The following is a 57,177-nucleotide window of genomic DNA, read 5'->3' on the forward strand; positions in this document are numbered from 1 at the left end:
TTCAGCCTCTGCGCCAGCTCCTGCTGCGTCAGACCGGATGCGGTCCGTCCGGCCCGGATCTTCTGCCCGAGGGTCATCTCGCTCCTGTCGTCGCTGTCGGCCGAGCCCTCCCCCGGGGCCGTTCCGACCGTAACCCTCCGCAGCCCCCGACCTGGCCCGCCAGCACCGAACGGGCGCGCTACTCCTCGTAGCGCGCCCGTTTCCGCAGGTCAGCGTCCTGCGCCCGGCTCAGCGCAACGCCACCACCAGGCTGCACAGGACTCGAGCTGCCAGGACACCACCCGCTCCACTGCCCCGTCATGGCCGGGTTGGGCCACGGAGGCGGCCTTGGCGGCGTACGCCGCGGCCCCCCAGCGCATGCGCGCCCAGGTGGACCAGCCCGGCCGCGCACCGCTGGGCGGGTCGCTCAGTCGCCGCTCCTGCGCGCGGTGAGCAGCAGGTACTCCCACCGCATCGTGTGGTCGGGGCGCTCGTGGGCGCGCGCGAGCTCGGCGAGCGCCTCGTCGAGGGCGGCGACCTTGTCGGGCTCGTCGGCGATGCCGCGGTAGACCGCGATGGTCGGGCCGTACCTCTCCTTGAAGAACTCCCGGAACCCCTCGGCAGTGGCGAAGGCGTCGACCACCAGCTGCTCCCGGCCGGCTTCGACGTCGGTGACGCGATCGCCGAGCAGGCTTCGCACGTGCGTCTCGTCCCCCCAGCGGGGCGGCGGGGTGGCGCCGGGCGGCGGCGGCGGGGCGTAGGGCTTCATGGCCGCGAACATCTGCCCGATGAACCCCTCGGGCGTCCAGGAGACCAGGCCGATCCGGCCACCGGGCCGGACCACGCGGAGGAGCTCCGCGGCACTTCGCTCGTGGAACGGGGCGAACATGATGCCGACGCACGAGAGCGCCGCGTCGAACTCGCCGTCGCGGTAGGGAAGCGCCTCGGCGTCGGCCACCTCCCAGGTGACCTCGAGCCCCTGCGCGTCGGCCTCGCGCCGGCCGGCCTCGAGCAGCTCGGGGGTGAGGTCGCTGGCGACCACGCGGGCACCCGTCCGGGCGGCGGGCAGCGCGGCGTTCCCCGAGCCGGCCGCGATGTCGAGCACCCGGTCACCTCCGGTGATCCCCGTGGCGCGCACCAGGGTCTCGCCGAGCTCGGCGATCACCTCGGTGGCCACGGAGGGATAGTCGCCGAGCGCCCACATCGCCCGGTGCCGGGCCTTGAGGTCGTCGGGCGCGGTGGTGGTGCTGCGGTCTGTGGTGGTCTGGTCGGTCATCTCTGCTCCTCGGGGTGGGACGTGACCCTCAGCGTGTCCCTGGCCGCGCCCCCGGCTCCAGTGCCAGATGTGAACCACCCGCGGTTCAGGATCGGTACTGGTGCTCAGGCCCTGGCGGCGGTCTACTGGAGGGGTGGGGCGCTCCAGCGCGGGAGGCCAGATGACGTCGTACGGTCAGTTCTGCCCCGTGGCCAAGGCCATGGAGGTCCTCGACGAGCGCTGGACCCTGCTCGTGGTCCGCGAGCTGCTCGCGGGGAGCGTGCACTTCAACGAGCTGCGCCGGGGGAACCCGAAGATGTCCCCGGCCCTGCTCTCCAAGCGGCTGCGCACGCTGGAACGGGTCGGGGTGGTGGAGCGCGTCGGCGACGAGGCCGGTCGCAGCAGCTACCGGCTGACCGCCAGCGGCGAGGAGCTGCGCCCGGTCGTGGAAGCGCTGGGCGCCTGGGGAGTGCGGTGGATCGGCGGCCTCGGCGACCAGGACCTGGACCCCCACCTGCTGATGTGGGACATCCGCCGGACTGTGGCCCTGGACCAGTGGCCGCGGGGCCGCACGGTGCTGGCCTTCTGCTTCACCGACGTGCCCCCCAAGGTCGCGCGCTGGTGGCTCTGCGTCAGCGGCGCCGAGGCGGACGTCTGCGACTACGACCCAGGCTTCGAGGTGACCGCCGGGATCGAGACCCCGCTGCGCACCATGACCGAGGTGTGGCGCGGGGACCGGCAGTGGGGTGACGTGCTGCGGAGCGGGGAGGTGCGGGTGCAGGGCTCGTCCTCCGCGAGACGCGACGTGGCTCTGTGGCTCGGCCAGATGCAGCTGGCCGGCGTACCGAGGCCGAGGTGAGCATCGCGTCGTCGCCAGCCCCGAAGGGGAAGCCATGAACGCTGCGATCCAAGCTGGTGGCAGCAGGCGCGACCTCGGCCCTGCTCGCTGCGGCGGCCGTCTCGTCCGGCACGGTTGCCCTCCAACGGATCGCGTCGCTCAACGACGACACCCGCGAGGTGTTCTCCCCCGGCTACCAGGAGTCGATCGACCACGTCGTCTCGACGCTGCGTGACGCCGGCCTGAGGGTGCGGATCGACCAGTTCAACTACCCGATCTGGGAGGAGTTGGAGCCGCCGGTGCTCAACCAGGTCTCCCCGACGCCGAAGACCTACGTGCCGGGTGACGCCGAGGACGACAACTCGCCGACCGCCGACTTCATCACGATGGCGAACTCCCCGACGGTCGAGCTCACGGGCGCGCCGGAGGGCCGGTCAGGCGTTGCCTGTCCGAACACGGCGTGCCACGGTGACGGACATGGTGAGAATCGGAGCGCTTGTGCTGAACGTGTCGGAGGCCGGTCGCGCAGGCGCCTTCTGGTCCGGAGCCCTGGGATACACGAGCCAGCCGCACAACCCTGAGTTCCTGGCCCCCGAGACCGGGACGGGTCCGCGGTTGCACCTCGACGAGGACGACCGGACCCATCTGGACCTGTGGGTCGACGACGAGGCCGAGCAACGGGCAGAGGTGGACCGGTTGGTCGCGCTGGGTGCCGAGCGAGTCGACTGGGACTACCCCGAGGACGCCGACTTCGTCGTCCTGGCCGACCCCGAGGGGAATCTGTTCTGCGTCGTCGACCTGAGCCACCAGCGGACGGCAAGCTCCCGGGTGGTCTCTACGGCAGACGCCGTGCCGTGACGAGGAGTCTGTCCGAGCGCCCGCCGAGTGCCGGGCGTACGCTCCCGCAGGCGGAGCTGAACGCCGACACCAGTCATCGCCGCGTGCGGTCCCTCTCTAGTCGGAGTTGCGCGTGGCCTGCGCGAGCAGCTCGGTGAGACGAGGTCGGCGAGCGTCGCCGGGCCACGTGTCCGCGAACACGAGGTCGAAAGCAACGGTGCTGGTGGCCAGCCACTCACACCCGTCGCCGACCACCACCCTGCTCAACCAGCTCCAAGGCTTGGACACGTCGCCGCCGACCTCACCGTCCACTTCGTCCTCGGCATGGCCGGAGCACTCCTGACGCTGCTGCTCGGCATCGGCAACGGACTCATGCTCCTGCTGATGACGACGTCGGGAGCGTTGATCCCCACCCAGGTGATGCCAGCGGGCATCCAGACGGTGATGAAGCTCTCGCCCGTCCACCACGTCGTCGAACTGGTAGACGCTTCGTGGCACGCAGAGGCTTGGCCGCTGGCATCAGTGGCCTTCCTGGCCGCCACTGCCGCGATCTTCGGCACGCTCAGCACAGTGCTTTTCCGCTGGGACCGCACGTCCTGACGCACCCCAGCTGCGTTGCGCTGGGGTCTGGCGCAAGAGTTGGAGATTCAGCCGCTTCCTTGCAGATTCGCCGATCGCCGGCAGCAATGCCGACGATCGCCCAAGCTGCAACGGGACGACTCTCGAACCCGTTCGGTCCTGTTCGCGACTCAACACTGCAGGACAGGCTCGAATCCATCAGGCGTGAGACGCACGTGCTCGAACTCGAACGGCTCCTCGTACGAGCCGACAAACTCATTCAGCTCGTCGATGAACCATGCGGGTAGCACATCCACCCGCAGGGGGTCTGCGTGATTCGAGCGCTGTCGTTCGATGTCAATGACGAAGTGCTCGCGCAACTCATGGGCGGAGAGGCAAAACGTACGAGTTGCCGACTCGTGAGCGGCGCGAAACACAGGTCTGCCAGCGCTGTCTAGGCTAACCGAGCCGTGTCTACCTAAGACCTCCAAAAAAGATGCCCACAGCGCCGCCTCATCACCTACTAGCGCCGCGCTAGCTTCATCATCGAGGGGTGGCATGGACCCTCCCTTCACCGGACGACGATGTCCTTGCAGTAGGTCTTCTTACGCGGAAGCGCCGTCATGATTCGGGTCCTTGTTGGCATGGGACCAAGAAGCATCACCAGCCACGGGGCGACCTCCTCCTCAGTTCCCACAGACCACAGACGGAAGTCCATCGTCCCATGAAGCACCGACGCACGGGTGACGCTTGCGCATGGCGCCACCCTCGTCCCAGCACCGGCGCACCGGCTCTTCGCTACGAGCCCTGGACCGTGGACTCGGCAACCTGCAAGACCTCCGAAGGCTGGCCTCTCCAGCGACTGGCCGCCCGATCCTCGACAGGTTGCGACCTCGATACGACGCAACTTCCCCCGCACGAGTGACGAGATTGCGATCAGGAACCTGAGCAATGTGCATCGACTGCAAATTGGAAGGTTCCACTGCAAACTCGGTCATCGTCGGCAAGCAACGGGGTCAGTGCGCCATGTCGACGAACCGCGAGTAGTGACCCTGGAAGGCCACCGTGATGTCTCGGGTCGGCCCGTTGCGGTGCTTGGCGATGATCAGGTCGGCCTCGCCGGGGCGGGTCGACTCCTTCTCGTAGACGTCCTCGCGGTGCAGCAGGATCACCATGTCGGCGTCCTGCTCCAGGGAGCCGGACTCACGCAGGTCGCTCATCATCGGCTTCTTGTCGCCTCGCTGCTCGGGACCACGGTTGAGCTGGGAGAGGGCGATGATCGGGACCTCGAGCTCCTTGGCGAGCAGCTTGATCTGGCGGGAGAACTCCGAGACCTCGAGCTGGCGGGACTCGACCTTCTTGCCCGACGACATGAGCTGCATGTAGTCGATGACGATCAGGCGCAGGTCGTGCTTCTGCTTGAGCCGCCGGGCCTTGGCCCGGATCTCCATCATCGTCATGTTGGGCGAGTCGTCGATGTACATCGGCGCCGCCGAGACCTCGCCCATCTTCTTGGCGAGCTTGTCCCAGTCCTCTTCCTGCATGTTGCCGTTGCGGATGTGGTTGAGCGCGATCTTGGCCTCCGCCGAGAGCAGACGCATCACGATCTCCGAGCGCGTCATCTCCAGGCTGAAGAAGACCGAGGCCATGTTGTTGTGGATAGACGCCGCGCGGCAGAAGTCGAGAGCCAGCGTCGACTTCCCCATGGCGGGGCGAGCCGCGACGATGATCATCTGGCCCGAGTGCAGGCCGTTGGTCAGCTCGTCGAGGTCGGCGAAGCCGGTCGGGACGCCGTAGAGCCCCGCCTCCCGGTTGGAGATCGCCTCGATCTCGTCGAGGACGCCGTTCATGATGTCGCTGAGCGGCGCGTAGTCCTCCTTGGCCCGCTTGTCGGTGATCTTGTAGACCTCCGCCTGGGCCTGGTCGACCACGTCGTCGACCTGACCCTCGCCGGCGTAGCCGATCTGCACGATCTTGGTGCCGGCCTCCACGAGGCGGCGCAGGATCGCCTTCTCCCGGACGATCTCGGCGTAGTAACCGGCGTTGGCCGCGATCGGCACGTTGGCCGACAGGGTGTGGAGGTAGGGAGCGCCGCCCACCCGCTGCAGCTCGCCGCGACGGTGGAGCTCGGCGGCGACCGTGACCGGGTCGGCCGGCTCGCCGCGACCGTAGAGGTCGATGATCGCGTCGTGGATCAGCTCGTGGGCGGGTCGGTAGAAGTCGATCCCGCGGACCGCCTCGGAGACGTCGGCGATGGCGTCCTTGGAGAGCAGCATCGAGCCCAGCACGCTCTGCTCGGCGGCGTTGTCCTGGGGCGGGGTCCGGTCACCCTCCCGGCGCGGCGCCTCGCCCGGCGCGTAGGCCGCCGGGCCGTCGCCCCACTGCTCGTAGCCGTCGCCGTACGGCGGCTCGCTCGGCCCGACCGTGTCGTGCTCGGCGATGCTCAAGGGGGCCTCCGGGAGGGCGTGTGACTGGTTCTCGCGGTAGTGATCACGGTAGGAAGACCCTCCGACACTCCTGCGTCCGTGCGTGACGGTACGTGCCGGAGCCCGCATCCGCACAGCCCGTTATCCACAGGTCATGTGCATAACTGGGGGCTGGTGGTGCAGGAATCCCCAAGATCTGTGCACCACCCGGGGGGTGCTGTGTGGAAAACATGTCCACAACTTCTCCAACACGCCGTCTGACCTGCACAAACGTCGTGCTCAGCCTGTGGATAAAAGTTGGGGACAAGTAAACTTTCCGGGCCTGCCCGACATGTGAAACCCGCTGGTTGCTTTGTCGACAAGTTGCTGAGCGGCCCCGACGGGGTGTGATATCCCACGGATGTCCACAGGTGTCACATGCGTCACGCGTAGTGATCAGACGCAGGCACTGACCATTACACTCGCGTGGTGCGCACCACCGACCGCGAGATCCTCCGCCTCGCGGTCCCCGCGTTCTTCGCGCTGGTCGCCGAGCCGCTCTACCTGCTCAGTGACTCCGCCATCGTCGGGCACCTCGGCACCCGCGAGCTCGCCGGCCTCGGGATCGCCGGGGTGGTGCTGCAGACGGTCGTCGGGCTCTGCGTCTTCCTGGCCTACGGCACCACGGCCAGCGTCGCCCGGCACCTGGGCGCCGGCGACCTGCGCACCGCCCTGGCCCAGGGGATCGACGGTCTCTGGCTGGCGGTCCTGATCGGGGTCGGGGCCACCGTCGCCGGGGTCGCCCTGACCGGCCCCCTGGTCGCGGCGTTCGGCGTCTCCACCGAGGTGGGCGGCTTCGCCGAGGACTATCTGCGCATCGCCCTCCTCGGGGTCACCCCCCTGCTGCTGATGCTCGCCGCGACCGGGGTGCTGCGCGGGCTCCAGGACACCCGCACCCCCCTCCTCGTCGCCGTGGCCGGCAACGGGCTCAACGTGGCGCTCAACCTGCTGCTGGTCTTCGGGGCGGGGCCGGTGCCGGCCCTGGGCATCGAGGGTGCCGCGCTGGGCTCGGTGGTGGCCCAGGCGGGCTCCGCCGCGATCCTGGTCGCCGTCGTCGTCCGGGCGGCCCGGCGCGAGGGCTCACCCCTGACCCCGGACGCCGCCGGCATCCGGGCGGCGGCCCACGCCGCCGTCGGGCTGGTGATCCGCACCCTGACGCTGCGCGCCTCGCTGCTGGTCCTGACCTACTCGGTCGCCATGGGCGTCACCGGCGACGAAGGCGCCGCCGAGGTCGCCACCCACCAGATCGCGCTGACCCTGTGGACCTTCCTCGCCTTCGTCCTGGACGCCGTCGCGATCGCCGCCCAGGCGCTCACCGGACGCGCCCTCGGGGCCGGCGACGTGGCGCTGGTGCGCAGCCTCACCCGGCGGATGATCGCCTGGGGGGTCTGGTCGGGCGTGGTGACCGGCCTGCTGATCGCCGCGGCGAGCCCCTGGCTCGGGGCTCTGTTCACCCCCGACTCCGCCGTGCGCGAGCTGCTGGTGCCGGTGCTGCTGGTGATCGCGCTCGGCCAGCCGCTGGCCGGCGTCGTCTTCGTCCTGGACGGCGTGCTGATCGGCGCCGGCGACGGCAACTACCTGGCTCGGGCCGGGCTGGTCACCCTGGTCGCCTTCGCGCCCGTCGCGCTGGTCGTCGCCTGGTCGGGCGGCGGGCTGATCTGGGTCTGGGTCGCCTTCGTGACCGTCTTCATGGGCAGCCGCGGGATCGTCCTGGTGCACCGCGCCCGGGGTGAGGCCTGGATGGTCACCGGCGCCCGCGCCTAGGGGCGCGACGCACCGTCCCACGGACGACTCCGGCCCGCCCGCCCCGTGAGGGACGAGCGGGCCGGAACGTGCGCCGCGACCGGGTCGCGGCGGTGCCGTGCGAAGGTCAGGCGGGGATGACGTTGAGCGTCACCTTGGCCGAGACCTCGTCGTGCAGCTTGACCGAGACCTCGTGGGTGCCGAGGGCCTTGATCGGGTTGCCGAGCACCAGCGTCCGCTTGTCGACGGTCTCGCCGGAGGTGGCCGACAGGGCGTCGGCGATGTCGGCCGGGGTGACGGCGCCGAAGAGGCGACCGCCCTCACCGGAACGCACCTTGAGCTGGACGGACTGGCCCTCGAGCTTGCCCTTGAGCTCCACCGCGTGGGCGTGGTCGCGCACCGCGCGCGAGGCGCGGGCGGACTTGATGGACTCGATGGTCTTCTCGCCACCGCGGGTCCAGCGGATGGCCTCGCCACGGGGCACGAGGTAGTTGCGGCCGTAGCCGTCCTTGACCTCGACCACGTCGCCGGGGGCACCGAGGCCGTCGACCTCCTGGGTCAGGATGAGCTTCATGTCTCCGTCTCCCTTCAGCGACCGGTGGACGTGTAGGGCAGCAGAGCGACCTCGCGGGCGTTCTTGACCGCCATGGCGACGTCGCGCTGGTGCTGGACGCAGTTGCCGGTCACGCGGCGGGCACGGATCTTGCCGCGGTCGGAGATGAACTTGCGGAGCAGCGTGGTGTCCTTGTAGTCGACACCGGTCGCCTTCTCCTTGCAGAACTGGCAAACCTTCTTCTTGGGCTTGCGAATCACTGCCTTGGCCATTGTGGTGCTTCCTTTCTAGAAGCCCGGCCGATCAAGGCCGGAATGGTTGAGGTGTATTCGGATGGGATGGATCAGAAGGGGGGCTCGTCCGAGCCGACCCCGGGAGCGCCCCACGGGTCGGACTGGCCGCCACCCTGGCCGCCACCCTGCGGGGCGCCGTACCCGCCGCCACCCTGTGCGGGCTGCGACGGAGCCGGGGTGCTCCACGGGTCGTCGGCCTGGGAGGAGCCGCCACCGGAGTAGCCGCCACCGCCGCCACCGCCCTGGAAGCCACCGCCGCCGCCACCCTGACGGGTGGTGCGCGTGACCTTGGCGGTCGCGTACTTCAGCGACGGACCGATCTCCTCGACGTCGATCTCGAAGACGGTGCGCTTCTCACCCTCGCGGGTCTCGTACTGCCGGGACTTGAGCCGCCCCTGCACCACGACGCGCATCCCCTTCTGGAGGGACTCGGCGACGTTCTCCGCCGCCTGACGCCAGATCGAGCAGGAGAGGAACAGCGCGTCGCCGTCCTTCCACTCGTTGGAGTTCTTGTCGAAGGTCCGCGGTGTGGACGCGATCCGGAAGTTGGCCACGGGTGCCCCCGAGGGGGTGAAGCGCAGCTCCGGGTCGTCGACCAGGTTGCCGACCACGGTGATGACGGTCTCGCCTGCCATGTCAGGACTCCCTCATTGATCCATCGGTGATGTGGTGCGAATGTCTGCCGGTGTCATCGTTGCCGAAGGCGCCGACAGACCGGTAGGCCTCTCCCCAGGGGGTCGGGCCGTCCGGTCAGCGCTTGCCGGGCTTGATGACCTTGGTGCGCAGGATGGACTCGTTGAGGGTGAGCTGGCGGTCGAACTCCTTGACCGTGGCCGGCTCGGCCTGGATCGAGATGACGGCGTAGATGCCCTCGGCGTTCTTCTGGATCTCGTAGGCGAGACGACGACGTCCCCAGACGTCGACGTTCTCCACGGTGCCACCGTCGTTACGGATGACGTTGAGGTACTTGTCGAGCGACGGCTCGATGGTGCGCTCTTCAAGGCTGGGGTCGAGGATGACCATCACTTCATATGCACGCAAAGCGGTCTCCACCTCCTCTGGACTCGGGCGGCCACGGACTCTCCGTGGCAGGAGGGCTTGCGTTCACGACGCCGGATCCGTCGATGACGGGCCCGGGTCGCGGCCGCGGTGCACGTCTCCCACTGAGGAGGGCGCACCGACAACCGGCCAAGGCTAACAGCCGGCGGGAGCCCCGGCAGAATCGTGGCGGAGGACCGGTGGCCGACCTGTGGATGGTGGTGCCGGAGGGTCGGCGACGGCCCCTAACGTCGGGGGGTGACTCCCCCCACGGGCCCCCCGTCCGAGGCGCCGACCCGTCTGGTCGCCGGTCGCTACCGGCTGCTCGACCAGATCGGGGCCGGGGGCATGGGCTCGGTCTGGCGAGCCCGCGACCTGCACGACGGGCGCCTGGTGGCGGCCAAGGTGCTCGGCCACCACTCCGGGGCACTGCTGGCCCGCTTCATGCGGGAGCAGGCGATCCGGCTGCGCCACCCCCACGTGGTGGCGCCCACCGGGTGGGCGGCCGAGGGCGACGTGGTGCTGCTGACCATGGACCTGGTCACCGGCGGCTCGGTGGCCGACCTGCTCGCCGAGCACGGGCGGTTGCCCGAGCCGCTGGTGGCCGGTGTCCTGGAGCAGACGCTGCTGGCGCTGGGCGCGGTGCACGCCGCGGGCATCGTGCACCGCGACGTGAAGCCGGCCAACCTGCTCCTCGAGCCCCACGAGGACGGCCGGCTGCACGTCCGGCTGGCCGACTTCGGCGTCGCGGTCACCCTGGCGGGCGAGCGGCTCACCACCTCGCCGTCGGCCGTCGGCACCGCCGGCTACATGGCGCCCGAGCAGGCGGCCGGGGCGCCGCCGGACCCGCGCCAGGACCTGTACGCCGTGGGCATGCTCGGGCTCCACCTCCTCACCGGGCAGCGGCCGGTCCGGGGCGCCCCGATGCCGGCGACCCGGCTCCGGCCGCTGCTCGAGCTGCTGCTCGCCGACTCCCCCCAGCACCGGGCGGCCGACGCCCACGCGGCCCTGGCGGTGCTGCGACGACTCGCCGTGCCCCCTCCCGAGGGGCACTGGGTGCGGCCCCGGCTCGGCCCCGCGCCCGACACCCGGGCGCTCGCCGGCTCCGGCGTCCTCGGCGGAACCCTCCCCGGGCTCCGGGTGGCGGCCCGGCTCGGTCCGCTCGCGCTCGCGGTGGTGCCCGCCCTGGTGATCGTCGTCTCCACCGCCGTCACCGTCGCCTGCCTGCTGCTGATCGCCCGGCTGGCCGGCGGCTGAGCCACTTCCTAGACTCGCCGGCATGAGCAGCGCGAGCAGCACACCCGGTTCCCCCCTCCCGAAGGTCGGCGCCCACGTCGACCAGCGGGACCCGGTCGGCGAGGCCGAGGCCCGCGGCATGGGCCTGGTGCAGTTCTTCCTGGGCGACCCCCAGGGCTACCAGGGCCCCGAGATCGCCTACCCGGGCGGGGCGGCGGCGCTGCGCGAGGCGGCCGAGGACGCCGGGGTCGACCTCTACGTGCACGCGCCCTACATCATCAACGTCGCCACCACGAACAACCGGATTCGCATCCCGAGCCGCAAGCTGCTCCAGAAGCACCTGGACGCCGCCGCCGAGATCGGCGCCAAGGGCCTGATCGTGCACGGCGGCCACGTCAACAAGGCCGACGACCCGGCGGTGGGCTTCGACAACTGGCGCAAGGCCGTCGCCGCCAGCGACCTCAAGGTGCCCCTGCTGATCGAGAACACCGCCGGCGGCGACAACGCGATGACCCGCTACCTGGACCGGATCGCCGGGGTGTGGGCCGCCCTGGACGGCACCGAGGGCGCCGACCGGGTCGGCTTCTGCCTCGACACCTGTCACGCCCACGCCGGGGGCAACGCGCTGGAGACCGTGGTGGCCGACGTGCTCGCGATCACCGGCCGCATCGACCTGGTCCACTGCAACGACAGCCGCGACGACTTCGACTCCGGCGCCGACCGGCACGCCAACCTGGGTGCGGGCCGGGTCGACCCCGACCTGCTCGCCGCGGTGGTCCGCGACGCCGGCGCGCCCGTCGTCCTGGAGACGCCCGGCGGGGCCGACCAGCACGTGGCCGACGCCGCGTGGCTCCGGGAGCGCCTCTGAACCGGCCCCGGGCCGACTACCGCCGGGAGCGCCCGGGCCTCACCGGCGCCGCCCGTCCCCCGGCTGCCCCACGCCGGCGGGGACGCTCGACTCCTCGACCCGGGCACCCTGCACCGGCCCCGAGCGCCACTCCTCGGGCCGGTGCGCGAGGTCCCAGAGCGCGAGGAGGTCCCGCGGCCAGACGTCGTCCGTCGTGGCCCTCAGCTCGGCCAGGCTCCACCACCGGAGGTCGACGACCGTGAGCCGCTCCTCCTCGGTGTGCCTCGTCGTGTCGACCTCGAAGGCCGGCACCCGCACCAGGTAGAAGACCTCCGTCTGGTCGACCACCTTGTCGCTGTAGCCGTGGACGACCGAGCGCACCAGGACGGGCCCGACGAGGTCGTCGGCGGAGACCACGAGCCCGGTCTCCTCGCGCAGCTCGCGCACGGCCGCGTCGTGGTCGTCCTCGCCGGGATCCACCCCGCCCCCCGGGGTCACCCACCAGTGCGCCACCGGATCGAGGCCCAGGTCGGAGTCGAGCAGGAGCAGGAGCCGGTCGGCCTCGTCGGCGAGGAGCACCCGCACGGCGCGGCGCCGGCGCCGGGGCCGGTCGGCGGGTGCGGGGACGACGAAGCCGGGCTGGCCCGGGAGCGGGTCGGACATGAGCCCCACGCTAGGCCACTGCCCCCGGCCCTCCTCTGGCCCGAGCAGCGACGCGGGTAGCCTCGACGCGTGCCTGACCTGAGCCCCCCACCAGCCGCCGTCCCGGCCGCCGCGCTGGACCTGCGGGTGGTCAGCGCCACCCAGCACCTCGACTTCCTCCGCACCCGCTCGTCGGCGTCCTTCCTGCAGACGCCCGCCTGGGCGGCGGTGAAGTCGGAGTGGCGCCACCAGTCGCTCGGCTGGTTCGCCCCCGGCCCCGACGGCGACCGGATGGTCGGGGCCGCGCTGGTCCTCTACCGGCAGCTGCCCAAGGTCAAGCGCTACCTCGCCTACCTGCCCGAGGGCCCGGTGATCGACTGGCACGACCAGGACCTGGCGCGCTGGCTGGCCCCGCTGACCCGGCACCTGCGCGGCCAGGGCGCCTTCGGGGTGCGGATGGGGCCACCGGTGGTGACCCGGCGCTGGTCGGCGGCCAGCCTCAAGGCCGGCATCGCCGACGAGACGGTACGACGTCTCGACGACCTGGTGCCGCTCGAGCGCAGCCAGGTCGGGGCCCGCGTGGTCTCCCAGCTCCACGAGCTCGGCTGGCTCCCCCAGTCGGTCGAGGGCGGGTTCGCCGCCGGGCAGCCGCAGTACAACTTCCACCTCCCGCTGGTCGCCGACGGCCGCCCGCGCACCGAGGAGGAGGTGCTCAAGGGCATGAACCAGCTGTGGCGGCGCAACATCAAGAAGGCCGAGAAGTCCGGCGTCGAGGTGGTCTCGACGAGCGGGTCGGCCGCCGAGCTGGGCGCCGACCTCGAGGCGTTCCACGCCCTCTACGTGCACACCGCCGAGCGCGACCGCTTCACCCCGCGCCCGCTCTCCTACTTCCGCACCATGTTCGACGCGCTGTCGGCCGAGGAGGCCGACCGGATCGTCCTCCACCTGGCCCGGCACGAGGGTGACCTGGTGGCCGCCACGATCTCGATCCGCGTCGGCACCCACGCCTGGTACTCCTACGGCGCCTCCTCCACCGAGAAGCGCGAGGTGCGCGGCTCCAACGCCGTGCAGTGGGCGATGATCCGGCAGGCGATGGCGGCCGGTGCGGAGGTCTACGACATGCGCGGCATCACCGACACCCTCGACGCCGACGACCCGCACGTGGGTCTCATCCAGTTCAAGGTCGGCACCGGCGGCGAGGCCGTCGAGTACGCCGGCGAGTGGGACCTGCCGATGAACCGGCCGCTCTACAAGGCGTTCGACCTCTACATGAGGAGGCGCGGATGAGCCTGCTCCTCACCGTCGACGGCGAGCGCTGGCGCGAGCACCTGCGCGGCGTCGCCGAGCGCACCCCGGGCCTCGTCCCGGTGGCCAAGGGGAACGGCTACGGCTTCGGTCTGGGCCGGCTGGCCCGGCGCACCCAGTGGCTGGCCGACCAGCTCGACCGGCCCGCCGACCTGCCGCCCGGCGAGCGGGTCGGCGACGTGCTGGCCGTCGGCACCTACGAGGAGCTCGGCGAGGTCGCCGCCCGCTTCGCCGGCGACCTGCTGGTCCTCACCCCGTGGCGGCCCTTCGGTGCCGCGCTCTCGCTCGACCCCGCCGTGGCGGGCCGGGTGATCCACACCGTGAGCCGGCCCGAGGACCTGCCCGCCCTGCTCGCGGTGCAGCCGGACGCCCGCTACGTGCTCGAGCTGGTCACCTCGATGCTGCGCCACGGGATGACCGGGCGCCAGCTCCGCGACGTGGCCGGGCACACCTCGCGCGGCCGCCTCGAGGGCGTGGCCATGCACCTGCCGCTCGCCCAGGGCTCCCACCTGAGCCAGGTCCACCGGCTGATCACCGACGTGGTCGCCGCGGGTCTGCCCACCCACACCCTGTGGGTCAGCCACCTGACGCCCGGCGAGCTGAGCCGGCTGCGGGCCTCCTACGCCGACTTCGCGATCCGGCCCCGGATCGGCACCGACCTGTGGCTGGGCGCCCGCGACGCGCTGAGCGTCACCGCGACCGTCCTCGACGTCCACCCGGTGGAGCGCGGCGACGTCTTCGGCTACCGCTCGCGGACCGCGCCGAAGTCGGGCCACCTGCTGGTGGTCAGCGGCGGCACCGCCCACGGCATCGGCCTGGAGGCCCCGACCGGCGACCAGTCGATCAGGTCCCGGGCCGCCACCCTGGCCCGCGGCGGCCTCGACGCGGTCGGCTTCGTGCGCTCGCCGTACTCGATCGACGGCAAGCAGCGACTCTTCGCCGAGCCCCCGCACATGCAGGCCTCGATGCTCTTCCTGCCCGCCGGCACCCGGGTGCCGCAGGTCGGGGACCGGATCGACGTCCGGGTCCGCTACACCGCCACCTCGTTCGACCGGGTCGAGATCGTCTGAGACCCGGTCTGCTCGGCGGCACCCTGGCCGGCGTCGTCGTCGGACCGGCTGCGCTCCTCGGGCCGCGGCGGGCCGGGCTCCTCGGGGTCCCGGCCGACCGGGTCGTGCTCGGGGCGCAGCACGTCGCGGGTGACCACGGCGACGAGGTAGAGCTCGGCGGCCACCCGCAGCAGGATCGCGGCCCAGTAGGCCGCCGGCTGCCCGCCGGAGCCGGAGGCGAGGAAGTCGCCGAGGTACCACCAGACGGAGGCGAAGTAGAGCAGCTCACCGGCCTGCCAGATGAGCAGGTCGCGCCAGCGGGGCCGGGCCAGCACCGCCAGCGGCAGCAGCCACAGCACGTACTGCGGTGAGTAGACCTTGTTGACCAGCAGGAAGCCCGCCACGATCAGGAAGCCGAGCTGGGCCAGCCGGGCCGGCTTGGGGGCGACCAGCCCGACCACCAGCACCGCCACGCACCAGGCGCCGAAGAAGAGCCAGGAGGCGTTGTTGATCAGGTCGAGGGAGACCATCTCGCCGCTGTACTGCTGCCACAGCAGCCACATCGACCCGAGGTCGGCTCCGCGCTCGCTGTTGAAGCTCCAGAAGACCTTCCAGTCGTCGGGACCCGAGAGCCAGGCCGGCACGTTGGCCACGCCCCAGGCCAGGAAGGTCGCGCTGACCGCCGTGACCAGGTCGGCCCAGCGGCGGCGCTTGAGGCACAGCACCAGCACCCCGCCCAGCAGGAAGAGCGGATAGAGCTTGGTGGCCGTCCCCAGGCCGATCATCACCCCGGTCAGGGCCGGCCGGCCCCGGGACCACGCCCACAGCGCGCCGGCCACGAAGCCGATGGCGAGCAGGTCCCAGTTGACCAGGCCGGTGATGGCCAGCGCCGGCGCGAGGGCGAAGCCCGCGGCGTCCCAGGGCCGGCGCAGGACGCGCCCGGCGATCGCGCGGCTGCGGTTGACGCCGGCCAGCAGCCAGGTGCTCAGCAGCGCGACGAGCAGGAAGCCGACGGCGTTGACCGCCACGTAGAGGCTGCTCTCGGCCGGGATGTCGCGCTCGGGATCGCCGTTGGCGGGCGAGCCGCTGAGCCACCAGGTCACGTAGCTGGTGCCCCAGGCCCAGTAGGAGATCCCGACCGGGTACTCCATCGTCTGGTAGGTGGCCCGGACCTCCGCGTCGTCGGAGTAGGGCCAGTGCCGCTCCAGGAACCCGCGCCCGGTGTAGAGGTAGGGCATGTCGGAGTAGCACATCGCCGCGTAGCGGGTCTCCTCGTCCTGCCACTGCGTGGTCGCGCACGGCGTCTTGGTGACCAGCCCCAGGCTGAAGCACAGGGCGGTGAGCACCAGCAGCACCCGGACCGGGGTCCACCACGGATGTGCTCCGGCCCTGCTCCCGACCGGCCCGCCGACCACTTCGCTGACCGTCGCGACCAGCGGGTCGTCCTGGGTGGGGTGGACCCACCCGGGCTCCGGGGAGCCGGGCCGTCGCGTCATCTGGGCTCCTAGCCGTCAGGCTGGGTCGGTGTCGGCGCGGGCACCGGCACGGTGGGGGGCGGCACCACCGGGGTCTCCGGCGGGGGCGGCGGTGCCGGGGTCTCCGGCGGCGGCGGGGGCGGCGGTGGTGCCGGGGTCTCCGGCGGCGGCGGCGGGGGAAGCGTCGGGGTCGGCTCCGGGGTGGGAGTCGGCTCCTCGGTGGGCTCGGGGGTCTTGGTGGGCTTCGGCTTCTTCGGCGGGGCTGCCGGCGGCTTGGGTGCGGGCGCCGGCGGCGGGACGTACTCGTGGCCCTCGGAGGGAGCGTCACCGTCGAGGAAGACCGGTTCCGGGAAGTCCTCGACCTCCATGCCCTCACTGAGCCGCTCCATGATGGCAGTCCAGGTCTGCGCTGGATAGGTGCCGCCATAAAAAGAGGGCAGCCAGTCGTCGAGCTGGTCGTCGCCGTCGCCGCGGACGTACATCACGGCGGTGGAGAGCTGGGGGGTGAACCCGACGAACCACGCCGAGGAGACCTGGTCCTTGTCGTTGGTCGCGGTGCCGGTCTTGCCGGCGGCTGGGCGACCGACGCCCTGCGCGGCCCGGCCGGAGCCGTCGTTGACGACCTCCTCCAGCGCGTAGACCGTGTCGGCGCTGACCTCCTCGTCGACCGCGCGGCGTGTGGAGTCCTCGCGGGTGTAGCTGGTCTCGCCGTCGGCCTCCACGACCTTCCGGACGACGTGCACGTCGGCGCGCTCGCCCTCGTTGGCGAAGGTGGCGTAGGCGTTGGCCATGTTGATCGGGCTGACCCGGGCCTTGCCGAGGGTGATCAGCGCGTCGTCGGGCTGCAGGTCGATGCTGCGGGAGGGGATGCCGGGGAACCGCTCCTGGGCCTCCTGCGGCGGCAGGCCGGCGGCGACCGCGAGGTCGTGGATCTTGCGCGGTCCCTTGTCCATCGCCGCGCTCATGTCGACGAAGGCGGTGTTGGTGGAGTTCTCGGCGGCGGTCACCATCGAGATCGAGGAGCCGAGGTCGGTGGCGCCCTCACCGGCGTTGTAGACCTCCAGGCCGTCGGGGAAGGTGTAGGGCGAGTTCCCGTCGAACCGGTCGTTGAGGGAGAAGCCCTCCTCGATGGCGGCGGCGATGGTGAAGGCCTTCATCGTGGAGCCGGCCATGCCGCCGGTGGCGGCCCAGTTGATCTGGGAGTCGAGGTAGTCCTGGCCGCCGTAGAACGCCTTCAGCGCACCGGTGCCGGGCTCGACGGTGGCCGCGCCGATGTGCAGCTCCTTGTCGCCGAACCCCTCGGGCCGCTGCTCGATCACGGCCTCCTGGAGGTCGCTCATCATCTCGGCGTCGAAGGTGGTGGTGACCCGCAGGCCGCCCCCGTCGATCTCGCTCTCGGTGTAGCCCAGGCGCAGCAGCTCGTCGCGGACCAGCTTGAGCATGTGGCCCTTCTGGCCGCCGTAGGCGCTCTGGGCCTCCTGCTTGGGGAACTTGGGGAGCCGCTTCTTGGCGGTCTCGGCCTTCTCCTCGCTGATGTGGCCGTCGGCCGCCATCCGCCCCAGCGTGTACTCGTAGCGGGCGGTGACCGCCTCGCGGGCCTCGTCACCGTTGGCCGGGTCGTAGGAGGAGGGGTTGTTGATCACGCTGGCCAGGAAGGCGGCCTCGCGCAGCTTGAGCCGCTTGGCGTTCTTGTTGAAGTAGGCCTCGGAGGCGGCCTGGATGCCGTAGGCGCCGCGGCCGAAGTAGATGGTGTTGAGGTAGCCCTCGAGGATCTCCCGCTTGCTCATCTCACGCTGGATCTTGAGGGAGAGGATCGCCTCCTTGACCTTGCGCGAGAGCTTGCGCTCGGAGGTGAGGTAGAGGATCTTCACGTACTGCTGGGTGATGGTGGAGCCGCCCTGGGTGGTCTCCCCGGCCGCGGCGTTGGAGAACGCGGCCCGGACGATCCCCTTGGGGTCGATGCCGCTGTCCTTCCAGAAGTTCTTGTTCTCGGCCGAGACCACGGCGTTCTGCATCCGCTTCGGCACGTCGTCGAGCGGGATCGAGACGCGGTTCTGCCGGGCGTACTGCCCGACCTCGCTCTCACCGTCGGCGTAGTAGACGAACGAGGTCTGGGTCTCGAACTCCTCGTTGGCGTCCGGGATGTCGATCGTCTGGTAGGCCACGACGAAGGTGCCGACGCCGATCAGCGCCCCGACCAGGGCGAGCAGGCCGACACCGAGGGCACCCCTCTTGGCCCACTGCTTCGGGGTCAACTTCTTCTTGCCCGGCCTCTTCTTGACGGCGGGGCCGGGCTTCCTGCGGGTCTGACTCACGCGAGCCAGGGTAAACCGGACTCAAGCGTCCCCCGCCTCTTCGCCCCGGGTCGGCGACGCAGGTCACGCACACCCGCGGTGTTCTGTTGTCGCGGATATATCGCTACGATAGGTCGTATGGCACGTCGTGCGGAGACAATCGAGCTAGCAGTCCTCGGACTGCTGCACGAGGGACCCATGCACGGCTACGAGCTCCGCAAGCGGCTCAACCTGATGCTCGGGTGGAGCCGCCGAGTCCTCTCGTACGGCTCGCTCTACCCCGCCCTGAAGAAGATGCTGCGCGCCTCGTTGATCGAGGAGGTCGACTCGGTCCCCGCACCGGTCACCCGCCGCCCCCGCATCGTCTACCGGGTCACCGAGGCCGGGCACGCGGAGTTCGAGCGCCTCATGTCGGAGGTCGGTCCCGCCGCCTGGGAGGACGACACCTTCGACATCCGCTTCGCCTTCTTCTCCTCCACCGACATGGAGATCCGGCTGCGCGTCCTCGAAGGACGGCGTACCCGCCTCCAGGAGCGGCTGGAGAAGGTGCAGACCGACCTGGCCCGCACCCAGAAGGAGGTCGACCGGTATGCCGCCGAGCTCCAGCGCCACGGCGTGGAGTCGGTCGAGCGGGAGGTCCGCTGGTTGTCGGACCTGATCAAGGCCGAGCGGGACGGTCATTCCAAGTCTGGCCCGGTCGCCGAGCCCGTCACCCCGGACTGATCTCCAGTCCGTCAGAACATCGCGAGCACGCACGTTTCGCATCAAGAAAGAGGAGAGCCCATGGGTTCGGTACGCGTAGCAATCGTCGGCGTGGGCAACTGTGCCACGTCACTGGTCCAGGGTGTGGAGTACTACAAGGACGCCGACCCCAACGGGACCGTCCCCGGCCTGATGCACGTCGTCTTCGGTGACTACCACGTCAAGGACGTGGAGTTCGTCGCCGCCTTCGACGTCGACGACAAGAAGGTCGGCAAGGACCTCTCCGAGGCCATCGGCGCCTCCGAGAACAACACCATCAAGATCGCCGACGTGCCCACCCTCGGTGTCGAGGTGCGGCGCGGCCCGACGCTCGACGGCCTCGGCAAGTACTACCGGCAGACCATCGAGGAGTCGGCCGCGGAGCCGGTCGACGTGGTCCAGGTGCTCAAGGACGCCCAGGTCGACGTCCTGGTCTCCTACCTCCCGGTCGGCTCGGAGGAGGCGGACAAGTTCTACGCCCAGTGCGCGATCGACGCGGGCGTGGCCTTCGTCAACGCCCTGCCGGTCTTCATCGCCTCGGACCCCGTGTGGGCCAAGAAGTTCGAGGACGCGGGCGTGCCGATCATCGGCGACGACATCAAGTCCCAGGTGGGCGCCACCATCACCCACCGGGTGATGGCGAAGCTCTTCGAGGACCGCGGCGTCGCGCTGGACCGGACCTACCAGCTCAACGTCGGCGGCAACATGGACTTCAAGAACATGCTCGAGCGCGAGCGCCTGGAGTCCAAGAAGGTCTCCAAGACCCAGGCCGTCACCTCCAACCTGCACGGCTCGCTGAGCAACGTCGGCGCCGACGACCGCAACGTCCACATCGGCCCCTCGGACTACGTGGCCTGGCTCGACGACCGCAAGTGGGCCTACGTGCGGCTCGAGGGTCGCGCCTTCGGCGACGTGCCGCTCAACCTGGAGTACAAGCTCGAGGTCTGGGACTCCCCCAACTCGGCCGGCATCATCATCGACGCCGTCCGGGCGGCCAAGATCGCCAAGGACCGCGGCATCGGCGGCCCGATCATCCCGGCTTCGGCCTACCTGATGAAGTCCCCGCCGGTGCAGATCCCCGACGAGGAGGGTCGCACCCAGCTCGAGGCGTTCATCCGCGGCGAGTGACCTGACCCGCCGTACGACGAGGACCCGTCAGCCCCCTGGGGCGGCGGGTCCTCGTCGTTCCCGCCCTCTCCGACCGACCCCCTCCGACTCTCCGACTCGCGGGACGTCATCGCCGCTGGTCGCGCGAGCGACCGCGGCTGATGACGTCCGGCGAGCCGGGGACCCGACGCCGCCCTTCGAGCAGGTGCTCACCACCCGGTCAGCGCGAGGGTGCCGTCTCGGCCTCGGCCTTGATCCGGGCCAGCGTCTGCCGCATGCCCGCGCGCAGCTCGTCCTGGAAGCTCACCTGACCGCCCATGAACCGGTCGATCAGCTTGCGGGACAGGGCGGTGGTGCCGTCCGGCGCCTCACGCCGCTGGACGATCCGGGTGCCGTCGGCCTCCGTCCCGTCGACGCCGGTGGTCGGCTCGAGGGCGAACGACCAGGTGGTGCCGTTCTCCTTGATCTTGAACGCGATCTCGCGGCCGGGCTCCAGGCGGACCACCTCGGCCTGGGTCGGCCAGACCAGCAGGCCGCGCCGATTGACGTTGACCATCCGGCTGCCGAGCCGCACCGGGCTCCCGCCGCGCAGGAAGCTGCGGAGCACCTGCGGGCTCCACCGCGACATCCGGGGCAGGTCCGAGACGAGCTCCCAGACCCGCTCGGGGGTGGCGCGGACGTCGATCGTCTGCTCGAGGAGGGGCTCGACCTGGTCTGTGCTGGACGTCGTCATCCGGGCAATCTAGAGGACGGGTCCCCAGCGCGCGAGGCATGTCGCCGCGGCGCCGGTCGGCGTACGGTGAAAAGGCACGGCACCGCACGGCACCGCACGACAGTGCCCGGGCACGGCGAGGGGCTTGCGCATGGGCGACGGCGACCGACCGGCGAGCACGGTGCCCGAGGCGTGGTGGGCGCTGCCGGCCGACGAGCTGCTCGACGCGCTCGCCGCCACCGAGGCGGGGCTGGACGCCGGCGAGGCCGCGCGGCGGCTGGAGGCGACCGGCCCCAACCGGCTCGCGCCCGGGCACCGGGTCTCCTGGCCGGTCGCGCTGGCCAAGCAGTTCACCGAGCCGATCATCCTCATCCTGATCTTCGCCAGCCTGGTCTCCCTCGTGCTGCGCGACGTCACCGACGCGGTGATCATCTTGACCATCGTCGGGCTCAGCGGCCTGCTCGGCTTCTGGCAGGAGCACCGGGCCTCGCTCACCGTGGCCCGGCTGCTGGCCCTGGTGCAGGTCCACGCCGACGTGCTGCGGGGCGGGACCGAGACCGAGGTGGCGCTCGAGGAGGTGGTGCCCGGCGACGTGGTGGTGCTGCACGCCGGCGACGTGGTGCCGGCGGACTGCCGGCTGCTGAGCGCCGACGCGCTCCAGGTCGACGAGTCGGCCCTGACCGGGGAGACCTTCCCCCGGCACAAGCACCCCGGGGCCACCCCCGCCCACGCCGCCGCGGCCGACCGGCACGCGGCCCTGCTGCTCGGCTCCCACGTGGTCAGCGGCCGGGGCCTGGCCGTCGTGGTGGCCACCGGTGACAGCACCGAGCTGGGCCGGCTCTCCCGCCGGCTCGCGCAGCAGCCCCCGGCCACCGGCTTCCAGCGGGGGATCCGCCAGTTCGGGCTGCTGCTGGCCCGGGTGACGGGAGCGCTCGCCCTGGTCATCCTGCTGCTCAACCTGGTGCTGGAGCGGCCCTTCGTCGACTCGCTGCTCTTCTCGCTCTCGCTGGCGGTGGGGCTGACCCCGCAGATGCTCCCGGCGATCATCGCGGTCAGCCTCTCGGCCGGGGCCAGGCGGATGGCGCGCGAGCAGGTCGTCGTCCGCCGCCTCGACACCATCGAGGACTTCGGCGCGATGGACGTGCTGTGCACCGACAAGACCGGCACCCTGACCGTCGGCACCACCCGGCTGCACGCGGCCGTGGGGCCGGACGGCGCCGAGAGCGACCTGGTGCTCGGGCTGGCCGCCCTCAACGCCGGCCTGCAGACCGGCTTCGTCAACCCGATCGACGCCGCGATCGTGGAGCGACGCCCGCCCGACCCGGCCTGGCGGGCGGTCGCGGAGCTGCCCTACGACTTCGAGCGCAAGCGGCTCGGGGTGCTGGTCGACGGGCCGGACGGGCGCCAGTTGGTCTGCAAGGGTGCCTACGCCTCGGTCGTCGGCGTCTGCGCCGGCGCGGACCGGGCGGGGCTGGACGCCCGGTTCGCCGAGCTCAGCGGCCAGGGCTACCGGGTGCTCGGTCTCGCCCGGCGGCCGCTGCCGGAGGCCAGGACGCTCACCGCCGACGACGAGCGCGAGCTGGAGTTCCTGGGCTTCCTGGCCTTCGCCGACCCGGCCAAGCCGGGTGCCGCCGCGGCGCTGAGCGACCTGCGGGAGGCCGGGATCAGCGTGCGGATGATCACCGGCGACAACCACCTCGCCGCCGCTCACATCGCCGCCGAGGTGGGGATGGACGCCGCCACGGTGCTCACCGGCGACGACCTCGACGCGCTCGACGACGACCAGCTGGTGGGCCGGGTCCGCGAGGTCGAGGTCTTCGCCGAGGTCGACCCGCTCCACAAGGAGCGGATCATCCGGGCGCTGCGCGACAGCGGTGCGGTGGTGGGCTACCTCGGCGACGGGATCAACGACGCCGCGGCGCTCCACCTCGCCGACGTCGGCATCTCGGTCGACACGGCCGTCGACGTCGCCAAGAGCGCCGCCTCCATCGTGCTGCTGGACAAGGACCTCGCGGTGCTCGGCCACGGCGTGAGCCTGGGCCGCCAGACCTTCGCCAACACCCTGAAGTACGTCTTCACCACCGTCAGCGCCAACTTCGGCAACGTGGCCAGCATGGTGATCGCCTCGGCGTTCCTGCCCTTCCTGCCGTTGCTGCCCCGTCAGATCCTGCTGCTCAACTTCCTCTCCGACATCCCGAGCACCACCCTCGCCGTCGACCGCGTCGACCCCGAGCAGCTGGCCCGGCCCCAGCACTGGGACCTGCGCTTCGTACGCGACTTCATGGTGGCCTTCGGCCTGCTGAGCACCCTGTTCGACCTGCTGACCTTCGCGGTGCTGCTCCAGGTCTTCGACGCCGGCTCGACGCTCTTCCGGTCGGCCTGGTTCGTGGGATCCACCGTCACCGAGCTGGCGGTGCTGATGGTGCTCCGCACCCGCCGGCCGGCGATCCGCAGCCGGCCCGCGACCCCCCTGCTGGTCACCTCGCTCCTCGTGGGGATCCTCACCCTGGCGCTCCCCTTCGTGCCCGGGGTCGCCGAGGTGCTCGGCCTGCGCGCCCTGCCCGTCAGCGTGGTGGGCGCGCTGCTGCTGATCACGCTGGGCTACGTGGTGGCCGCCGAGCGCCTCAAGCGCTCCTTCTACCGGGCCGCCGACCGCCCCCGGCCCGACGTACGCCGCCCGCAGCACCCCCGGCTGGTGCGCCTGGTGCGCGAGCACGGCGGGCGGCCGGGCGGGGTCACGCCTGCCGGGCCGCCCACCACGCCCGGAGCGCCGCCTCGGCGGCCTCGGGGCTCTGGGGACCCTCGTCCATCCTGAGCTCGAGGAGGTAGCGGTAGGCCTCGCCGACCTCGCGGCCCGGGCCGATGCCGAGGATCTCCATGATCTGGGTGCCGTCGAGGTCGGGGCGGATGGAGGCGAGCTCCTCGGCCTCCGAGAGCCTCTCGATCCGGGCCTCGAGGTCGTCGTAGGTACGCCGCAGCCGCGCCGCCTTGCGGGCGTTGCGGGTGGTGCAGTCGGCCCGGGTCAGCACGTGCAGGCGCTCGAGCTGGTCGCCGGCGTCGCGGACGTAGCGGCGCACCGCGGAGTCGGTCCACTCCCCCGAGCCGTAGCCGTGGAAGCGCAGGTGGAGCTCGACCAGCTTGGAGACCGCCTCGATCTCGTCGTTGGAGAAGCGCAGCGCCTTCATCCGCTTGCGGGTGATCTTGGCGCCGACCACGTCGTGGTGGTGGAAGGTGACGGTGCCGTCACCGACGAACTTGCGGGTCCGGGGCTTGCCCACGTCGTGCATCAGGGCGGCGAAGCGGGAGACGAAGTCGGGTCCGCCCCCGAGCCGGTCCTCCATGTCGATCGCCTGCTCCAGCACGGTCAGGGTGTGCTCGTAGACGTCCTTGTGGCGGTGGTGCTCGTCGCGCTCCAGCGCGAGGGCCGGCAGCTCGGGCAGCACGTGGTCGGCCAGCCCCGTCTCCACCAGCAGGCTCAGCCCCCGGCGGGGGTACGGCGCGCAGATCAGCTTGACCAGCTCGTCGCGGATCCGCTCGGCGGAGATGATCTCGATCCGGCCGGCCATCGCGCGCATCGCCTCGACCACCTCGGGCGCCACCTCGAAGCCGAGCTGGGCGGCGAAACGGGCGGCCCGCATCATCCGCAGCGGATCGTCGGAGAAGGAGTCCTCGGGACGGCCCGGGGTGCGCAGCACCCGGTTCGCCAGGTCGACCACGCCGCCGTACGGGTCCTCGAAGGTCCGGTCCGGCACCCGCACGGCCATCGCGTTGACCGTGAAGTCGCGGCGGCCGAGGTCGCCGGCCAGCGAGTCTCCGAAGTCGACCTCGGGCTTGCGGGAGTCGGGGTCGTAGGTCTCGGCGCGGTACGTCGTGATCTCGACCTGCCACTCGCCCTTGCGGCAGCCGATGGTGCCGAAGGCGCGGCCCATGTCCCAGATCGCGTCGGCCCACCCCTTGAGCAGCCGCTCGGTCTGCCCGGGGCGCGCGTCGGTGGTGAAGTCGAGGTCGTTCTGCAGCCGGCCCAGCATCGCGTCGCGGACGGGCCCGCCGACCAGGTGGAGCTCGTGGCCCGCGGCGGCGAACCGGGCGCCCAGGTCGTCGACGACCGCACCGATCCGGTCGAGCTCGGCGGCCACCGCTCGCTGGACCTCGACCATGCTGAGCGGGGGGAGGGAGGGGGCGTCGGACACGAGGAGCCAGTCTAGGCGCACTACAGTCGTGGGGTGCCCAGCCGTCGTCCGTTCCTGACCGCCTCCGTGGCGGGACCGGTCGTGGGGCCACGCGTGCGGCCCTCGGCGGGCCCGCTGCTGACCCTGCTGGTCGCGGTGCTCCTGGTGCTGCCCGGCCTGCTGCTGCCCGGCCTGGCGCTGCCGGCCCAGGCGGCGCCGGGCAACGCCGGGGAGGACCCGCTGCGCCTGGAGATCTCCGAGCTGACGCCCTCGGTCCCGCGGGCCGACGAGCAGGTGACGATCGCCGGCACCATCACCAACCAGAGCCGCGAGACGTGGACCACCATCAACGTCCACGCCTTCCACTCCGAGAGCCCGGTCCTCGACGCGGCCACCCTCGCCTCGGCGGCGAACACCCCGGACGGGGAGTACCTCGGCCCCCGGGTGGTCGCCCCGGGCACCTTCCAGACCATCCCGAGCCTGGCGCCGGGTGAGTCGACCACCTTCACCGCCTACCTCCCGGCCGGCTCGCTCATCGGCGGGGACGGCGTCTACTGGGCGGGCGTGCACGCGATCGGGGAGACCGACAGCCAGCCGCGCGACGAGTACACCGACGGCCGGGCGCGGACCTTCCTGCCGGTCATCTCCGGGGAGCGGCGACGCCTCGACGCCGCCCTGGTGCTGCCGCTGCGCGCCCCGATCCGGCACACCCCGGCCGGACGGGTCGCCGACCCCGGCCGGTGGGCCGAGCTGCTCGGTCCCGGCGGCCGGCTGCGCAACCTGCTCGAGGCCGGCCGCGCCGCCGGCGAGCGGCCCGTGACCTGGCTGCTGGACCCCGCCGTCCCGCACACCGCCATGAAGCTGGCCGCGGGCAACCCGCGCGCCAGCCTGGCCCCGCTGCCCGGGTCGGAGGAGGAGCCGGCCGACCCGGAGGGCGGCACCCCGGGCGAGGAGCCGGCCAGCCCCGCGCCCACCGAGCCGACCGTGCTCCCCGACCCCGACCCCGACGAGGGCGCCGCGGAGCAGCTCGACCCCGCGGCGCAGGCCGCGGCGGCCGCCGCGCAGGGATGGCTCGAGATCTTCAGGACCGAGATGGCCGCCCACCCGGTGCTGGCCCTGCCGTACGGCGACGTCGACGCCTCCGCGCTCCAGCGCGAGGACCCGGACCTCCTGGCCATGGCCCGGGCCCACTCCACCCAGGTGCTCACCTACCTGGGCATCAGCGCCACGCCCGTCCTCGCCGCACCCGACGGCCACCTCTCACCCGAGGTCGTCTCGGCCGCCGCGCCGGAGACCCTGATGCTGCTCAGCGACCGGGCCCTCCAGGACCCGCTGGGCCAGGTGCCGAGCACCGGCCAGGTGCTGGGCCACACGTTCGCCACCACCTCCTCCGGGGTGGCCGCGGGCGGTCCCGGCCCCGAGCCGGCCGCGGGGCCGATCGCGGTCCGCCAGCGGGTGGTCAGCGAGGCGGCGCTGCAGATCCTCGCCGGGGACCGCTCGCCGCTGGTGATCGCGCCGCCCCCCAACTGGGACCCCGCCACCGGGTCCGCAGTCCTCTTCTCGACCTTCGACGAAGGGCTGCTGCGCCTGCGCCCCCTGGCCGACCTCGTCGGCGACGACGTGCTCACCGCCCCGCCCGCCGCCGGTGACGGTGCCGAGGCCGGCGGCACCGACCTGCCGGCCGAGGCCCTCGTCTTCGGCGAGGCCCAGCAGGCGGCGGAGCTGCCCGCCACCAGCATCTCGGCGGCCACCCAGCGGCTCGAGCGGGCACGGCTGCTCGCCGGCGTGCTGACCCGCGACTCCGGCCTGGTGCCCCACCTGGTGGAGGCGGTGCTGCCCAGCCTCTCCTACTTCGCCCGGCAGCGGGCCGGCGAGTGGCGGCGGCAGGACGTCCGCGGCACCGCGTGGCTCCAGGAGCGCCTCGACTCGATCCGGGTCGACACCCCCCTGCGCGCCACCCTGTCCAGCGACCACGGCACGCTGGGGGTCACCCTGGTCAACGACCTCGACGTGTGGGTCGAGGTCCGGATCGCGGCGAGCAGCCAGGGCGGCCTCCGGATCGAGGAGCAGGAGCCCCTGACGCTGGCGCCGCGCTCGCGCCGGCTGCTGCGGCTCTCGGCGACCGCCACCCGCCAGGGCAAGGACGAGCTGACGCTGCGGGTCACCGACGTGGAGGGCACCCCGCTGGGCGCCTCCGCGACCTACCCGGTGCGGACCTCCCAGGTCAGCGGCACCCTGTGGGTCATCATGGCCGTCGGTGCCGTGATGCTCTTCGGGACGATCGGGGTGCGCCTGCTGCGCGGCAACCGCCGGACCCGGCGCGAGCAGGCGGAGGCGGAGGAGGCCGAGCTCGAGACCCTGGCCGAGCCGGACGAGACCCAGCCGACCGAGCCCCAGCCGACCCAAACCCAACCCGCCCAGACCCAACCGGACGAGACCCAACCGGCCCAGACCCAGTCGGCCGAGCCCCGGCCGGTCCAGCGGATCGAGCCGGAGCAGCCCACGACGGAGCAGTCGGGGCAAGGAGCCACATGAGCGCGCCCCAGACGGACCAGGAACAGCGGTCGATCGCCTCGAACAGCGCGGTGATGGCGATCGGGACCACCTTCTCCCGGCTCTCGGGATACCTGCGCAGCCTGCTGCTGGTCGCCGCCCTGGGCAGTGCGCTGCACGCCGACCTCTTCAACGTGGCCAACACGATCCCCAACGCGCTCTACATCCTGCTCGCCGGCGGTGTCTTCAACGCCGTGCTGGTGCCCCAGCTGGTCCGGGCGCTGGGGCGCGACGAGGACGGCGGGGAGGCCTACACCAACCGCCTCATCACCCTGGCCGCGCTCTTCCTCGGCGCGGTCACCGTGCTGCTGGTGCTGGCCGCCCCCACGGTGGTCGACGTCTACTTCAGCAGCCGGCTGGCCAGCCCCGAGCTGGCCGAGCAGCGCGAGTCGGCGATCGCCTTCGCCCGCTTCTGCCTGCCGCAGGTCTTCTTCTACGGGATGTTCGTGCTGATCGGGCAGGTCCTCAACGCCCGCGGCACCTTCGGGCCGATGATGTGGGCGCCGATCGCCAACAACCTGCTCGCCATCGGCGTGCTCGTGGTCTACCTGCTGGTCTTCGGCCCGGTCTCCGGCGCCGGGCTCACCGGGCCCTACTCGACCGGCCAGGAGCTGCTGCTGGGCCTGGGGTCGACGGCCGGCATCGTGGTGCAGCTGCTGATCCTGCTGCCCTACCTGCGGGCCGCGGGCTTCCGCTACCGCCCGCGCTTCGACTTCCGTGGCACCGGGCTGGGCCACACGCTGCGGCTCGGCATCTGGACGGTGCTCTTCGTGGTGGTCAACCAGATCACCTACTGGCAGGTGACGCGGCTGGCCACCAGCGGGACCACCCAGGCCGCGGACGGCACCGGGGTCACCGTCTACGCCAACTCGATGCTCGTCGCGATGGTGCCGCACGCGATCATCACCGTCTCCTTCGCCACCGCCGTGCTCCCCCGCCTGTCCCGGTACGCCGCCGACGGCGAGGACCGGCACCTCGCCCAGACCCTCGGCTCGACGATGCGGACCTCGCTGGGCGTGGTGATCCCCTTCGCCGCCCTGCTGCCCGTGGTCGCCGGCGACATCGCCAACGCGGCGTACGGCTGGGGGGCGGGCGCCGACGACGTGGCCGGCTACGTCCCCTCGCTCTCCCTCTTCGGCCTCGGGCTGGTCTTCTTCACCGTCCACTACTTCATGCTCCGCGGCTTCTACGCGCTGGAGCGCACGCGCACCGTCTTCCTGATCCAGCTCGTCCACGCGGCGGTCAACATCGCGGCGGCGGTGCTGCTGGTCCGCCAGGCATCCGCCGCGGACACCGCCCCGGCCCTGGTGGTGGCCTACGCGCTGGCCTACCTGGTGGTCTCGGCCCTGAGCTACGCGGTGCTGCGCCACGTCCTCGGCGGGCTGGAGACGCCCCGGCTGGTCCGCTTCCTGATCCGGCTGCTGCTGGTGGTCGCGGTCTCGACCCTGTTCGCCTGGCTCACCTCCCGGGCGCTCTCGGGGCTCGGCGACACGCCGCACCCCCTGGTCTCGGTCGGCCGCGGCGCGGTGGTCGGGCTGGTCGACGTGGCCGTGCTCCTCGCGCTGGCGCGGTGGTTGCGGCTCAGCGAGGTCACGGTGCTGCTCGATCCGGTGGTCAACACGGTCCGGCGTCGCCTGCGCACGCCCTGACCTCGCCGTACCATGAGCGGGACCGCAACCGCGCACCCGAGAGACCAGGAGGGCCGTGGCCACCTCGATCCGTGCCGGCGACGTGCTCGCCGAGCGGTACCAGATGGTCGACCTGCTCAGCGAGACCGAGGGTGGGTGGTTCTGGTGCGCCCATGACGACGTCCTGCGTCGTCAGGTGGCGGTCCACCTCATCCCGGCCGACGACGAGCGTGCCGAGGCGCTGATGGCGGCCGCCCGGCGCTCGGCGGCCCTGATGGACCGGCGCAACCTCCGGGTGCTCGACGCCGACCAGGACGACGAGCACTGCTACGTGGTCAACGAGTGGGGCGTCGGCACCTCGCTGGACCGGACGCTGGCCGACGACGGCCCGCTCAACCCCCGCCGGGCCGCCTGGCTCGTCGCGGAGGTCGCCGACACCCTCGCGGTCGCCCACGCCACCGGCCGCTGCCACGGCCGGCTCCACCCCGAGAACATCCTGGTCGACGAGAACGGCCAGGTGCGGATCATCGGGTTCGGCGTCGACGCCGCCCTGCACGGCCTTCCCGCCGACCGCATGGAGGAGGACGTCCACAACCTGGGCGGGGTGCTCTACGCGGCGCTCACCGGGCGGTGGCCGGGGCCCGGGGAGTCCCCCGTCCCGGCGGCGCCCGTCGAGCACGGCCACCCGCTGCGCCCCCGCCAGGTCCGCGCCGGGATCCCGCGTGCCCTCGACCACCTCTGCGACGAGGTGCTCGGCCACCACGCGGCCGGCCGCAACGGGCACGGTCGCGGCACGGGGCTGGCCGGCATCGGTCACCGCTCGACCCACGACCTGCACACCGCCGCGGGCATCCGGGACGCCCTGGAGGAGTTCCTCGGCGACGAGGCCACCGGGGTCGGGGTGGTGCCCCCCGTGGCGCCCCTCACCGCCGCCGTGGTCACCGACCCCGCTGCCCCGGCGGTCGACCCCGATCCCGGGAGCGACGAGCTCCCCGCGCGCAAGGAGGGGCTCCGGCCCGCCACGACGCCCGGGACGCCGCTGACGCCCGGGAGCACCACGCCGCCCGAGCGCCCCGCCGCGGCGACCAGCGACGTCGACGGCATCCCCACCGAGGCCGGGATGCCGGTCTTCCACGACGACGAGGAGGTGGAGTGGCTCCGGGCGCGGGGCAACCGGCCCGCGCCGCCGCCCGCCTTCGAGGAGCCGGAGGTCCGGCCGCTCTTCGCCGCCGACCCCGAGGACGGCACCCCGATACGCCGCGCCCGGCCGCCGCGTCCGGCGCCCGTGGAGGGCGCCGAGTACTGGCCGTGGGACACCTCCACCGGGCACGGCGGCTCCGGCACCGGCAGCCACTCGGGCCTGGTGCCGGTGATCAGGCCCGAGCGCGTGCCCGGGCGCCGCTGGCTCCACCTGGCCTACCTGATCGGTCTCGCCGCCCTGGTGCTGCTCCTGGTGGTGGCGGCCTACCAGCTCGGCGGGGGCGGCGGGGGCGAAGAGGAGGACGACCCGCAGTCCCAGGGCTCCGGTCCGGCCACCAGCGAGCTGACGGCCTACACCGGGCTCTCCGCGACCGACTTCGACCCCGAGGGCAGCCTGCCCCAGGACGAGAACCCGGAGCTCACGCCGTACGCCGTCGACGGGGATCCCAACACCTCGTGGATCACCAGCAGCTACCGGCAGCAGTTCGGGCCCGGGGGCCTCAAGGACGGCGTCGGGCTGACCCTCGACCTCGGCGAGGCCAAGGGCGTCCGGCTGGTCGAGATCTCGGTGCGGGGCGGGCGGACGACCGCCGAGGTCTACCTCAGCGACGAGCCGCCCACCTCGGCCCCGGACTCCGAGCCGGTGGGGTCCGGCACCGGTGACGACACGATCGTGATCGAGCTCGACGAGGCCGTGCAGGCCAGGTACGTGACCGTCTGGCTCACCGCCATCCCCCCCGTCGACGCCGACTTCCGCGGCGAGATCCGCGAGATCGTGGTCAGCGGGTGATCCCGTCGCCGACCGACGCGGACCTGCTCGCTGCCCACGTCGCCGGCGACCCGGAGGCCTTCGGGCTCCTCTTCTCCCGGCACCGCGCCCGGCTCTGGGCGGTGGCGCTGCGGACCACCGGCAACCCCGAGGACGCCGCCGACGGCCTCCAGGACGCGATGGTCTCGGCCTTCCGTCGCGCCGGCTCGTTCCGCGGGGACGCGGCGGTCACCACCTGGCTGCACCGGGTGGTGGTCAACGCCTGCCTGGACCGGCTCCGGGCGGCCCGGGTGCGCGCCGCCGAGCCGCTCCCCGACGACCTCGACCAGCACGCCCGGGCCCTGGGCGCGCCCGGCGGTGACGCGTCGGCCGATCCCGCGCAGCGGGCCCTGGACGGCGAGCGGCGGGCGCGGATCGCCGAGGCGCTCGCCCGGCTGCCCCCCGAGCAGCGGGCCGCCCTGGTGCTGGTCGACATGGAGGGCTACCCGGTCGCGGAGGCGGCGCTGATCCTCGACTGCGCGCCCGGGACGGTCAAGTCGCGCTGCTCGCGGGGCCGTCGGCGGCTGGCCGAGCTCCTGGCCGACCTGCTGGACGCGACGGAGAGCGACCCTGCGAGCGGTGCGGGGAGCGGTGCGGGGAGCGGTGCGGGGAGCGGCGCGGCCGGCCGGGGGAACCGAACGGCGCCCCGGCACGTCCCACCCGAGCAGACGCGTGCGCCGCGCGACGAGGCGCGAGGGCCCCGGACCCGAGAGGCGGAGGGATGAGCGACCAGGAGGAGCAGGTACGCCGCCTGCTCGCCTCGGCGCGCGCCGAGGAGCCGCTGCCCCCCGAGGTCGCCTCCCGGCTGGACGACGTCCTCGCGGGGCTCGTCGCCGAGCGAGCGGACGCACAGGCGGAGGCGGAGGCGGAGCACGCCACGGTGACGCCGCTGCCCGCGGGTCGTCGCCACCGGCGGGCGGCCGGCTGGGCGCTCGCCGCCGCCGCGGCCGTGGTGGTCGGCGGCGTCACGGTCGGCCAGCTGGCCGGAGGCCTCCAGGACTCGCCGGAGGCCTCCGACGCCCAGGACTCGGCCGCCTCCCAGGAGGCGCCCCGGGTGCCGGGCGACGAGGACCAGCGGGGCGGGCAGCAGAGCCGCGGACCCCTCTTCGAGCCCGAGGCAGAACCCGGGACCGGACCCGGAGCGGCACCGGAGGCGGACCTGGGCGATGCCTCGAACCAGGACCCGCCGCGGCTGACGGCGGCCGCCCTGGAGCCCCAGCTCCTGGCGCTGCGAGCCTCGGATGCCGAGCCGCAGGCGCGACGGCGCCTGACCACCCGGAGCTGCTACCCGGAGACCGCGCGGCCCTCGGACAGCCTGTACCCGGTCCTCTACGAGGGCCGTCCGGCGGCGGTGGTCCTGCGGACCCCGGGCCCGGACGGCCAGCGGGCGCTGGTCCAGCTCTGCGGTGAGACGCGGCCCACCCGGTCGGTCCTGCTGCCCGCGACACCCTGACCACCGGCCGCTCGGCGCGGCCCGGACGCGGGACCTGCTCCGGGCCCGCTGACGGCTGACTCGGGGAACAAGGCTCACCTACGATCGGTTCTAGCAGTCGTCCGTCCACCGCCGAACCCGCAGGAGCGCCACGCAGCCATGAGCGACACCGCCGAGACCCGCACCCGCAACGTCATCATCATCGGCTCCGGCCCGTCCGGCTACACCGCGGCCGTGTACGCCGCCCGCGCCGCCCTCGAGCCGCTGGTCTTCGAGGGGTCGGTCACCGCCGGCGGGGCGCTGATGAACACCACCGAGGTGGAGAACTTCCCGGGCTTCCGCGACGGCATCATGGGGCCGGCGCTGATGGACGAGATGCGCGCCCAGGCCGAGCGCTTCGGCGCCGAGCTGATCGCCGACGACGTGGTCGAGGTCGACCTCACCGGTGACGTGAAGGTCGTGAAGACCGCCGAGGCGACGTACACCGCCCACGCGGTGATCCTGGCCACCGGCTCCGGCTACCGCAAGCTGGGCCTGCCCCGCGAGGAGGAGCTCTCCGGGCGCGGCGTGAGCTGGTGCGCCACCTGCGACGGCTTCTTCTTCCGCGACCAGGCGATCGCGGTGGTCGGCGGGGGCGACTCGGCCATCGAGGAGGCGACCTTCCTGACCCGGTTCGCCTCCAAGGTCTACCTGATCCACCGCCGCGACGAGCTCCGGGCCTCGAAGATCATGCAGGAGCGGGCGTTCGCCGACCCCAAGCTCGAGATCGTCTGGAACTCCGAGATTGCCGCCATCAACGGCGCCGAGCGCCTGGAGTCGGTGACGCTGCGCGACACCGTGACCGGCGACGAGCGGCCGCTGGAGGTCACCGGCCTCTTCATCGCCATCGGCCACGACCCGCGCTCGGAGCTGCTGTCCGGTCAGGTCGACCTCGACGAGGACGGCTACGTCCTGGTCAAGCACCCGTCGACGGCGACCAACCTGCCCGGCGTCTTCGCCGCCGGCGACCTGGTCGACCACCATTACCGGCAGGCCATCACCGCCGCCGGCACCGGCTGTGCGGCGGCGCTGGACGCCGAGCGGTACGTCGCCATGCTCGACTTCGCCGCTGCCACCGGTCCCTCCGACGAGGTCACCGGCGAGCTGGCCCAGGAGCTGGTCGACGAGGTCGAGGCCGCAAAGGTCTGATCCTCGACACCGTGGAGGGAACAATGTCTCCCCGCCACGGTGTTGACCCCCCAACGGACGCCACCACCGCCACCGGAAGGACCACCATGAGCAACATGACCGCCGTGACCGACGCCGACTTCGAGGCCACCGTGCTGAAGTCCGACAAGCCCGTCCTCGTGGACTTCTGGGCCGAGTGGTGCGGCCCGTGCCGCCAGGTGGCGCCCATCCTCGACGAGATCGCCGGCAGCCACGGCGACAAGATCACCTTCGTCAAGATGAACGTCGACGAGAACCCCGTCACCCCGGCCTCCTACAAGGTGACCGGCATCCCGACGATCAACGTCTACCAGAACGGCGAGGTCGTGAAGACCATCGTCGGGGCGCGGCCGAAGGCCGCGATCCTCAAGGAGCTCCAGGACCTGATCTGATGCTCCGCCCCTGCTGAGGCTTCAGCGCCGGGCGCACAGCACCCACGAGGCGCTCCAGGGCCTGCTCGACGTCGCTCATCCAGGCGCGAGTTGTCCGGAGCTCCATCCGCATCCGCGGCGTGGTGCTGTGCGCCCGTTGCGTCTTGAAGCCCACGGCACCCAGGAAGGCGGCCGGCAGCACGCAGTCCCGGGCCTGCCCCCGGGGCCCCAGCCCTCGGGTGTCGCCGAAGGCCTCCAGGGCCGCGAAGCCGCGGGGCACCAGGTCCCGGGCCGTCCCCTGGACCAGCATCCGGCCCACCCCGCCCCCGCGGTACTGGGGCGCGACCCACAGCTGGGCCAGCAGCACCGCGTCCGGGCTGGGCGGCGCGGTGGCGAGGTCCAGGGCCCCGGGCAGGTAGGCGGGCGGCGCGTAGAGCGCCACGCCGGCCACCTCGTCGTCGAAGAGGACGACCCGCCCGCACGACCCCCACTCGCGCAGCACCTCCGAGACCCAGGCCTCCAGCTCGGCGGCACGCTCCTGCGGCGCCACCCTGGCCTTCGCGACCGGGTCGAGCTGCCAGCGCAGGCAGGTCCGCGGGTGGGGGTCGAGCAGCGTCAGGTGGTCGAGCGTCAGACGCACCACCTTGCGTGACATCGCCGACCTCCATGACTCCCGAACGCCTCGTCACACTGATATCCCCATGCTAGGACGGACCGCCGCCTGAGAGGATGCCCTCGTGCGCCCGATCAGACAGAGCAAGAAGCTGCAGAACGTCCGCTACGACGTCCGGGGACCCATCCTGGTGGAGGCCCAGCGGCTGGAGGCCGAGGGACACCGGATCCTGAAGCTCAACATCGGCAACACGGCGCCGTTCGGCTTCGAGGCGCCCGAGGCGATCGTCGCCGACATCGTGCACCACCTGCCGGAGTCCCAGGGCTACAGCGACTCCCGGGGCATCTACTCCGCGCGCACGGCGGTGATGAACTACTACCAGTCCCACGGGTTGCGCGACGTCCGGGTGGACGACGTCTTCATCGGCAACGGCGTCTCCGAGCTGATCTCGATGGTGCTGCAGGCCTTCGTGGACGACGGCAACGAGATCCTGGTGCCGGCGCCCGACTACCCGTTGTGGACCGGGGCCGTCACCCTCGCCGGCGGGACGCCGGTGCACTACCGCTGCGACGAGGAGAACGGGTGGAACCCCGACCTCGCCGACATCGAGGCCAAGATCACCGAGAACACGTTCGGACTGGTGGTGATCAACCCCAACAACCCCACCGGCGCGGTCTACAGCGAGGAGACCGTCAAGGGGCTGGTCGACATCGCCCGGCGGCACGAGCTGGTGATCTTCTCCGACGAGATCTACGAGAAGATCCTCTTCGAGGACGCGGTGCACCACCACACCGCCACCTTCGCCGGCAACGACGTCCTCACGCTCACCTTCAGCGGGCTCTCCAAGGCCTACCGGGTCTGCGGGTACCGCGCCGGGTGGCTGATGATCTCCGGGCCCAAGGAGCTCGCCGCCGACTTCCTCGAGGGCCTGACCCTGATCGCCAACATGCGGATGTGCGCCAACGTGCCGGCCCAGCACGCCATCCAGACGGCCCTGGGGGGCTACCAGTCCATCGAGGAGCTGATCGGCCCGGGAGGGCGCTTCTACGAGCAGTCGATGCTGGCGCACCGGCTGCTCAACGAGATCCCGGGGGTGAGCAACGTCAAGCCCCGCGGCGCCCTCTACTGCTTCCCGCGGCTGGACCCGGAGGTCTACCGGATCGAGGACGACCAGCAGTTCGTCATCGACCTGCTGCGGGCCAAGAAGATCCTGGTCACCCACGGCACCGGTTTCAACTGGTTCGAGCCCGACCACTTCCGGCTGGTGACGCTGCCGGACGCCGAGATCCTGGAGGAGGCGATCGGGCGCATCGCCGACTTCCTGGCGACCCGCCGCTGAACCCCCTGCTCTAGGCTGCGCTGGCACCGTCCACGACACCAGGAGCACCACCCATGCGGGACATCACCTATCCGGCGATCATCAAGACCTGCCTGGCCGGCTTCCGCCTGCTCGGGCAGAAGTTCGACGTCCAGGGCACCGAGCACATCCCGGCCGAGGGCGGGGCGCTGCTGGCGTTCAACCACGTGGGCTACCTCGACTTCATCTACGGCGGTCTCGCCTCCCACCTCGCCGGTGGCCGCCTGGTCCGGTTCATGGCCAAGAAGGAGGTCTTCGACAACCCGGTCGGGGGCCCGGTGATGCGGTCGATGCACCACATCCCGGTCGACCGCGGCGACGGCATCGCGTCGTTCCACAGCGCCGTGGAGTACCTGCGTGCCGGTGAGTTCGTCGGCATCTTCCCCGAGGCGACCATCTCCCGCGCCATGGAGCTGAAGGGCTTCAAGAACGGCGCCGTCCGGATCGCGGCGGAAGCAGGGGTGCCGGTGGTGCCGGTGGTCCTGTTCGGCACGCAGCGGCTCTTCACCAAGGACCACCCCAAGGACTTCTCCCGCGGCAAGACCATCGCGATCACCGTCGGCGAGCCGCTGTGGCCCACCGGCGAGGACCCCACGGCCGAGACCGAGGAGCTGCGCTCCCGGATGTCGGCCATGCTGGACGAGACGATCGCCCGGTACCCCGCCGAGGAGCGCCCCCCGGGTGCCTGGTGGGTCCCCGCCCGGCACGGCGGCTCGGCCCCCTCCCTGGAGAGGGCTGCGGAGATGGATGCCGAGGAACTTCGGGCCCGGGCCAAGCGCAAGGCGGCCAAGGCGGCGGAGCGGCACGCTTCCCGCTCGTCCTGACCCCCCTGAACAGCCAACAAGGCCATATGTCGACATATCGACATATGGCCTTGTTGCTTTATCGGTGAGTTTCAGGTCTCCGTGGACCGGCTGCCGGGGTCCATCACGTCGACGATGCGACGCAGATCGTCCATCGAGGCGAACTCGACGGTGATCTTGCCCTTGGACTTGCCCAGGTCGACCTTGACCCGCGTCTCGAAACGGTCGGAGAGACGGTCGGCCAGGTCCACCAGTCCCGGCGCGGTGGGTCGGGAGCGTCGCGCCGGGCGTGGCGACTTCCCGTGGTCGCCGAGGGAGACGATCTCCTCGAGGGCACGGACGCTGATGCCCTCCGCAACCACGCGCTGGGCCAGCCTGTCCTGCAGGTCGCCGTCCTCGACCGCCAGGAGCGCCCGGGCGTGGCCCGCGCTCAGCACACCGGCCGCGACCCGGCGCTGGACGGCCGGGCTCAGCTTGAGCAGCCGCAGCGTGTTGGAGATCTGGGGGCGCGACCGGCCGATCCGCTGCGCGAGCTCCTCGTGCGTACACCCGAAGTCCTCCAGCAGCTGGCCGTAGGCCGCCGCCTCCTCCAGAGGGTTGAGCTGGGAGCGGTGCAGGTTCTCCAGGAGGGCGTCCCGCAGCATGTCGGCGTCGTCGGTCTCCCGGACGATCGCCGGGATCAGCTCCAGGCCCGCCTCCTGGGAGGCCCGCCAACGGCGCTCGCCCATGATCAGCTCGAAGCCGCCGGCCTCCGACGGCCTCACGACCACCGGTTGCAGGAGGCCCACCTCGCGGATGGAGTGCACCAGCTCGGCCAGCGCCTCCTCCTCGAAGACCTGACGCGGCTGGCGAGCGTTGGGCCGCACCTCGGCAATGGGGATCTCGCGGAAGTACGCGCCGGCGACCACGTCGCCCGTCTGGTCGCTGCGCCCGGCTGCGTGGCCGTCCGCCGGGCCGCGGCGGTGAGCGTACCGCTGGTCGGTGGCGTCGGTGCCGGGCGAGGCACCGGGACCCTCCGCAGCCCTCGGCGCACCATCGGCCCGCGGGTCCAGCAAGCCGGGTCCCGCTCCAGCACCTCCCTGTCCGCCGGCGCCGGCCGACGGGGTCTCTCGGGGATCGCTGTCGGCCGGAGCGGTCGGGATCAGCGCGCCCAGGCCTCGACCCAGCCCACGTCGCTGAGGCTTCGGGCTGTTGCTCATGGGGTGGGTGCTCCCTTGCTCGCGATCTCCCGGGCGGCCTCCAGGTAGCACAACGCACCTGGGGAACCCGGATCGTAGGTCATCACCGTCTGACCGTAGGACGGCGCCTCCGAGACGCGCACCGACCGGGGCACCATCGTCTTGAGCACCGTGTCCCCGAAGTGCTCACGCACCTCACCGGCCACACCGGCCGCGAGCCGGGTGCGGGCGTCGTACATGGTGAGCAGGATCGTCGAGACCGCCAGGTCGGGGTTGAGGTGCTTGCGCACCATCTCCACGGTCTCGAGGAGTTGGCCGAGGCCCTCCAGGGCGTAGTACTCGGCCTGGATCGGGATCATCATCTCGTCGCCGGCGACCAGGGCGTTGAGGGTGAGCAGTCCGAGCGAGGGCGGGCAGTCCACGAAGACGTAGTCGAACCGGTCGTCCCCGACCTCCGCGGCGTGCCCGACCCAGGGGTGCCCGTGGATCGCCTTGCGCAACCTGTTCTCCCGGGCCACCACGCTGACCAGCTCGATCTCCGCCCCGGCGAGGTCGATCGTCGCCGGCACGACCCACAGGTTGGCGAGGTCGGGGCAGGTGGTGACCACGTCCAGCATCGGCACCGTGTCGACGAGCATGTCGTAGGTGGACGGAACACCGCGGCGGTGCTCCACGTTGAGGGCCGTCGAGGCGTTCCCTTGGGGGTCCAGGTCGATCACCAGGACCCGCTGGCCCAGCTGGGCCAGCGCGGCGGCCAGGTTGACCGTGCTCGTGGTCTTGCCCACACCGCCCTTCTGGTTGGCCACCACCATCACCCGGGTGCTCTCGGGCCGGGTGGGACCCGAGCGGCCCAGGGCCCCGCGACGTGCCAGCACCACGTTCTCGGCCGCTCGGGCCAGGGGGGTGCTGTTGTCGTAGGTGCTCTGGGCACGGTCGGCGATCTGACCGGCGGTTCGGGGGGTCGAAGCCCGTGAGGCGTCGGCGGCTGGTCGGGAGGCAGAGGCCCGCGCGGCCTCCTCCGTGGGACGGTCCACCGTCGGCCGGTCGCCGACCCAGGCGGGCGTCGGCGGCGCCTCGGGACGCGGGGTGACGCTGCCGAGGACGTCCACGAGATGTCCGGAGGCGGGGGCCCGTAACCCGGCGCCGTCCGTCTCGCTCGCGTTCACCGAGGTGCCGGTTTCACGTGAAACAGGATCACCGACCCTGGGTGTTTCACGTGAAACACCGGCCGAGTCGCCGATTTCCCCAATTCCCACAGGACCTGTGGAGAAACCACCAGCCTGTGGATAACCGGTGGATAACGAGCCTGTTCCACGCTCAGCGGGCAGTGACGCGTCGGTGGAAAACTTGCCGTCGCCGGAGGCGGACCCTCGTTCATCTGTGGTCACGTGGTCGACCCCTTCACATCTTCACCGCTCAATGTTCTGACACACCGCGACCCATGGGGACCGCGGCCGCACGCCCATACCGGGCCGCTGTCCTATCTGACGACCCGAGCCGCCGCAGCGCTCCATCAAGGTGGACCACGAGGGACTGGCCCCCGCACTCCGCCCCTCCTACGTGCGTCGAGCTCGGGAATTCTTCTTGCCCCCCGCACGACCGGGACCACGGTCCTGGCTGCGTCGGGTGCCGACCAAAGGTAGCGCTCCCGGATCCGAGCGGGAAACCCGCAGGGCGAACGTCGGGACCTCTGCCTCGGCACCGCCCAGGACCACGATCTCCGGGGTGCCGCAGCGATGACGGCGCAGGTCCTTGCCGGCGTGCGCCACCTCGTCCTCCACCGACGATCCCTTCAGCGCCACCATGGCGCCTCCCGCGTCGACCAGCGGCATCGACCAGTCCAGCAGGCGCGGCAGCGGCGCCACCGCCCGAGAGGTCACCACGTCGAAGAGACGCTCCCCGTGCAGTGCCTCGGCACGGCCGCGCACCACTTCCACGTTGTCGAGCCCGAGATCCTCGCGGACCTCCTCCAGGAAGACGGTCCTCCGCAGCAGCGGCTCCACCAGCGTCACCGACAGGTCGGGTCGCACGATCGCCAGCACCATCCCCGGCAACCCCGCCCCCGAGCCGAGGTCGCAGACGCTCGCCTGCGGCGGCATCAGGTCGGCCAGCCAGGCGCAGTTGAGGATGTGACGCTCCCACAGCCGCGGAACCTCGCGGGGACCGATCAGGCCCCGCACCACCCCGTCCCCGGCCAACCACTCGGCATACCGGACGAGCAGCGGCAGCCGGTCGGAACCGACAACCCCCCTGACCGCCTCGGGAGGAGGGGAGAGGGGGGCCGGGGTCACGGACCCGTCCGTGGTTCCACGTGAAACGTCGTCGTTCACTTCGGCAGGATGACCACGTGGCGTCGGGGCTCGGCGCCCTCGGACTCGGACACCAGGCCAGCGGCCTTGACGGCGTCATGCACGACCTTGCGCTCGAAGGACGACATCGGCTCCAGCTCGATCGCCACTCCCGACTCGCGCACCTGGGCGATGAGACCCTCGGCCAGAGCGATCAGGTCCCGGCGCTTCTGCTCGCGGTATCCGGAGATGTCGAGCATCAGGCGCGACCGCTCGCCGGTCTCCCGGTAGACGGCCAGGCGGGTGAGCTCCTGGAGTGCCTCGAGCACCTCACCGTCGCGGCCCACCAGCATCGAGAGGTCGGCCCCCACGATCGAGACGGACGCCCGGTCCACCTCGACGTCCATGTCGAGATCCCCGTCGAGATCGGCGATGTCGAGGAGCTCCTCGAGGTAGTCGGCCGCGATGTCGCCCTCCTGCTCCAGGCGCTCGACCTTGCCGGGCCGGCCGGCTGCCGACTCCTGGGCGTCCGGCTCGTCGCCGTGCACGTCGTTCTCGGTCTCGGTCACGCGATTCTCCCTGCGTCGTGATGGGTTTGGCGGTCGAACCGCCGACAGTCGTGGGTCAGCGCTTCTTGCGCTTGGAGCGGCTCTGGCGCTTCGGCTGCGGGCGCGGTCCGCGCGGGGCCTCCGGCTCCTCGATCGCCACCGCGCCCGGCTCCTCGCCCGGCATCGGCAGACCCTTCTTGGCCGCCTTGGCCTTGTCGCGCTCCTGCTTCGCGGTGAAGGCCGGCGTGCCCGGAGCCGGGTTGTTGCGGATGACGTAGAACTGCTGGCCCATGGTCCACAGGTTCGAGGTGGTCCAGTACATGAGCACCCCGATCGGGAAGGCCACACCGCCAACCGCGAAGACGACCGGCAGCACGATCAGCAGCATCTTCTGCTGCTGGGCGTACGGCCCGCTCAACGCGTCGGCGGGCATGTTCTTGCTCATCAGCTGACGCTGGGTAAGGAACGTGGTGGCGGTCATCGCCAGCACGAGGGCCGCGGCGAAGGCCACGACCACCCACTCGTTGCCCCACGCCTCGGTGAGCCGGCTCGAGATCGGGACGATGCCCCACAGCTCGGCCTGACCGAAGTCCTCGGCCAGCTTCTCGGTCATCACCCCGCGCGCCCTGCCGTTGGCGGCGTTGTCGATCAGCCGGAAGAGCGCGAAGAAGATCGGCATCTGCAGCAGGATCGGCAGGCAGGAGGCGAACGGGTTGGTGCCGGCCTCCTTGTAGAGCGCCATCGTCTCCTGGGCCAGCCGCTCCCGGTCGTGGCCGTACTTCTTCTGCAGCTCCTTGACCTTGGGCTGGATGAGCTGCATGTTGCGGCTCGACTTGATCTGCTTGACGAACAGCGGGATCAGCGCGGCGCGGATGACCAGGGTGAGCCCGACGATGGAGAGGGCCCACGACGCACCGCCCTGCGGGTCGAACACCCGCCCCAGCACGTTGTGGAAGCCGACCATCACCACGGAGATGACGTAGTAGAGCGGCGTCATGATGGCGCTGCCGATGGCTCCGAAGAAGTCGAGCACTCAAGCTCCTCGAGTAGGGGGTGAGGCGGCCCCGGCGTGGGACGGGGTGTCGCGGGGAGGAACGGGGTCGTAGCCCCCAGGGGACCACGGGTGGCAGCGGGCGAGCCGCCGGACGGCGAGCCAGCTGCCCTTGACGGCGCCGTACCGGGTGACCGCCTCGAGGGCGTAGGCCGAGCAGGTCGGGTGGTACCGGCAGACCTGACCGTAGAGCGGACTGATGACCGCGCGATAGAGCCGGAGCAGACCGATCAACAGGTACTTCACCGGGTGCGCCTCACGCGATCAGGCTCCCTCGCCGGGCCCGCGGGTCCGCACCGGAACCTCCAGCACCCGACCGAGACACCGGTCGAGGTCCGCGGCCAGGCGCCCGGAGGCCGCCGACGCGGAGTCGGGAAGCGCACGGACCACGAGCACGCCACGACCCGGGAGCTCCCTGAGGTGCTCCCGGGTCAGGTGGCGTAGTCGCCTCTTCACGCGGTTGCGAACCACGGCGTTGCCCACCGCCTTGCTCACCACGAACCCGATCTGGACCGGTCCGGTGCCGCCGTCGTGCCAGTGCACGACCAGGGTCCCGGACCCGGCCCGCCGGCCGCCCCGCACCGCCTGCCGGAATCCGGCCTCGCGGGTGAGGCGAGCGGATCTCGGCAGCATGCGGTGCTCGACGTCTGGACGGGTCCGCGTGGGCCCGGCGTCAGACAGCCAGGCTGTTGCGACCCTTGCGGCGCCGCGCCGACAGGATGGCGCGGCCGGCACGGGTGCGCATCCGCAGGCGGAAACCGTGCACCTTGTGGCGGCGACGGTTGTTGGGCTGGTAGGTGCGCTTGCTCACGAGCTCTCTCCGATGTGTCTCTGCGGGTGTCCACTCCGGCGGGGGTTCGGTGCGCCAAGCTTCGGCTGGCACCGCCTCCCCACGGCACACGCCGATGGTCTGGGCGTGAATATCCGTGGACATGCGGCACCGGTCGACCACGAGCGGACGTCGGGTGACCTGCCAACGGTACGCGGAGCGGAGAACCAGGGTCAAACCCACGCGACCCGGCCCCCGGTGCGGCTCGTCCAGGCCTGTGGATGACGGCTTGCCCAGGCGCGGGCCACGTTGTTACTTTTCACCACGTCCCGCGATCTCTCCACGCTCCTCCCCTTCCTCGCGGCGCCGGCGCTGCACAGCTCAGAAGACGGATCAAAACCGCGTCTGACCTGCGAGAACAGCAGGTGCGTCTCCTGTTCGGCGGAGGTCGGGACAGGGAGCGATCATCCAAATGGGGCAAGATGCACACCTGTGGATAACCTTGTGGACCGATGACCTGTCCCGCCACCTCGCGGAGCGCGGCAGACCTCCGTCCACAAGGACGATCCAGCAGCCGGGCAACAAGGGAGAGACGTGGAGAACGAGCCGGTCGACCTGACCACCGTGTGGCGCAGCGTGGTGGACCAGCTGCAGCCCAACCAGCGGGCCTGGCTGCGCGCCAGCGAGCCGGTGACCCTGCACGAGAGCACCGCCATCATCGCGGTGCCCAACGACTTCACCCGCGGTCAGCTGGAGGGCCGGCTGCGCGCGCAGCTCGAGGACTCCCTCAGCGTCCGCTTCCACCGCGAGATCCGGATCGCGGTGACGGTCAACCCGGCCCTGGAGGACCAGGCACTCCCGGTCGCCCCGGATGAGCCGACAAAGCAACAAGACGATATGTCGACAAATGTCTGGGACCGGGACGTCAGCGGGCTGGCGGAGTCCCCCGCCTACTCCGACCACCGCCCCGACCACCGCCCGGGTCAGACCCTGGGCGAGAGCCTCGGCCACAGCCCCGAGCCCCTCCGCCCCGGCCTGGGCGCGACCTCCGGCGGGCCCGGCTTCCACTCCTCGGTCCACCCGAGCGCCCCCAGCTCGCTGGAGACCCGGCTCAACCCGAAGTACACCTTCGAGACCTTCGTCATCGGCTCCTCCAACCGCTTCCCGCACGCCGCGGCGGTCGCGGTGGCCGAGGCGCCCGGCAAGGCCTACAACCCGCTCCTGGTCTACGGGGAGTCCGGGCTGGGCAAGACCCACCTGCTGCACGCGATCGGCCACTACGTGCGCTCGCTCTACTCCGGCGCCAAGGTGCGCTACGTCTCGTCGGAGGAGTTCACCAACGAGTTCATCAACGCGATCCGCGACGACCGCCAGGACCGGTTCAAGCGCCGTTACCGCGACGTCGACGTCCTGCTGATCGACGACATCCAGTTCCTCGAGGGCAAGACCCAGACGCAGGAGGAGTTCTTCCACACCTTCAACACCCTGCACAACGCCAACAAGCAGATCGTGCTCACCTCCGACCGCCCGCCCAAGCTCCTCGAGGCACTCGAGGACCGCCTGCGCAACCGGTTCGAGTGGGGCCTGATCACCGACGTCCAGGCCCCCGACCTCGAGACGCGCATCGCGATCCTGCGCAAGAAGGCCGCGATGGACCGGCTCACCGCACCCCCCGACGTGCTGGAGTTCATCGCCTCCAAGATCCAGACCAACATCCGCGAGCTCGAGGGGGCGCTGATCCGGGTCACCGCCTTCGCCAACCTCAACCGGCAGGAGGTCGACATGAGCCTCGCGGAGATCGTGCTGAAGGACCTGATCCCCGAGGGCGGCGAGCCGGAGATCACCTCGCCGTTGATCATCGCCCAGACCGCTGCCTACTTCGGGGTGAGCATCGACGACCTGTGCGGCCCCAGCCGAGGGCGCCACCTGGTGCTCGCCCGCCAGATCTCGATGTACCTGTGCCGGGAGCTGACCAGCATGTCGCTGCCCCAGATCGGCCGGGAGTTCGGCCGCGACCACACCACCGTGATGTACGCCGACCGGAAGATCAACCAGCTCCTCGCCGAGCGCCGGGCGGTCTTCAACCAGGTCAGCGAGCTCACCAACCGGATCAAGATGCAGGCGCGTCAGGGCTGATCCCCCACGAGCCGACCGCGACGCCGGCCTCCCCTGTGTAATTCCTGTGCTCCCGGACCCCTTCTCCTCCACAGCCCTGTGCACCCCTGCACGGGACCGGAGGACGAACTCCGGCTCGCTCACACGACGCAGCAGGGGTGCACAGGCCGTGCACAGGCCACGCACACAGGCCCGCGGCGTGCTGACCTGCACCGATCGAGGTTCTCCACAGTTTCCCCAACCCCTATGACGACTACTCACCTCTCCATTGACCAGTTCTCATCAACAACCATCCGGACCGATTCCTGGGGACAACCGCCTCGAGAGCCCCCAACCGGAGCACCTCGATGAGCCGGCCCGAAGCGACGCAGACCGGCGGTGAAGCGCTGGTGACGGCACCGGGCGGGCCTTCGGACCTCCCTGGGCACCGCGCGGACAACCTGTGCCCCGGCATGGCAGGATCACCCCACGCTCGAACCACAAGATCCGGAGGAACGAAGTGAAGTTCCGCGTCGACCGCGACGTCTTCGCCGACGCCGTCGCCTGGGCTGCACGCAGCCTGCCCGTGCGTCCCAGCGCACCCGTGCTCGCAGGTCTCCTCGTCGAGGCCGGTGACGACGGACTTGTGCTCTCGTCCTTCGACTACGAGACCTCCGCCCGGGCCGAGGTCCGCGCCGACGTCTCCGACGAGGGCCGGGTCCTGGTCAGCGGGCGCCTGCTGGCCGACATCTGCCGCAGCCTCCCGCACAAGCCCGTCGACTGCGAGGTGGTGGGCGCCAAGCTGGAGATCAAGTGCGGTTCCGGCCGGTTCAGCCTGCAGACGATGCCGGTGGAGGACTACCCCTCCCTGCCCGCCGTGCCTGCCCCGAGCGGCGTGGTCAAGGGCGAGGAGTTCGCCAAGGCCGTCGCCCAGGCGGTCACCGCCGCCGGCCGCGACGACATGCTCCCCGTGCTCACCGGTGTCCGGATCGAGATCGAGGGCGACCGGATGTCGCTGCTGGCCACCGACCGCTTCCGTCTCTCCCACCGCGAGCTCACCTGGACGCCGGCCCAGACCGACGCCTCCCTGGCCGCGCTGGTCCCGGCCAAGGTGCTCAGCGACACCGCCAAGACCCTCGGCGGCGACGTGACCATCTCGCTGGCGGCCGCCGGCGGCGACGGGATCATCGGCTTCGAGGGCTCCACCCCCGACGGCGTGCGACGCACCACCACCCGCCTGCTCGACGGCGAGTTCCCCAAGGTCCGCAGCCTCTTCCCCGCCGAGCACCTCACCGTGGCCACGGTCAACCGCCAGGACCTGATCGACACCGTCAAGCGGGTGGCCCTGGTCGCCGAGCGCAACACGGCGGTGCAGATGAAGTTCGCCGACGGGGAGGTCGTGCTCGACTCCCAGTCCGGTGACGAGGCGCAGGCGACCGAGGCCATCGAGGCCGAGATCAAGGGCGGCGAGATCATCACCGGCTTCAACCCGACCTACCTGCTCGACGGCCTCAGCGCCCTCGACGGGGAGAAGGTCGACCTGGCCTTCACCCAGGCGACCAAGCCCGTGGTCATCTCCGCCACCGACGGCGCAGAGCACGCCTTCCGCTACCTGCTGATGCCGAGGAGACTGCTCTCCTAGCGGCCTCGCCGCGGGCACGCCCGCCGTCGCGCCAGACCAGCCGTCACACCACTGGAGGGATCCGCATGGAGATCGGGCTCGTCGGACTCGGCAAGATGGGCGGCAACATGCGCGAGCGGCTGCGCCGCGGCGGTCACACCGTGGTCGGCTTCGACCACAACCGGGAGGTCAGCGACGTCGACTCGCTCGAGGCGGTCGTCGGGCAGCTGTCGGCTCCCCGCGTCGTGTGGGTGATGGTCCCCGCCGGGGGGCCGACCCACGAGACCGTGACCGCGCTGGGCGAGCTGCTCTCCCCCGGCGACGTGGTCGTCGACGGCGGCAACTCCCGCTGGACCGACGACGTCGCGCACGCCGAGCAGCTCGCGGAGAAGGGCATCGGCTACGTCGACTGCGGGGTCTCCGGCGGGGTCTGGGGCCTGGAGAACGGCTACGCCCTGATGTACGGCGGCACCCCCGAGGACGTCGCCAAGGTGCAGCCGGCCTTCGACACCCTCAAGCCGGAGGGCGACTTCGGCGCCGTCCACGCCGGCAAGGTGGGCGCCGGTCACTTCTCCAAGATGGTCCACAACGGCATCGAGTACGCGATCATGCAGAGCTACGCCGAGGGGTGGGAGCTGCTCGAGGCCGTCGACGTCGTCGACAACACCACCGAGGTGCTCCGCTCCTGGCGCGAGGGCACCGTGATCCGCTCCTGGCTGCTCGACCTGCTGGTCGCCGCGCTGGACGACGAGCCCGGCCTGGCCGGGATCCAGGGCTACGCCGAGGACTCCGGCGAGGGCCGGTGGACCGTGGAGGCGGCCATCGAGAACGCGGTCGCGGTGCCCGCGATCACCGCCGCGCTCTTCGCCCGCTTCGTCTCCCGCCAGGACGACAGCCCGGCGATGAAGGCGATCGCGGCGATGCGCAACCAGTTCGGCGGCCACGCCATGCGCACCCCCGCCCCCGAGGGCGGCGACGTGGCCGGCGCCACCGGGCCGGAAGAGGCCGGCGCCGCCCGCCAGGCCGGGGCGGGCGACGACACCGAAGCCGCGGAGAGCTAGCACCCCCGTGTACGTCTCGCACCTCCTGCTCCACGACTTCCGCTCCTACACCGACATCGACGTCGAGCTGGAGCCCGGCGCCACGGCGTTCATAGGTCGCAACGGCCAGGGCAAGACCAACCTCATCGAGGCCGTCGACTACCTGTCCCGGCTCGGCTCCCACCGGGTGGCCACCGACGCCCCGCTGGTGCGCGCCGGCACCGACCAGGCCCTGGTCCGTGCGGTGGTGGTCAAGGACGGACGCCCCGCGACCCTGGAGGTCGAGCTCAACCCGGGCCGGGCCAACCGGGCCCGGATCAACAGGTCCCCGCTGCCGAGACCGCGCGACCTGCTCGGCCTGGTCCGCACGGTGGTCTTCTCCCCCGAGGACCTCACCCTGGTCAAGGGCGACCCGAGCGACCGCCGCCGCTTCCTCGACGACCTGCTGGTGCTGCGTACCCCCAGGCTGGCCGGGGCCCGCGCGGACTACGACCGGATCCTGCGCCAGCGCAACTCGCTGCTCAAGACCGCCGGCGCGGCGCGCCGCGGCGGCTCCTCGCAGGAGGCGGCGCTCTCCACGCTCTCGGTCTGGGACTCCCACCTGGCCCGGGTGGGCGGCGAGCTGCTGGCCCACCGGCTCGAGCTGGTCGAGTCCCTGCGCCCCTACGTCGGCAAGGCCTACGAGGCGGTGGCCCGCGGTGCCGCGCGCGACGACGCCGAGATCGACTACAAGTGCTCCTTCGAGCTGGAGCCGTGGACCGAGCCCCCGGGGGCCGAGGACCTGGAGCGGCAGATCCTGGCCGAGCTGGAGCGGCGCCGGCGCGACGAGCTGGAGCGCGGGGTCAGCCTGGTGGGTCCGCACCGCGACGACCTGCTGCTGGTGCTGGGCAACGGCGACGTCCGGCTGCCGGTCAAGGGCTACGCCTCCCACGGGGAGTCGTGGTCGGTCGCGCTGGCGCTCAAGCTCGCCTCCTTCGACCTGCTGCGCAGCGAGGGCGACGACCCCATCCTGATCCTCGACGACGTCTTCGCCGAGCTCGACACCGGACGACGCCAGCAGCTGGCCGCCCTGGTCGCGGGCGCGGAGCAGGTGCTGGTCACCGCCGCGGTCGCCGAGGACGTGCCGCAGGCCCTGGCCGGGGCCCGCTTCCACGTCGCCGAGGGGCGGGTGACCCGTGGCTGAGGTGCGGCCGGACCCCGTCGGGGGCGAGGAGGCGAAGGAGAGCGCGGGGTCCCCCGAGGCTGGGGAGCCGAAGGGGATCGAGGAGCTCGAGGAGCACCGCGACGACGGCCTCGACCTGGCGCGGGCCCAGGCCCGGGCCACGTCGCGCTCCCCCGGCGCCCCGCCGGCCAAGCGGCGCAAGCAGGCAGGGCAGGGCAGTGCCTTCGCGCCGCGCACCCGGGGCCGGAGCCGGGTCTCGGGGGCCCACCCCGACGACCGCGACCCCCAGCTGCTGGGCAGCGCCCTGGAGCGGCTGGTCCGGAGCCGCGCGTGGGAGACCGACCTCCAGGTGCAGAGCGTCTTCGCCCGCTGGTCGGAGCTGATCGGTGCGGAGGTCGGCGACCACTGCACCCCCGAGACGCTGGTCGACGGCAAGCTGGTGGTGCGCACCGACTCCACCGCGTGGGCGACCCAGCTCAGGATGCTCGCCCCCCAGCTGGTGCGCCGGCTCAACGAGGAGCTGGGGCACGGCACGGTGGTGGTCATCGAGGTGCTCGGCCCGCACCTGCCGTCGTGGAAGAAGGGACCACGTTCCACCCGCGGCCGGGGGCCCCGAGACACCTACGGCTGAGCCTGGGGCCGACGGGCCAGAGCCGCGTCGTGCGGATCTGAGAGGCCCGCGGACGTACAGGGAGTCATCCGGACCCCTGATCGGGGCTCGGAGGGGCCTTCTCGGACCGCTCAGAGCCGATTTCGTCCCCAGATCGCCCCATCTGTGGCCCGGATGCATGCCTCAGGAGGTCCTAGCCGCTAAACTTGCCGCTGGGTCGCGGACTCTGGTAGTCGCGGCTTTCTGTGTGTCGAGATGCCCCTGAGCGGGCGAGTGGAAGAGGGACCGCGTGAGTGCTGAGTCGCCAGTCGAAGACCTGAACCCCGGCCAGTCGAGCACGGCGAGCGACGGCGAGTACGACGCCTCCGCGATCCAGGTGCTCGAGGGCCTCGAGGCGGTCCGGAAGCGCCCCGGCATGTACATCGGCTCGACCGGTGCCCGGGGTCTGCACCACCTGATCTGGGAGGTCGTCGACAACTCGGTCGACGAGGCGCTGGCCGGCCACTGCGACCGGATCGTGCTGACCCTCCAGGCGGACGGCGGGGTCCGGGTCGAGGACAACGGTCGCGGCATCCCCACCGGCATCCACCCGACCGAGGGCATCTCCGCCCTCACCATGGCGCTGACCATGCTGCACGCCGGCGGCAAGTTCGGCGGAGGTGGCTACAAGGTCTCCGGCGGTCTGCACGGCGTCGGCATCTCGGTGGTCAACGCGCTGTCCACCCGGGTGATCGCCGAGGTGAAGAACCGCGGCCACCTGTGGCGCCAGACCTTCCACATCGGCGTCCCCGAGGCCGACCTCGCGGAGGTCCGGCCGATGGAGGACGGCGAGCGCACCGGCACCACGATCATCTTCTACCCCTCCCGCGAGATCTTCGAGACCGTCGAGTTCGACCTGGAGACCATCACCTCCCGGCTGCGCGAGATGGCCTTCCTCAACAAGGGCCTGGAGATCATCATCCGCGACGAGCGGCCGGCCGCCGAGGCCGTCGCGGACGCGGTGGAGGACGGCACCGTGGCCGTCGACGCGGCTGAGCCCGCCGACAACGCGCTGCGCCGGGGCGCCGGCGGGGGTGTCGAGCGCCGCTTCAAGTTCGAGCGCGGCATCGTCGACTACGTCGAGCACCTCAACCGCAACAAGGACCGGGCGAACGCCTCGGTCATCTCTTTCGAGGCCCAGACTCCGCCCACCGCGCAGAGCCACATGAGCCTCGAGGTGGCGATGCAGTGGAACACCAGCTTCAACGAGTCGGTGCACACCTTCGCCAACAACATCAACACCCACGAGGGGGGCACCCACGAGGAGGGCTTCCGCGCGGCGCTCACCACCCTGGTCAACAACTGGGGCGAGGAGTGGGGCCTGGTCAAGAAGAAGGATGACCGGGTCTCCGGTGACGACATCCGCGAGGGCCTGACCGCCATCATCTCGATCAAGCTGGGCGAGCCCCAGTTCGAGGGCCAGACCAAGACCAAGCTCGGCAATACCGAGGCCAAGGGCTTCACCCAGCGGGTGGTCAACGACCAGCTCGGTGCCTGGCTGGAGCAGAACCCCAACGAGGGCAAGGAGATCATCCGCAAGGCCCAGGCTGCCGCCTCGGCCCGGATGGCCGCCCGCAAGGCGCGCGACCTGGCCCGCAACCGCAAGGGCCTGCTGGGTGGCGGCGGACTGCCGGGCAAGCTGGCCGACTGCCAGTCGACCAACCCCCGCGAGTGCGAGGTCTTCATCGTCGAGGGTGACTCCGCCGGCGGCTCGGCCAAGCAGGGTCGCGACCCGCGCATCCAGGCGATCCTCCCGATCCGCGGCAAGATCCTCAACGTCGAGAAGGCGCGGATCGACAAGGTGCTCGGCAACGCCGAGGTGCAGGCGATCATCTCCGCCCTCGGCACCGGTATCCACGAGGAGTTCGACCTCGACAAGCTGCGCTACCACAAGGTCGTGCTGATGGCCGACGCCGACGTCGACGGCCACCACATCAACACGCTGCTGCTGACCCTGCTGTTCCGGTTCATGAAGCCGCTGATCGAGCACGGCTACGTCTACATGGCGCAGCCGCCGCTCTACCGGCTGCGCTGGAACAAGCCGCACGAGCACGAGTTCGTCTACTCCGACGCCGAGCGCGACAACCTGATGCGCGACGGCCTGGAGCAGGGCAAGAAGCTGCCCAAGGAGAACCCCGTGCAGCGCTACAAGGGTCTGGGCGAGATGAACGCCGACGAGCTGTGGGAGACCACCATGGACCCGACCCAGCGCCTGATGCTGCAGGTCACGCTCGACGACGCGGCACAGGCCGACGAGATCTTCTCCATCCTGATGGGCGAGGACGTCGAGCAGCGGCGTTCCTTCATCCAGCGCAACGCCAAGGACGTCCGATTCCTCGATATCTAGGTTTCTAGCAGGATCCTTAGATTCGAGTAGATCAACCGATCAAGAGAGACGAACACGTGACTGAGACTCCCCCGGGCGGCACCACGATCCACGGCGGCGGCGACGACGACGGCCGGATCCAGCCGATCGAGCTGCAGACGTCGATGAAGCGCTCCTACATCGACTACGCGATGGCCGTCATCGTGGGCCGCGCCCTGCCGGACGTGCGCGACGGTCTCAAGCCCGTGCACCGTCGGATCCTCTACGCGATGTTCGACGGCGGCTACCGGCCCGACCGCGGCTTCTCCAAGTGCTCGCGCGTGGTCGGCGACGTGATGGGTCAGTACCACCCGCACGGCGACTCCGCGATCTACGACACCATGGTCCGCCTCGCCCAGCCCTGGGTGATGCGCAACCCGCTGATCAACGGGCAGGGCAACTTCGGCTCGCCGGGCAACGACCCGGCCGCCGCCATGCGGTACACCGAGTGCCGGATGGCCCCGCTGGCGCTGGAGATGGTCCGCGACATCGACCACGACACCGTCGACTTCCAGCCCAACTACGACGGTCGCTCCTCCGAGCCCACCATCCTGCCCAGCCGCTTCCCCAACCTGCTGGTCAACGGCTCCGCCGGAATCGCGGTCGGCATGGCCACCAGCATCCCGCCGCACAACCTGCGCGAGGTCGCCGAGGGCGCGATCTGGGCGCTGGAGCACCCCGACGCCTCGCGCGAGGAGCTCCAGGACGCGATGATCGAGCGGATCAAGGGGCCCGACTTCCCGATGGGCGCCCTGATCGTCGGCCGCCAGGGCATCGAGCAGACCTACCGCACCGGTCGCGGGTCGATCTCGCAGCGGGCCGTGGTGGAGATCGACGAGGACGCCAAGGGCCGCACCTGCCTGATGATCTCCGAGCTGCCCTACATGGTGAACCCGGACAACCTGGCGCTGAAGATCGCCGAGCTGGTCGACAACGGCCGGATCCAGGGGATCGCGGACGTCCGCGACGACACCTCCTCACGCACCGGGCAGCGGCTGGTCGTCGTGCTCAAGCGCGACGCGGTGGCCCGGGTGGTGCTCAACAACCTCTTCAAGCACACCGAGCTGCAGTCCAACTTCAGCGCCAACATGCTCGCGCTGGTCGACGGCGTCCCGCGGACCCTGACCATCGACCAGTTCATCAGCCACTGGGTGACCCACCAGATCGAGGTCATCCAGCGCCGGACGCGCTTCCTGCTGGCCAAGGCCGAGGCCGACGCCCACATCTGGCGCGGCCTGGTCAAGGCCCTGGACATGCTCGACGAGGTGATCGCGCTGATCCGCCGCTCGCCCGACGTGGACGAGGCCCGTACCGGGCTGATCGCGCTGCTCGACGTCGACGAGCTCCAGGCCGACGCGATCCTCACCATGCAGCTGCGCCGCCTGGCTGCGCTGGAGCGGCAGAAGATCATCGACCGCCTCGCCGATCTCGAGCGCGAGATCGCCGACTACAAGGACATCCTGGCCAACGAGGCCCGGCAGCGGCAGATCGTGATCACCGAGCTGACCGAGGTGGTCGACAAGCACGGCGACGACCGACGCAGCCAGATCATCGCTGCCGACGGGGACCTCTCCATGGAGGACCTGATCCCCGACGAGGAGCTGGTCGTCTCGATCACCCGCGGTGGCTACGCCAAGCGCACCCGCCGCGACCAGTACCGGATCCAGAAGCGTGGCGGCAAGGGCGTGCGTGGGGCCACCCTGCGCGGCGACGACGTGGTGGAGCACTTCATCGCCACCACCAACCACCACTGGCTGCTCTTCTTCACCACCGCCGGCCGGGTCTACCGGACCAAGGCCTACAACCTGCCCGAGGCGTCCCGCGACGCCAAGGGCGGTCACGTCGCCGGTCTGCTCTCCTTCCAGCCCGACGAGTCGATCGCGCAGGTGCTGGCCATCCGCGACTACGACCAGGCGCCCTACCTGGTGCTCGCCACCAAGCAGGGGCTGGTCAAGAAGACCCGGCTGGCCGACTACAACTCGCCGCGTCAGGCCGGCGTCATCGCCATCAACTTCCGCCACGACGACGACGAGCTGATCGGCGCCGAGCTGGTCAACTCCGAGGACCACATCCTGCTGGTCTCCCGCAAGGGCCAGGCGGTGCGGTTCCGCGCCGACGACTCCCAGCTGCGTCCGATGGGCCGGGCTACCGGCGGCGTGACCGGGATGAAGTTCCGCGACGGCGACTCGCTGCTGTCGATGTCGATCATCCGGGCCGCCCAGGTCGAGGCCGAGGACGCCGCCGGCGAGGCGGGGGTCTCGGTGGAGGATGCGGCGGAGACCACGTCCGGCGGTGCCGAGCAGCCGGTCGGCGAGCAGGGTCCGTGGTTCGGCCTGCACCCGCAGTACGTCTTCACCATCACCGACGGCGGGTTCGCCAAGCGGACCCCGATCCCGGAGTACCGCGTGCAGTCGCGTGGTGGCATCGGGATCAAGGCGATGTCGCTGGCCAACGCGGAGCGGGGCCAGCTGGTCGGCGCCTTCATCGTCGAGGAGGGTGACGAGATCCTCTCGATCACCGCCGGCGGCCAGGTCGTGCGCAGCCCGATCAACGAGAACTTCCGCCCCACCGGACGCTCCACGATGGGCGTGAAGTTCGTCAGTCCGAAGGCCGGGGACTCGGTCGTCGTGGTCGCACGCTCGATGGAAGCGCGCGAGGATGCAACAATCGATGAGGACGTCACGGCCGAGGAGGTCACCGAGGCCGAGGCGGGCTCCCACCCGCAGTCCGACCCCCAGACCGAGAGCAGCACCGAGAGCAGCACAGAGAGTGACTCCTGATGACCGAGAGCGCACGTCCGCGCAGCCGTGAATCCGAGGACACGGTCGTGCGGACGGCGCTGCCCGGACGGATCGGCGCCACCCTGAGCAAGGCGGCGGAGGAACACCGCGACACCGCCACCATGAGGCCGACCACGGCGGGCAAGAAGCAGCCCCGCCGGGCCCGGCTCCGCCTGACCCGGCTCGACCCGTGGTCGGTGACCAAGACCTCGTTCCTGCTCTCGGTCGCCTTCGGCATCGTCACCTTCGTCGCGGTCTTCATCGTCTGGTTCGTGCTGGGTGCCGCGGGCGTCTGGGACTCCATCAACGAGACGGTGGCGAGCGTCGCCGACCCCAAGGACTCCCCCAGCGCCTTCGACATCACCGAGTACGTCGGGATGTCGCGGGTCCTGGGCTTCACCGCCCTGGTGGCGGTGCTCGACGTCTTCCTGCTGACCGCTATCGCCACCTTGGGGGCGTTCCTCTACAACATGTCCGCCGCGCTCCTCGGGGGCGTGGAGGTCACCCTGGCCGAGGACCAGCACTAGGCGTTTTGTTGCTCCCGAAGCCGATCAGGTAGTCTTCCCCGCGGTCACCGCCTCGGCGGTGACGTCGTCCGGCCCCGGCCGGAGGAGGGCCTATAGCTCAGACGGTTAGAGCGCTTCCCTGATAAGGAAGAGGTCACAGGTTCAAGTCCTGTTAGGCCCACCACCCCCGGTCGGACTCCCCGGCACTCGTCGAGGTCACTCCCGGCCGGTGAAGACGAGGAGACCACCGTGAAGAAGCTCGTGCTGATCCTGCTGGCCGCCGCCGGTGCCACCCTCGCGAAGAAGAAGCTCGACCAGAGCCGCACCGAGCAGGCCCTGTGGGCCGAGGCCACCGACCCGGTCACCACCAGCACCCCGCCGAGCTGAACCGGGTCGGCTGACACGCGCAGCCGCACCCACCTGGTTCACCAGGGGCCTTGGCGCAATTGGTAGCGCACCTGCTTTGCAAGCAGGGGGTTAGGGGTTCGAGTCCCCTAGGCTCCACCAGAGAAACCGCAGGTCACCTTGCGGTTTCTTTCATTTCAAGTGTGTTCTGGTTTGGTTCGGGATCGGGCGCTAGGGGGACTGGTGGGGGAAGGATGGGATCATCGTCCCGAACTGAATGACCTTGAGGTGGTCCGCGCCAATGGCGTGACGGTTGGATGAGCGGTTCGCTACCCACAACTGGGCCACAGGCTTGTGGAACCTGTGGATGTGATCTGCAGGTCGCCTCCACAGGACCAGAAGTTGCAGTGGCGTCGACCGCTCGCGGGCTGGGAGACTGCTCTAAGGTAACCAGCGAAGCACCACGCGAAAGGGTTCGATGAGCAAGCCAGCGCCCGAGCGCAGCGATGACCAGACCGCCCGCGAACGCGCGGCCGCCGAGGTCTCGGACGTCCTACTGAACATCGAGTATGCGCTTACCCGCGCGAAGAAGGCTCGGACTGTCGTCGTCAAGGATGGCGTGGATGGTAACGCCGGTCTCGCACTCGGGGACACGATCCGTGAGCTCGAGCGCGTGCGGAAGCGGCTCACGCAGGACACCTACTACGCAGCCGACACTCGGCTTATCTGATCAGGTGCGCAACGGGGAAGAGATCCAGCGAGCTCTAGGCACCTTCGTCGATCGGTGGCGCTCTTACTCCGGGACTGAGAAGGCCGAGGCACAGACCTTCCTGAACCAGCTCTTCGAGTGCTACGGGAGCGATCGCCGCGAGCTCGGGGCCGAGTTTGAGTCCTACGTGCCGGCTGCCGGTGGCTTCATGGACCTGCACTGGCCAGGTATTGCTCTGATCGAGATGAAGGCCCCCTCTGTCTCGGTGGCGACCGCGCAGAGTCAGGTTGAGCGCTACTGGCGGGCGTCCTCGGACCGCGCGTCGGGTCGTCCCGCGGCCCGGTGGATCGTGATCTGCAATTTCCGGGACTTCGCGATCTGGGAGTACGGCCGCTACCCGGACGCTCCGATCGTCGAGTTCACGCTGGCCGAGCTGCCGGATCGGTACGACGCGCTGGCGTTCCTAGCCGGTCCGATGGTGGAGCCGTCGTTCAACGAGCACTACCGGGAGCTCACCAAGGAAGCGGCGAAGGTCGTCTCTCAGGTCTTCGCCTCGTTGGTCGATCGATCCGCCGCGCCTCCGAACGAGCTCCAGCGTTTCATCCTGCAATCGGTCTGGTGCATGTTCGCCGAGGACCTCACGATGCTGGACGGGTACCCGTTCCAGTCGACGCTCAATGAGATACGGGACCAGCCGGGGCGCTCTGCGGCCGAGCTGGGCCACCTGTTCCGCGTGCTGAACCAGAAGGGCAAACACAATCGGGTCGGGCGACTCGCCGGTGCCCAGTACGTCAACGGCGAGCTGTTTGCGCAGCCCGCTGAGGTTGGGCTCAATCGGACTGAGATCGACTTGCTGCTCGAGGCCACTGCGTTCGACTGGCGCAAAGTGAACCCGACCATTTTCGGCTCCCTGCTCGAAGGTGTCCTTGGGCGCGAGCGCCGGTGGGAGCTCGGCGCCCACTACA

54 protein-coding genes and 2 tRNA genes (2 of these 56 running past the window's edge) are annotated in these 57,177 nt (G+C 71.2%); 34 read left to right on the forward strand and 22 right to left on the reverse strand.

Annotated features, from left to right (window positions below; translation table 11 throughout):
• On the reverse strand, positions 1–77 hold the 5' end (the start) of the coding sequence (locus AC4BG9_RS15180; RefSeq protein ID WP_490571956.1) for a helix-turn-helix transcriptional regulator. The gene continues 496 nt to the left of window position 1, outside the view; only the first 77 of its 573 coding nucleotides appear in the window; the start codon lies at positions 75–77; its stop codon lies off the left edge, out of view.
• 329 nt (positions 78–406) lie between these two features.
• Positions 407–1,255 (reverse strand): class I SAM-dependent methyltransferase, encoded by an 849-nt coding sequence (locus AC4BG9_RS15185; protein ID WP_490571957.1) that lies wholly within the window; start codon positions 1,253–1,255, stop codon positions 407–409.
• Between the two features lie 160 nt (positions 1,256–1,415).
• On the opposite strand from AC4BG9_RS15185, the gene AC4BG9_RS15190 reads away from it, so the two are divergent.
• The 4 genes from AC4BG9_RS15190 (at position 1,416) to AC4BG9_RS15205 (ending at position 3,509) form a co-directional block, all read left to right on the forward strand.
• The gene (locus AC4BG9_RS15190) at positions 1,416–2,093 is read left to right on the forward strand and encodes a winged helix-turn-helix transcriptional regulator (protein ID WP_490571958.1); all 678 of its coding nucleotides are present in this window, start codon (positions 1,416–1,418) and stop codon (positions 2,091–2,093) included.
• Between the two features lie 56 nt (positions 2,094–2,149).
• Positions 2,150–2,653 (forward strand): hypothetical protein, encoded by a 504-nt coding sequence (locus AC4BG9_RS15195; RefSeq protein WP_490572110.1) that lies wholly within the window; start codon positions 2,150–2,152, stop codon positions 2,651–2,653.
• Positions 2,550–2,930, forward strand: a complete 381-nt coding sequence (locus tag AC4BG9_RS15200) for a VOC family protein (RefSeq protein ID WP_490571959.1) — start codon at positions 2,550–2,552, stop codon at positions 2,928–2,930. Before AC4BG9_RS15195 ends, AC4BG9_RS15200 begins: the two co-directional genes overlap by 104 nt.
• A gap of 303 nt (positions 2,931–3,233) precedes the next feature.
• Entirely contained in the window at positions 3,234–3,509 is a 276-nt protein-coding gene (locus tag AC4BG9_RS15205; RefSeq protein WP_490571960.1) for an ABC transporter permease, read from the forward strand.
• A gap of 149 nt (positions 3,510–3,658) precedes the next feature.
• Here the strand turns inward: AC4BG9_RS15205 and AC4BG9_RS15210 are convergent, their stop codons facing one another.
• Entirely contained in the window at positions 3,659–4,027 is a 369-nt protein-coding gene (locus tag AC4BG9_RS15210; RefSeq protein ID WP_490571961.1) for a hypothetical protein, read from the reverse strand.
• 456 nt (positions 4,028–4,483) lie between these two features.
• A complete protein-coding gene (dnaB, locus tag AC4BG9_RS15215; RefSeq protein WP_490571962.1) occupies positions 4,484–5,914 on the reverse strand; it encodes a replicative DNA helicase in 1,431 nt (476 codons plus the stop codon).
• A gap of 447 nt (positions 5,915–6,361) precedes the next feature.
• Here dnaB and AC4BG9_RS15220 point away from each other — a divergent pair, with 447 nt between their 5' ends.
• Positions 6,362–7,696, forward strand: a complete 1,335-nt coding sequence (locus tag AC4BG9_RS15220; protein WP_490571963.1) for an MATE family efflux transporter — start codon at positions 6,362–6,364, stop codon at positions 7,694–7,696.
• A 106-nt stretch (positions 7,697–7,802) separates the two neighbouring features.
• Here AC4BG9_RS15220 and rplI read toward each other — a convergent pair whose 3' ends face one another.
• From rplI to rpsF, 4 genes are all read right to left on the reverse strand, one after another.
• A complete protein-coding gene (rplI, locus tag AC4BG9_RS15225; protein WP_490571964.1) occupies positions 7,803–8,249 on the reverse strand; it encodes a 50S ribosomal protein L9 in 447 nt (148 codons plus the stop codon).
• 14 nt (positions 8,250–8,263) lie between these two features.
• Complete coding sequence (gene rpsR, locus AC4BG9_RS15230) at positions 8,264–8,500, reverse strand: 30S ribosomal protein S18 (protein WP_101525917.1); 237 nt, start codon at positions 8,498–8,500, stop codon at positions 8,264–8,266.
• Positions 8,501–8,571: 71 nt separating this feature from the next.
• Positions 8,572–9,156, reverse strand: coding sequence for a single-stranded DNA-binding protein (locus AC4BG9_RS15235; RefSeq protein ID WP_490571965.1), 585 nt, complete (start codon positions 9,154–9,156; stop codon positions 8,572–8,574).
• A 115-nt stretch (positions 9,157–9,271) separates the two neighbouring features.
• The gene (rpsF, locus tag AC4BG9_RS15240; protein WP_490571966.1) at positions 9,272–9,562 is read right to left on the reverse strand and encodes a 30S ribosomal protein S6; all 291 of its coding nucleotides are present in this window, start codon (positions 9,560–9,562) and stop codon (positions 9,272–9,274) included.
• 255 nt (positions 9,563–9,817) lie between these two features.
• Between rpsF and AC4BG9_RS15245 the strand changes: the two genes are divergently transcribed.
• Together AC4BG9_RS15245 and AC4BG9_RS15250 are read left to right on the forward strand one after the other, a co-directional pair.
• A complete protein-coding gene (locus AC4BG9_RS15245) occupies positions 9,818–10,816 on the forward strand; it encodes a serine/threonine-protein kinase (RefSeq protein WP_490571967.1) in 999 nt (332 codons plus the stop codon).
• 22 nt (positions 10,817–10,838) lie between these two features.
• A complete protein-coding gene (locus AC4BG9_RS15250) occupies positions 10,839–11,663 on the forward strand; it encodes a deoxyribonuclease IV (RefSeq protein ID WP_490571968.1) in 825 nt (274 codons plus the stop codon).
• Positions 11,664–11,702: 39 nt separating this feature from the next.
• On the opposite strand, the gene AC4BG9_RS15255 is transcribed toward AC4BG9_RS15250, so the two are convergent.
• Positions 11,703–12,305 (reverse strand): NUDIX hydrolase, encoded by a 603-nt coding sequence (locus AC4BG9_RS15255; protein WP_490571969.1) that lies wholly within the window; start codon positions 12,303–12,305, stop codon positions 11,703–11,705.
• A gap of 69 nt (positions 12,306–12,374) precedes the next feature.
• Between AC4BG9_RS15255 and AC4BG9_RS15260 the strand changes: the two genes are divergently transcribed.
• Together AC4BG9_RS15260 and AC4BG9_RS15265 are read left to right on the forward strand one after the other, a co-directional pair.
• On the forward strand, positions 12,375–13,571 hold the full coding sequence (locus AC4BG9_RS15260) for a lipid II:glycine glycyltransferase FemX (protein WP_490571970.1): 1,197 nt from the start codon (positions 12,375–12,377) through the stop codon (positions 13,569–13,571).
• Positions 13,568–14,659 (forward strand): alanine racemase, encoded by a 1,092-nt coding sequence (locus AC4BG9_RS15265; protein ID WP_490571971.1) that lies wholly within the window; start codon positions 13,568–13,570, stop codon positions 14,657–14,659. Before AC4BG9_RS15260 ends, AC4BG9_RS15265 begins: the two co-directional genes overlap by 4 nt.
• Here AC4BG9_RS15265 and AC4BG9_RS15270 read toward each other — a convergent pair.
• Both AC4BG9_RS15270 and AC4BG9_RS15275 read right to left on the reverse strand, forming a co-directional pair.
• A complete protein-coding gene (locus AC4BG9_RS15270; protein ID WP_490571972.1) occupies positions 14,620–16,134 on the reverse strand; it encodes a glycosyltransferase family 87 protein in 1,515 nt (504 codons plus the stop codon). The two genes, AC4BG9_RS15265 and AC4BG9_RS15270, sit on opposite strands and share 40 nt — an antisense overlap.
• 8 nt (positions 16,135–16,142) lie before the next feature.
• Positions 16,143–18,428, reverse strand: a complete 2,286-nt coding sequence (locus AC4BG9_RS15275) for a transglycosylase domain-containing protein (RefSeq protein WP_490571973.1) — start codon at positions 18,426–18,428, stop codon at positions 16,143–16,145.
• A 117-nt stretch (positions 18,429–18,545) separates the two neighbouring features.
• Between AC4BG9_RS15275 and AC4BG9_RS15280 the strand changes: the two genes are divergently transcribed.
• Together AC4BG9_RS15280 and AC4BG9_RS15285 are read left to right on the forward strand one after the other, a co-directional pair.
• On the forward strand, positions 18,546–19,130 hold the full coding sequence (locus AC4BG9_RS15280; RefSeq protein WP_490571974.1) for a PadR family transcriptional regulator: 585 nt from the start codon (positions 18,546–18,548) through the stop codon (positions 19,128–19,130).
• 60 nt (positions 19,131–19,190) lie between these two features.
• Positions 19,191–20,276 (forward strand): inositol-3-phosphate synthase, encoded by a 1,086-nt coding sequence (locus AC4BG9_RS15285; RefSeq protein WP_490571975.1) that lies wholly within the window; start codon positions 19,191–19,193, stop codon positions 20,274–20,276.
• Positions 20,277–20,475: 199 nt separating this feature from the next.
• On the opposite strand, the gene AC4BG9_RS15290 is transcribed toward AC4BG9_RS15285, so the two are convergent.
• Entirely contained in the window at positions 20,476–20,988 is a 513-nt protein-coding gene (locus AC4BG9_RS15290; protein WP_490571976.1) for an SRPBCC family protein, read from the reverse strand.
• Positions 20,989–21,118: 130 nt separating this feature from the next.
• On the opposite strand from AC4BG9_RS15290, the gene mgtA reads away from it, so the two are divergent.
• Entirely contained in the window at positions 21,119–23,782 is a 2,664-nt protein-coding gene (gene mgtA / locus AC4BG9_RS15295; protein WP_490571977.1) for a magnesium-translocating P-type ATPase, read from the forward strand.
• Here the strand turns inward: mgtA and AC4BG9_RS15300 are convergent.
• Positions 23,703–25,124: a CCA tRNA nucleotidyltransferase gene (locus AC4BG9_RS15300; protein WP_490572106.1), complete on the reverse strand. Its 1,422-nt coding sequence runs from the start codon at positions 25,122–25,124 to the stop codon at positions 23,703–23,705. The genes mgtA and AC4BG9_RS15300 overlap by 80 nt on opposite strands.
• A 66-nt stretch (positions 25,125–25,190) precedes the next feature.
• On the opposite strand from AC4BG9_RS15300, the gene AC4BG9_RS15305 reads away from it, so the two are divergent.
• The 7 genes from AC4BG9_RS15305 (at position 25,191) to trxA (ending at position 34,355) form a co-directional block, all read left to right on the forward strand.
• Positions 25,191–27,671 (forward strand): hypothetical protein, encoded by a 2,481-nt coding sequence (locus AC4BG9_RS15305; RefSeq protein ID WP_490571978.1) that lies wholly within the window; start codon positions 25,191–25,193, stop codon positions 27,669–27,671.
• Positions 27,668–29,338, forward strand: a complete 1,671-nt coding sequence (gene murJ, locus AC4BG9_RS15310) for a murein biosynthesis integral membrane protein MurJ (protein ID WP_490571979.1) — start codon at positions 27,668–27,670, stop codon at positions 29,336–29,338. The genes AC4BG9_RS15305 and murJ overlap by 4 nt, the downstream gene beginning before the upstream one ends.
• Before the next feature lie 55 nt (positions 29,339–29,393).
• Complete coding sequence (locus AC4BG9_RS15315) at positions 29,394–31,307, forward strand: protein kinase family protein (protein ID WP_490571980.1); 1,914 nt, start codon at positions 29,394–29,396, stop codon at positions 31,305–31,307.
• On the forward strand, positions 31,304–32,050 hold the full coding sequence (gene sigM, locus AC4BG9_RS15320; RefSeq protein WP_490571981.1) for an RNA polymerase sigma factor SigM: 747 nt from the start codon (positions 31,304–31,306) through the stop codon (positions 32,048–32,050). Before AC4BG9_RS15315 ends, sigM begins: the two co-directional genes overlap by 4 nt.
• Positions 32,047–32,778: a hypothetical protein gene (locus tag AC4BG9_RS15325; RefSeq protein WP_490571982.1), complete on the forward strand. Its 732-nt coding sequence runs from the start codon at positions 32,047–32,049 to the stop codon at positions 32,776–32,778. The genes sigM and AC4BG9_RS15325 overlap by 4 nt, the downstream gene beginning before the upstream one ends.
• A gap of 138 nt (positions 32,779–32,916) precedes the next feature.
• Positions 32,917–33,945, forward strand: a complete 1,029-nt coding sequence (gene trxB / locus AC4BG9_RS15330; RefSeq protein ID WP_490571983.1) for a thioredoxin-disulfide reductase — start codon at positions 32,917–32,919, stop codon at positions 33,943–33,945.
• 86 nt (positions 33,946–34,031) lie between these two features.
• Positions 34,032–34,355, forward strand: coding sequence for a thioredoxin (gene trxA / locus AC4BG9_RS15335; RefSeq protein ID WP_489965494.1), 324 nt, complete (start codon positions 34,032–34,034; stop codon positions 34,353–34,355).
• On the opposite strand, the gene AC4BG9_RS15340 is transcribed toward trxA, so the two are convergent.
• Positions 34,330–34,989: a GNAT family N-acetyltransferase gene (locus AC4BG9_RS15340; RefSeq protein ID WP_490571984.1), complete on the reverse strand. Its 660-nt coding sequence runs from the start codon at positions 34,987–34,989 to the stop codon at positions 34,330–34,332. The two genes, trxA and AC4BG9_RS15340, sit on opposite strands and share 26 nt — an antisense overlap.
• An 82-nt stretch (positions 34,990–35,071) precedes the next feature.
• On the opposite strand from AC4BG9_RS15340, the gene AC4BG9_RS15345 reads away from it, so the two are divergent.
• Positions 35,072–36,286, forward strand: coding sequence for a pyridoxal phosphate-dependent aminotransferase (locus AC4BG9_RS15345; RefSeq protein WP_490571985.1), 1,215 nt, complete (start codon positions 35,072–35,074; stop codon positions 36,284–36,286).
• 53 nt (positions 36,287–36,339) lie between these two features.
• Positions 36,340–37,128 (forward strand): lysophospholipid acyltransferase family protein, encoded by a 789-nt coding sequence (locus AC4BG9_RS15350; RefSeq protein ID WP_490571986.1) that lies wholly within the window; start codon positions 36,340–36,342, stop codon positions 37,126–37,128.
• A 71-nt stretch (positions 37,129–37,199) separates the two neighbouring features.
• On the opposite strand, the gene AC4BG9_RS15355 is transcribed toward AC4BG9_RS15350, so the two are convergent.
• The 8 genes from AC4BG9_RS15355 to rpmH form a co-directional block, all read right to left on the reverse strand.
• Complete coding sequence (locus AC4BG9_RS15355) at positions 37,200–38,162, reverse strand: ParB/RepB/Spo0J family partition protein (RefSeq protein WP_490571987.1); 963 nt, start codon at positions 38,160–38,162, stop codon at positions 37,200–37,202.
• 140 nt (positions 38,163–38,302) lie between these two features.
• Positions 38,303–39,394, reverse strand: a complete 1,092-nt coding sequence (locus AC4BG9_RS15360; protein WP_490571988.1) for a ParA family protein — start codon at positions 39,392–39,394, stop codon at positions 38,303–38,305.
• A 447-nt stretch (positions 39,395–39,841) separates the two neighbouring features.
• Positions 39,842–40,576, reverse strand: coding sequence for a 16S rRNA (guanine(527)-N(7))-methyltransferase RsmG (gene rsmG, locus AC4BG9_RS15365; protein ID WP_490571989.1), 735 nt, complete (start codon positions 40,574–40,576; stop codon positions 39,842–39,844).
• A 35-nt stretch (positions 40,577–40,611) separates the two neighbouring features.
• Entirely contained in the window at positions 40,612–41,142 is a 531-nt protein-coding gene (locus AC4BG9_RS15370; RefSeq protein WP_490571990.1) for a Jag family protein, read from the reverse strand.
• 55 nt (positions 41,143–41,197) lie between these two features.
• The gene (gene yidC, locus AC4BG9_RS15375; RefSeq protein ID WP_490572107.1) at positions 41,198–42,118 is read right to left on the reverse strand and encodes a membrane protein insertase YidC; all 921 of its coding nucleotides are present in this window, start codon (positions 42,116–42,118) and stop codon (positions 41,198–41,200) included.
• Between the two features lie 36 nt (positions 42,119–42,154).
• Positions 42,155–42,418, reverse strand: a complete 264-nt coding sequence (gene yidD / locus AC4BG9_RS15380; protein ID WP_490571991.1) for a membrane protein insertion efficiency factor YidD — start codon at positions 42,416–42,418, stop codon at positions 42,155–42,157.
• An 18-nt stretch (positions 42,419–42,436) separates the two neighbouring features.
• Positions 42,437–42,805, reverse strand: coding sequence for a ribonuclease P protein component (gene rnpA / locus AC4BG9_RS15385; protein ID WP_490571992.1), 369 nt, complete (start codon positions 42,803–42,805; stop codon positions 42,437–42,439).
• A 40-nt stretch (positions 42,806–42,845) separates the two neighbouring features.
• Positions 42,846–42,983, reverse strand: coding sequence for a 50S ribosomal protein L34 (rpmH, locus tag AC4BG9_RS15390; RefSeq protein ID WP_110180841.1), 138 nt, complete (start codon positions 42,981–42,983; stop codon positions 42,846–42,848).
• A 552-nt stretch (positions 42,984–43,535) separates the two neighbouring features.
• On the opposite strand from rpmH, the gene dnaA reads away from it, so the two are divergent.
• The 13 genes from dnaA to AC4BG9_RS15455 all read left to right on the forward strand — a co-directional run.
• Positions 43,536–45,077 carry a chromosomal replication initiator protein DnaA gene (gene dnaA / locus AC4BG9_RS15395; protein ID WP_490571993.1) on the forward strand — a complete coding sequence of 514 codons (1,542 nt, stop codon included), beginning with the start codon at positions 43,536–43,538 and terminating at the stop codon, positions 45,075–45,077.
• A gap of 478 nt (positions 45,078–45,555) precedes the next feature.
• Positions 45,556–46,677 carry a DNA polymerase III subunit beta gene (dnaN, locus tag AC4BG9_RS15400; protein WP_490571994.1) on the forward strand — a complete coding sequence of 374 codons (1,122 nt, stop codon included), beginning with the start codon at positions 45,556–45,558 and terminating at the stop codon, positions 46,675–46,677.
• Between the two features lie 65 nt (positions 46,678–46,742).
• The gene (gene gnd / locus AC4BG9_RS15405) at positions 46,743–47,717 is read left to right on the forward strand and encodes a phosphogluconate dehydrogenase (NAD(+)-dependent, decarboxylating) (protein WP_490571995.1); all 975 of its coding nucleotides are present in this window, start codon (positions 46,743–46,745) and stop codon (positions 47,715–47,717) included.
• A gap of 7 nt (positions 47,718–47,724) precedes the next feature.
• A complete protein-coding gene (gene recF / locus AC4BG9_RS15410) occupies positions 47,725–48,879 on the forward strand; it encodes a DNA replication/repair protein RecF (RefSeq protein ID WP_490571996.1) in 1,155 nt (384 codons plus the stop codon).
• Positions 48,872–49,489 carry a DciA family protein gene (locus AC4BG9_RS15415; protein WP_490571997.1) on the forward strand — a complete coding sequence of 206 codons (618 nt, stop codon included), beginning with the start codon at positions 48,872–48,874 and terminating at the stop codon, positions 49,487–49,489. The genes recF and AC4BG9_RS15415 overlap by 8 nt, the downstream gene beginning before the upstream one ends.
• 268 nt (positions 49,490–49,757) lie before the next feature.
• Positions 49,758–51,854: a DNA topoisomerase (ATP-hydrolyzing) subunit B gene (gyrB, locus tag AC4BG9_RS15420; RefSeq protein WP_490571998.1), complete on the forward strand. Its 2,097-nt coding sequence runs from the start codon at positions 49,758–49,760 to the stop codon at positions 51,852–51,854.
• A gap of 56 nt (positions 51,855–51,910) precedes the next feature.
• Positions 51,911–54,652 carry a DNA gyrase subunit A gene (gyrA, locus tag AC4BG9_RS15425; protein ID WP_490571999.1) on the forward strand — a complete coding sequence of 914 codons (2,742 nt, stop codon included), beginning with the start codon at positions 51,911–51,913 and terminating at the stop codon, positions 54,650–54,652.
• Positions 54,652–55,179, forward strand: a complete 528-nt coding sequence (locus AC4BG9_RS15430; RefSeq protein WP_490572000.1) for a DUF3566 domain-containing protein — start codon at positions 54,652–54,654, stop codon at positions 55,177–55,179. The genes gyrA and AC4BG9_RS15430 overlap by 1 nt, the downstream gene beginning before the upstream one ends.
• An 86-nt stretch (positions 55,180–55,265) precedes the next feature.
• A tRNA-Ile gene (locus tag AC4BG9_RS15435) sits at positions 55,266–55,342 on the forward strand.
• A 65-nt stretch (positions 55,343–55,407) separates the two neighbouring features.
• Positions 55,408–55,545, forward strand: a complete 138-nt coding sequence (locus tag AC4BG9_RS15440) for a DLW-39 family protein (protein ID WP_490572001.1) — start codon at positions 55,408–55,410, stop codon at positions 55,543–55,545.
• A gap of 44 nt (positions 55,546–55,589) precedes the next feature.
• Positions 55,590–55,665: transfer RNA gene (locus AC4BG9_RS15445), tRNA-Ala, on the forward strand.
• Positions 55,666–55,981: 316 nt separating this feature from the next.
• Complete coding sequence (locus AC4BG9_RS15450) at positions 55,982–56,233, forward strand: hypothetical protein (protein ID WP_490572002.1); 252 nt, start codon at positions 55,982–55,984, stop codon at positions 56,231–56,233.
• A 4-nt stretch (positions 56,234–56,237) separates the two neighbouring features.
• A protein-coding gene (locus AC4BG9_RS15455) for a DNA methyltransferase (RefSeq protein ID WP_490572003.1) crosses the window boundary here: on the forward strand, positions 56,238–57,177 show its 5' portion. Its footprint extends 1,769 nt past the window's final position; only the first 940 of its 2,709 coding nucleotides appear in the window; it begins with the start codon at positions 56,238–56,240; its stop codon lies beyond the right edge, outside the window.

It is taken from the genome of Nocardioides sp. Z40_12, assembly GCF_058215795.1.

Excerpts from the sequence above, each read along its gene's own strand:
- AC4BG9_RS15185 (WP_490571957.1), bottom strand. The coding sequence starts at position 1,255 with ATGACCGACCAGACCACCACAGACCGCAGCACCACCACCGCGCCCGAC.
- AC4BG9_RS15190 (WP_490571958.1), top strand. The coding sequence starts at position 1,416 with ATGACGTCGTACGGTCAGTTCTGCCCCGTGGCCAAGGCCATGGAGGTC.
- AC4BG9_RS15200 (WP_490571959.1), top strand. The coding sequence starts at position 2,550 with ATGGTGAGAATCGGAGCGCTTGTGCTGAACGTGTCGGAGGCCGGTCGC.
- AC4BG9_RS15205 (WP_490571960.1), top strand. The coding sequence starts at position 3,234 with ATGGCCGGAGCACTCCTGACGCTGCTGCTCGGCATCGGCAACGGACTC.
- AC4BG9_RS15210 (WP_490571961.1), bottom strand. The coding sequence starts at position 4,027 with ATGCCACCCCTCGATGATGAAGCTAGCGCGGCGCTAGTAGGTGATGAG.
- rplI (WP_490571964.1), bottom strand. The coding sequence starts at position 8,249 with ATGAAGCTCATCCTGACCCAGGAGGTCGACGGCCTCGGTGCCCCCGGC.
- rpsR (WP_101525917.1), bottom strand. The coding sequence starts at position 8,500 with ATGGCCAAGGCAGTGATTCGCAAGCCCAAGAAGAAGGTTTGCCAGTTC.
- AC4BG9_RS15235 (WP_490571965.1), bottom strand. The coding sequence starts at position 9,156 with ATGGCAGGCGAGACCGTCATCACCGTGGTCGGCAACCTGGTCGACGAC.
- AC4BG9_RS15250 (WP_490571968.1), top strand. The coding sequence starts at position 10,839 with ATGAGCAGCGCGAGCAGCACACCCGGTTCCCCCCTCCCGAAGGTCGGC.
- AC4BG9_RS15255 (WP_490571969.1), bottom strand. The coding sequence starts at position 12,305 with ATGTCCGACCCGCTCCCGGGCCAGCCCGGCTTCGTCGTCCCCGCACCC.
- AC4BG9_RS15265 (WP_490571971.1), top strand. The coding sequence starts at position 13,568 with ATGAGCCTGCTCCTCACCGTCGACGGCGAGCGCTGGCGCGAGCACCTG.
- AC4BG9_RS15270 (WP_490571972.1), bottom strand. The coding sequence starts at position 16,134 with ATGACGCGACGGCCCGGCTCCCCGGAGCCCGGGTGGGTCCACCCCACC.
- AC4BG9_RS15280 (WP_490571974.1), top strand. The coding sequence starts at position 18,546 with ATGGCACGTCGTGCGGAGACAATCGAGCTAGCAGTCCTCGGACTGCTG.
- AC4BG9_RS15285 (WP_490571975.1), top strand. The coding sequence starts at position 19,191 with ATGGGTTCGGTACGCGTAGCAATCGTCGGCGTGGGCAACTGTGCCACG.
- AC4BG9_RS15290 (WP_490571976.1), bottom strand. The coding sequence starts at position 20,988 with ATGACGACGTCCAGCACAGACCAGGTCGAGCCCCTCCTCGAGCAGACG.
- mgtA (WP_490571977.1), top strand. The coding sequence starts at position 21,119 with ATGGGCGACGGCGACCGACCGGCGAGCACGGTGCCCGAGGCGTGGTGG.
- AC4BG9_RS15300 (WP_490572106.1), bottom strand. The coding sequence starts at position 25,124 with ATGGTCGAGGTCCAGCGAGCGGTGGCCGCCGAGCTCGACCGGATCGGT.
- murJ (WP_490571979.1), top strand. The coding sequence starts at position 27,668 with ATGAGCGCGCCCCAGACGGACCAGGAACAGCGGTCGATCGCCTCGAAC.
- AC4BG9_RS15325 (WP_490571982.1), top strand. The coding sequence starts at position 32,047 with ATGAGCGACCAGGAGGAGCAGGTACGCCGCCTGCTCGCCTCGGCGCGC.
- trxB (WP_490571983.1), top strand. The coding sequence starts at position 32,917 with ATGAGCGACACCGCCGAGACCCGCACCCGCAACGTCATCATCATCGGC.
- trxA (WP_489965494.1), top strand. The coding sequence starts at position 34,032 with ATGAGCAACATGACCGCCGTGACCGACGCCGACTTCGAGGCCACCGTG.
- AC4BG9_RS15340 (WP_490571984.1), bottom strand. The coding sequence starts at position 34,989 with ATGTCACGCAAGGTGGTGCGTCTGACGCTCGACCACCTGACGCTGCTC.
- AC4BG9_RS15350 (WP_490571986.1), top strand. The coding sequence starts at position 36,340 with ATGCGGGACATCACCTATCCGGCGATCATCAAGACCTGCCTGGCCGGC.
- yidC (WP_490572107.1), bottom strand. The coding sequence starts at position 42,118 with ATGACGCCGCTCTACTACGTCATCTCCGTGGTGATGGTCGGCTTCCAC.
- rnpA (WP_490571992.1), bottom strand. The coding sequence starts at position 42,805 with ATGCTGCCGAGATCCGCTCGCCTCACCCGCGAGGCCGGATTCCGGCAG.
- gnd (WP_490571995.1), top strand. The coding sequence starts at position 46,743 with ATGGAGATCGGGCTCGTCGGACTCGGCAAGATGGGCGGCAACATGCGC.
- AC4BG9_RS15430 (WP_490572000.1), top strand. The coding sequence starts at position 54,652 with ATGACCGAGAGCGCACGTCCGCGCAGCCGTGAATCCGAGGACACGGTC.
- AC4BG9_RS15450 (WP_490572002.1), top strand. The coding sequence starts at position 55,982 with ATGAGCAAGCCAGCGCCCGAGCGCAGCGATGACCAGACCGCCCGCGAA.